General features: G+C 42.4%; 49 protein-coding genes (1 of these 49 running past the window's edge). 16 read left to right on the top strand and 33 right to left on the bottom strand.

From position 1 onward, the window contains the following. Positions 1 to 364 precede the first annotated feature (364 nt). On the top strand, positions 365 to 1,138 hold the full coding sequence (locus ACEN2L_RS15755; protein ID WP_441745072.1) for a hypothetical protein: 774 nt from the start codon (positions 365 to 367) through the stop codon (positions 1,136 to 1,138). Between the two features lie 436 nt (positions 1,139 to 1,574). Here ACEN2L_RS15755 and rplQ read toward each other — a convergent pair whose 3' ends face one another. From rplQ to ACEN2L_RS15665, 18 genes are all read right to left on the bottom strand, one after another. Further along, positions 1,575 to 1,976, bottom strand: coding sequence for a 50S ribosomal protein L17 (rplQ, locus tag ACEN2L_RS15750; protein WP_441745070.1), 402 nt, complete (start codon positions 1,974 to 1,976; stop codon positions 1,575 to 1,577). A 41-nt stretch (positions 1,977 to 2,017) separates the two neighbouring features. After that, the gene (locus ACEN2L_RS15745; RefSeq protein WP_306023974.1) at positions 2,018 to 3,007 is read right to left on the bottom strand and encodes a DNA-directed RNA polymerase subunit alpha; all 990 of its coding nucleotides are present in this window, start codon (positions 3,005 to 3,007) and stop codon (positions 2,018 to 2,020) included. Positions 3,008 to 3,029: 22 nt separating this feature from the next. Further along, positions 3,030 to 3,650 carry a 30S ribosomal protein S4 gene (gene rpsD, locus ACEN2L_RS15740; RefSeq protein ID WP_306023973.1) on the bottom strand — a complete coding sequence of 207 codons (621 nt, stop codon included), beginning with the start codon at positions 3,648 to 3,650 and terminating at the stop codon, positions 3,030 to 3,032. A gap of 24 nt (positions 3,651 to 3,674) precedes the next feature. Beyond that, positions 3,675 to 4,067: a 30S ribosomal protein S11 gene (gene rpsK / locus ACEN2L_RS15735; protein ID WP_068371061.1), complete on the bottom strand. Its 393-nt coding sequence runs from the start codon at positions 4,065 to 4,067 to the stop codon at positions 3,675 to 3,677. A 14-nt stretch (positions 4,068 to 4,081) separates the two neighbouring features. Beyond that, a complete protein-coding gene (gene rpsM, locus ACEN2L_RS15730; protein WP_306023972.1) occupies positions 4,082 to 4,438 on the bottom strand; it encodes a 30S ribosomal protein S13 in 357 nt (118 codons plus the stop codon). A gap of 124 nt (positions 4,439 to 4,562) precedes the next feature. Beyond that, positions 4,563 to 4,676, bottom strand: a complete 114-nt coding sequence (gene rpmJ / locus ACEN2L_RS15725) for a 50S ribosomal protein L36 (RefSeq protein ID WP_082768678.1) — start codon at positions 4,674 to 4,676, stop codon at positions 4,563 to 4,565. Between the two features lie 24 nt (positions 4,677 to 4,700). Continuing rightward, positions 4,701 to 6,020, bottom strand: a complete 1,320-nt coding sequence (gene secY, locus ACEN2L_RS15720; protein WP_306023971.1) for a preprotein translocase subunit SecY — start codon at positions 6,018 to 6,020, stop codon at positions 4,701 to 4,703. A gap of 5 nt (positions 6,021 to 6,025) precedes the next feature. Next, the gene (gene rplO, locus ACEN2L_RS15715) at positions 6,026 to 6,460 is read right to left on the bottom strand and encodes a 50S ribosomal protein L15 (protein ID WP_306023970.1); all 435 of its coding nucleotides are present in this window, start codon (positions 6,458 to 6,460) and stop codon (positions 6,026 to 6,028) included. A 3-nt stretch (positions 6,461 to 6,463) separates the two neighbouring features. Continuing rightward, positions 6,464 to 6,643 carry a 50S ribosomal protein L30 gene (rpmD, locus tag ACEN2L_RS15710; protein WP_068371050.1) on the bottom strand — a complete coding sequence of 60 codons (180 nt, stop codon included), beginning with the start codon at positions 6,641 to 6,643 and terminating at the stop codon, positions 6,464 to 6,466. 6 nt (positions 6,644 to 6,649) lie between these two features. Then, positions 6,650 to 7,153, bottom strand: a complete 504-nt coding sequence (rpsE, locus tag ACEN2L_RS15705) for a 30S ribosomal protein S5 (RefSeq protein WP_306023969.1) — start codon at positions 7,151 to 7,153, stop codon at positions 6,650 to 6,652. A 9-nt stretch (positions 7,154 to 7,162) separates the two neighbouring features. Then, positions 7,163 to 7,516: a 50S ribosomal protein L18 gene (gene rplR / locus ACEN2L_RS15700; RefSeq protein ID WP_306023968.1), complete on the bottom strand. Its 354-nt coding sequence runs from the start codon at positions 7,514 to 7,516 to the stop codon at positions 7,163 to 7,165. Positions 7,517 to 7,528: 12 nt separating this feature from the next. Further along, complete coding sequence (rplF, locus tag ACEN2L_RS15695) at positions 7,529 to 8,062, bottom strand: 50S ribosomal protein L6 (RefSeq protein WP_306023967.1); 534 nt, start codon at positions 8,060 to 8,062, stop codon at positions 7,529 to 7,531. Between the two features lie 10 nt (positions 8,063 to 8,072). Beyond that, entirely contained in the window at positions 8,073 to 8,465 is a 393-nt protein-coding gene (gene rpsH, locus ACEN2L_RS15690) for a 30S ribosomal protein S8 (RefSeq protein WP_306023966.1), read from the bottom strand. A 12-nt stretch (positions 8,466 to 8,477) separates the two neighbouring features. Next, positions 8,478 to 8,783, bottom strand: coding sequence for a 30S ribosomal protein S14 (gene rpsN, locus ACEN2L_RS15685; RefSeq protein ID WP_306023965.1), 306 nt, complete (start codon positions 8,781 to 8,783; stop codon positions 8,478 to 8,480). 11 nt (positions 8,784 to 8,794) lie between these two features. After that, positions 8,795 to 9,334: a 50S ribosomal protein L5 gene (rplE, locus tag ACEN2L_RS15680; protein WP_306023964.1), complete on the bottom strand. Its 540-nt coding sequence runs from the start codon at positions 9,332 to 9,334 to the stop codon at positions 8,795 to 8,797. 16 nt (positions 9,335 to 9,350) lie between these two features. Then, positions 9,351 to 9,665 carry a 50S ribosomal protein L24 gene (gene rplX, locus ACEN2L_RS15675; protein WP_306023963.1) on the bottom strand — a complete coding sequence of 105 codons (315 nt, stop codon included), beginning with the start codon at positions 9,663 to 9,665 and terminating at the stop codon, positions 9,351 to 9,353. Positions 9,666 to 9,676: 11 nt separating this feature from the next. After that, a complete protein-coding gene (gene rplN, locus ACEN2L_RS15670) occupies positions 9,677 to 10,042 on the bottom strand; it encodes a 50S ribosomal protein L14 (protein ID WP_068371025.1) in 366 nt (121 codons plus the stop codon). Positions 10,043 to 10,389: 347 nt separating this feature from the next. Beyond that, on the bottom strand, positions 10,390 to 12,027 hold the full coding sequence (locus ACEN2L_RS15665) for an AMP-binding protein (RefSeq protein ID WP_441745064.1): 1,638 nt from the start codon (positions 12,025 to 12,027) through the stop codon (positions 10,390 to 10,392). A 409-nt stretch (positions 12,028 to 12,436) separates the two neighbouring features. Between ACEN2L_RS15665 and ACEN2L_RS15660 the strand changes: the two genes are divergently transcribed. After that, positions 12,437 to 12,889: a zf-TFIIB domain-containing protein gene (locus ACEN2L_RS15660; protein WP_441745062.1), complete on the top strand. Its 453-nt coding sequence runs from the start codon at positions 12,437 to 12,439 to the stop codon at positions 12,887 to 12,889. 145 nt (positions 12,890 to 13,034) lie between these two features. Here the strand turns inward: ACEN2L_RS15660 and rlmB are convergent, their stop codons facing one another. Further along, entirely contained in the window at positions 13,035 to 13,772 is a 738-nt protein-coding gene (rlmB, locus tag ACEN2L_RS15655; RefSeq protein WP_306023959.1) for a 23S rRNA (guanosine(2251)-2'-O)-methyltransferase RlmB, read from the bottom strand. Next, positions 13,773 to 16,166 (bottom strand): ribonuclease R, encoded by a 2,394-nt coding sequence (gene rnr / locus ACEN2L_RS15650; RefSeq protein ID WP_441745060.1) that lies wholly within the window; start codon positions 16,164 to 16,166, stop codon positions 13,773 to 13,775. Between the two features lie 282 nt (positions 16,167 to 16,448). Between rnr and ACEN2L_RS15645 the strand changes: the two genes are divergently transcribed. Then, positions 16,449 to 16,877 carry a hypothetical protein gene (locus tag ACEN2L_RS15645; RefSeq protein ID WP_306023957.1) on the top strand — a complete coding sequence of 143 codons (429 nt, stop codon included), beginning with the start codon at positions 16,449 to 16,451 and terminating at the stop codon, positions 16,875 to 16,877. Positions 16,878 to 16,898: 21 nt separating this feature from the next. On the opposite strand, the gene ACEN2L_RS15640 is transcribed toward ACEN2L_RS15645, so the two are convergent. Continuing rightward, positions 16,899 to 17,534 carry a tetratricopeptide repeat protein gene (locus ACEN2L_RS15640; protein ID WP_306023956.1) on the bottom strand — a complete coding sequence of 212 codons (636 nt, stop codon included), beginning with the start codon at positions 17,532 to 17,534 and terminating at the stop codon, positions 16,899 to 16,901. A 143-nt stretch (positions 17,535 to 17,677) separates the two neighbouring features. Then, positions 17,678 to 17,920 (bottom strand): TIGR02647 family protein, encoded by a 243-nt coding sequence (locus ACEN2L_RS15635; RefSeq protein ID WP_441745058.1) that lies wholly within the window; start codon positions 17,918 to 17,920, stop codon positions 17,678 to 17,680. Between the two features lie 417 nt (positions 17,921 to 18,337). Here ACEN2L_RS15635 and ACEN2L_RS15630 point away from each other — a divergent pair, with 417 nt between their 5' ends. The 4 genes from ACEN2L_RS15630 (at position 18,338) to ACEN2L_RS15615 (ending at position 20,878) form a co-directional block, all read left to right on the top strand. Next, positions 18,338 to 19,090, top strand: a complete 753-nt coding sequence (locus ACEN2L_RS15630) for a SapC family protein (protein WP_441745056.1) — start codon at positions 18,338 to 18,340, stop codon at positions 19,088 to 19,090. Continuing rightward, positions 19,083 to 19,808, top strand: a complete 726-nt coding sequence (locus ACEN2L_RS15625; RefSeq protein ID WP_441745054.1) for a DUF6445 family protein — start codon at positions 19,083 to 19,085, stop codon at positions 19,806 to 19,808. The genes ACEN2L_RS15630 and ACEN2L_RS15625 overlap by 8 nt, the downstream gene beginning before the upstream one ends. 90 nt (positions 19,809 to 19,898) lie before the next feature. Then, positions 19,899 to 20,138 carry a hypothetical protein gene (locus ACEN2L_RS15620; protein WP_441745053.1) on the top strand — a complete coding sequence of 80 codons (240 nt, stop codon included), beginning with the start codon at positions 19,899 to 19,901 and terminating at the stop codon, positions 20,136 to 20,138. After that, positions 20,138 to 20,878, top strand: coding sequence for a hypothetical protein (locus tag ACEN2L_RS15615; protein ID WP_441745051.1), 741 nt, complete (start codon positions 20,138 to 20,140; stop codon positions 20,876 to 20,878). Before ACEN2L_RS15620 ends, ACEN2L_RS15615 begins: the two co-directional genes overlap by 1 nt. Positions 20,879 to 20,882: 4 nt before the next feature. Here ACEN2L_RS15615 and ACEN2L_RS15610 read toward each other — a convergent pair whose 3' ends face one another. Then, positions 20,883 to 23,966, bottom strand: a complete 3,084-nt coding sequence (locus ACEN2L_RS15610; protein ID WP_441745050.1) for a TonB-dependent receptor — start codon at positions 23,964 to 23,966, stop codon at positions 20,883 to 20,885. Positions 23,967 to 24,332: 366 nt separating this feature from the next. Here ACEN2L_RS15610 and ACEN2L_RS15605 point away from each other — a divergent pair, with 366 nt between their 5' ends. Continuing rightward, entirely contained in the window at positions 24,333 to 24,902 is a 570-nt protein-coding gene (locus ACEN2L_RS15605) for a sigma-70 family RNA polymerase sigma factor (protein WP_441745048.1), read from the top strand. Beyond that, complete coding sequence (locus ACEN2L_RS15600; RefSeq protein WP_441745046.1) at positions 24,899 to 25,951, top strand: FecR family protein; 1,053 nt, start codon at positions 24,899 to 24,901, stop codon at positions 25,949 to 25,951. The genes ACEN2L_RS15605 and ACEN2L_RS15600 overlap by 4 nt, the downstream gene beginning before the upstream one ends. Before the next feature lie 13 nt (positions 25,952 to 25,964). Here ACEN2L_RS15600 and trmL read toward each other — a convergent pair whose 3' ends face one another. The 8 genes from trmL to argE form a co-directional block, all read right to left on the bottom strand. Further along, positions 25,965 to 26,429: a tRNA (uridine(34)/cytosine(34)/5-carboxymethylaminomethyluridine(34)-2'-O)-methyltransferase TrmL gene (trmL, locus tag ACEN2L_RS15595; RefSeq protein WP_441745044.1), complete on the bottom strand. Its 465-nt coding sequence runs from the start codon at positions 26,427 to 26,429 to the stop codon at positions 25,965 to 25,967. 84 nt (positions 26,430 to 26,513) lie between these two features. Further along, the gene (locus ACEN2L_RS15590) at positions 26,514 to 27,491 is read right to left on the bottom strand and encodes an alpha/beta fold hydrolase (RefSeq protein ID WP_441745042.1); all 978 of its coding nucleotides are present in this window, start codon (positions 27,489 to 27,491) and stop codon (positions 26,514 to 26,516) included. 77 nt (positions 27,492 to 27,568) lie between these two features. Beyond that, on the bottom strand, positions 27,569 to 27,985 hold the full coding sequence (locus ACEN2L_RS15585) for a CBS domain-containing protein (RefSeq protein WP_441745040.1): 417 nt from the start codon (positions 27,983 to 27,985) through the stop codon (positions 27,569 to 27,571). 122 nt (positions 27,986 to 28,107) lie between these two features. Next, a complete protein-coding gene (locus tag ACEN2L_RS15580; protein WP_441745038.1) occupies positions 28,108 to 29,541 on the bottom strand; it encodes an ATP-binding protein in 1,434 nt (477 codons plus the stop codon). Beyond that, positions 29,538 to 30,233, bottom strand: coding sequence for a response regulator (locus tag ACEN2L_RS15575; protein WP_441745036.1), 696 nt, complete (start codon positions 30,231 to 30,233; stop codon positions 29,538 to 29,540). Before ACEN2L_RS15575 ends, ACEN2L_RS15580 begins: the two co-directional genes overlap by 4 nt. A 166-nt stretch (positions 30,234 to 30,399) precedes the next feature. Next, positions 30,400 to 30,807: a methylglyoxal synthase gene (locus tag ACEN2L_RS15570; protein WP_306023942.1), complete on the bottom strand. Its 408-nt coding sequence runs from the start codon at positions 30,805 to 30,807 to the stop codon at positions 30,400 to 30,402. 44 nt (positions 30,808 to 30,851) lie between these two features. Beyond that, the gene (locus tag ACEN2L_RS15565) at positions 30,852 to 31,994 is read right to left on the bottom strand and encodes a GGDEF domain-containing protein (RefSeq protein WP_441745034.1); all 1,143 of its coding nucleotides are present in this window, start codon (positions 31,992 to 31,994) and stop codon (positions 30,852 to 30,854) included. Positions 31,995 to 32,032: 38 nt separating this feature from the next. Further along, positions 32,033 to 33,184 (bottom strand): acetylornithine deacetylase, encoded by a 1,152-nt coding sequence (gene argE, locus ACEN2L_RS15560; protein WP_441745032.1) that lies wholly within the window; start codon positions 33,182 to 33,184, stop codon positions 32,033 to 32,035. A gap of 303 nt (positions 33,185 to 33,487) precedes the next feature. On the opposite strand from argE, the gene argC reads away from it, so the two are divergent. From argC to ACEN2L_RS15525, 7 genes are all read left to right on the top strand, one after another. Beyond that, positions 33,488 to 34,504, top strand: a complete 1,017-nt coding sequence (gene argC, locus ACEN2L_RS15555; RefSeq protein WP_441745030.1) for an N-acetyl-gamma-glutamyl-phosphate reductase — start codon at positions 33,488 to 33,490, stop codon at positions 34,502 to 34,504. 4 nt (positions 34,505 to 34,508) lie between these two features. After that, positions 34,509 to 35,303 (top strand): acetylglutamate kinase, encoded by a 795-nt coding sequence (argB, locus tag ACEN2L_RS15550; protein WP_306023938.1) that lies wholly within the window; start codon positions 34,509 to 34,511, stop codon positions 35,301 to 35,303. 17 nt (positions 35,304 to 35,320) lie between these two features. Further along, the gene (locus ACEN2L_RS15545; protein ID WP_441745028.1) at positions 35,321 to 36,250 is read left to right on the top strand and encodes an ornithine carbamoyltransferase; all 930 of its coding nucleotides are present in this window, start codon (positions 35,321 to 35,323) and stop codon (positions 36,248 to 36,250) included. A 44-nt stretch (positions 36,251 to 36,294) separates the two neighbouring features. Then, a complete protein-coding gene (locus ACEN2L_RS15540) occupies positions 36,295 to 37,536 on the top strand; it encodes an argininosuccinate synthase (RefSeq protein WP_441745026.1) in 1,242 nt (413 codons plus the stop codon). Continuing rightward, positions 37,536 to 38,912, top strand: coding sequence for an argininosuccinate lyase (gene argH / locus ACEN2L_RS15535; RefSeq protein WP_441745024.1), 1,377 nt, complete (start codon positions 37,536 to 37,538; stop codon positions 38,910 to 38,912). The genes ACEN2L_RS15540 and argH overlap by 1 nt, the downstream gene beginning before the upstream one ends. A 32-nt stretch (positions 38,913 to 38,944) precedes the next feature. After that, entirely contained in the window at positions 38,945 to 40,255 is a 1,311-nt protein-coding gene (gene argA, locus ACEN2L_RS15530) for an amino-acid N-acetyltransferase (RefSeq protein WP_306023934.1), read from the top strand. 91 nt (positions 40,256 to 40,346) lie between these two features. Further along, on the top strand, positions 40,347 to 40,691 hold the full coding sequence (locus tag ACEN2L_RS15525; RefSeq protein WP_441745022.1) for a HopJ type III effector protein: 345 nt from the start codon (positions 40,347 to 40,349) through the stop codon (positions 40,689 to 40,691). Between the two features lie 49 nt (positions 40,692 to 40,740). Here the strand turns inward: ACEN2L_RS15525 and ACEN2L_RS15520 are convergent, their stop codons facing one another. Then, positions 40,741 to 41,823 (bottom strand): HupE/UreJ family protein, encoded by a 1,083-nt coding sequence (locus tag ACEN2L_RS15520; protein ID WP_441745021.1) that lies wholly within the window; start codon positions 41,821 to 41,823, stop codon positions 40,741 to 40,743. Positions 41,824 to 41,921: 98 nt separating this feature from the next. Beyond that, positions 41,922 to 44,528: the 3' portion of a TonB-dependent receptor gene (locus ACEN2L_RS15515; protein WP_441745019.1), read on the bottom strand. It continues 381 nt past the right edge of the window; the window shows 2,607 of its 2,988 coding nt (coding positions 382-2,988); its start codon lies off the right edge, out of view — the gene reads right to left on this strand; it ends in the stop codon at positions 41,922 to 41,924.

The following is a 44,528-nucleotide window of genomic DNA, read 5'->3' as shown; positions in this document are numbered from 1 at the left end:
TCTCAAGCGGGAGGCGCATATTACGCTATCCGTTTTCGTTGTCAAGAAAGTTTTTAAATTAATTTTTAAAACCCTTCTCTACAACCCGCTAACTGCTTGACTCCGAAGAGTCTCACTCACTGACCTAAGCCTGTGTCGTTTCAGCCTTTTAAAGTCTGTCCCGAAGCGAGGAGGCGCATTCTATAGATTTGGGAGACAAGGTCAAGCAAGAAATACAAATTTGTAGAAATTATTTTTTATACGTATGAATATTCAGCAAAGTGCTTAATTACTGTTTATTTGGTAAATTTATTGTTAAATTGAACCTACAGTAGACAGGGAGGTCTGAACTCAGTTAGTAACGCAATGTAGTTGGTGAAGTAGAATGAATATTAAAAGAGTAGCCTTAAGCACCTTATTTATTAGTAGTTTAGCGCATTGCGCTTTAGCCGGTGCAATTGAAAACACAGATAATAACGTAACACCCGAACTAACCAGTTCATTTATACAAAACCAAGTCCAACAAAACATGTCAATCGGTAGGGCCATTAAGAGTATAGTGAGACATTATCCTCAAGAAGCTGCCAGCATTATTGATACCGCCCTAGATTTGTACCCAGAACAATATAAAGAAATCATCCATGCAGCTATTTCTGCACAACCAACTTTAACTGAAGAGGTTGTTACAATGGCTTTAAGGAAGGGAATCAGTAGCTGCACTAGCATAGTCGAAACAGCAATTAATGCAGATCCAAGCTATGTAGATTTTGTTGTTACCGCTGCGGCGAATTCAACACCAGGCGAATTGGATGAAATAGTTAGAATCGCAGTAGTAACAGAGCCAGATTCTGCTGATTATATTGTGCAATCACTCGCTAAAGAGCATCCATCTAAATTAGTTGAAATATTAACCTCAGCCATCGGAGCTGTGCCCTTGGTTGGAGAGTATGTAGTTGAAGCACTTCTTGCTAGTTTCCCTAATGACGCTGAGATTGTGATAACAACAGCTGTGAGAGAATCATCAGCTCAAAGAGAACAAGTTAAAAAGATTATCGAGACCGGTCAAAATTCTGGGATCTCAAATGAGAATTTGGAGAAGTACGCAACCAATGGTGGTGCAACAGCCGAAGAGGTTGCCCAAGCTTTAGATAAAAATTGAACCGTTATATCAATCAATCAAGCAAGGGCCAATTCTAAATTGGCCTTTTTTTGTGCTCTAAGTTTCTAATGTAAAACTGTTAATGCGTTCAGATCATAGTTGGCAGTGAAGACTAGAACTAATTAATCCGACCTTGAAAGATGCACGAACATAAGGCATGAATTTCTAAGAGCCAGAGTAGGCAAGTTTCAAAACGCTATCTTTTCAGAAACTCACCTTTGTATAACAGTAGTTTGGCTAGACATCAAAGTATGTCATTACTTTAATGGACCTGCAGGCGAGTGCAGTGAAAAAAAAGATACAGGCATGTAAGCAAGTACAGGCGTGTTTGCAAATTTTCTGCTTGACGCATGATATTTTAATAACAAGATATTATTTTTATTCCTTTTTGATCAAAAAAGCCGGGCATTGCCCGGCTTTCTATGTGGTAAAGCTATTATTCCGCGGTAGCTTCTTCAGTCATTTCGACTGCTTCAACTTCTGGACGGTCAACCAACTCAACATAAGCCATTGGAGCATTATCACCAGAGCGGAAACCACATTTTAAAATGCGAATATAACCACCTGGGCGTGCTTCATAGCGAGGGCCTAGTTCATTGAATAATTTACCAACAACTTCTTTATCACCAGTACGTGCAAACGCCAAACGACGGTTTGCAACACTGTCTTGCTTAGCAAGTGTGATAAGAGGTTCAATTACGCGACGCAGTTCTTTCGCTTTGGGCAAAGTTGTTTTAATCAACTCATGCTTAACCAAAGAGCCAGCCATGTTTTTAAACATCGCTTGACGATGGCTGCTATTACGATTTAACTGACGACCACTCTTACGATGGCGCATAGTTTTATCCTTCTTTACAAATCAGTTTAAATTAAATCTGATTAATCTTTTTCTGCGATACTTTCAGGTGGCCAATTTTCTAGGCGCATGCCCAAAGAAAGTCCACGAGAAGCAAGTACGTCTTTGATCTCTGTTAGAGACTTCTTACCCAAGTTTGGAGTTTTTAACAACTCAACTTCGGTACGCTGTACAAGATCACCAATATATTGGATAGCTTCAGCTTTCAAGCAATTAGCAGAACGTACAGTAAGTTCTAAATCATCAACAGGGCGAAGTAAAATCGGATCAAACTCCGGTTTCTCTTCTTTCTCAACCGGCTCTTTGATATCGCGAAGTTCAACAAATGCATCTAATTGCTCAGCTAAAATTGTAGCTGAACGACGAATTGCTTCTTCAGGATCAATTGTACCGTTGGTTTCCATATCAATAATAAGCTTATCTAAATCAGTACGTTGTTCTACACGCGCTGATTCAACTGTATAAGCAATACGTTCTACAGGGCTAAATGAAGCATCAACCAATAAACGACCAATAGGACGATCATCTTCTTCAGAAGAGCGGCGAGTTGATGCAGGTACATAACCACGACCCATTTCTACTTTAATGCGCATACTGATTTCAGCATCGCCAGTTAAAGTACAAACTAAATGATCAGGGTTAACGATTTCCACATCACCATCATGCTGGATATCTCCAGCTAATACTGGGCCCGCACCGGATTTCACTAGAGTTAGTGTTGCTTCGGTTTTGCCTTCAAGACGCACCGCTAAACCTTTTAAGTTAAGCAATATTTCGATAACGTCTTCTTGTACGCCTTCTTTGGTGCTGTACTCATGAAGCACACCATCAATTTCAACTTCGGTTACAGCACACCCTGGCATAGATGACAGTAGAATGCGACGTAAGGCATTGCCCAACGTGTGACCAAAACCACGTTCTAAAGGTTCAAGAGTGACCTTAGCGCGTGTTGATGAGACGTTATCAATTTCAACTAATCTTGGTTTTAAGAATTCAGTTACAGAACCCGACATTGTTTCCTCTCTTCTTTTATCTTTACTTAGAGTAAAGTTCGACGATCAACTGTTCATTTATCTCAGCAGACAAATCAGCTCTTTCAGGAACACGTTTAAATGTACCTTCCATCTTCTTGCTGTCTACTTCGATCCAAGTTGGTTTCTCACGCTGTTCAGCCAATTCAAGAGCAGCAACAATACGAGCTTGTTTTTTAGCTTTCTCACGAACAGAAACAACGTCTTCAGCAGAAACATTAAAAGAAGGAACGTTAACAACTTGACCGTTGACCAAAATGGCCTTGTGGCTAACTAGTTGACGTGCTTCAGCACGAGTACTAGCAAAACCAATACGGTAAACAACATTGTCAAGGCGCTGTTCTAAAAGTTGTAATAGGTTTTCACCAGTATTACCTTTTAAACGAGCTGCTTCTTTATAGTAATTACGGAATTGTTTTTCAAGAACACCGTACATACGACGAACTTTTTGCTTTTCACGCAATTGAACACCATAGTCTGACAAGCGGCCACGACGGGCGCCATGTTGACCAGGTGCGGTATCAATTTTACATTTAGATTCGATTGCTCGAACGCCACTTTTAAGGAACAAATCTGTTCCTTCGCGGCGGCTAAGTTTGAGTTTTGGACCCAAATATCTTGCCATGATCTTTCTCCAACTGTCCGTCGATTAAACGCGACGTTTTTTCGGTGGACGACAACCGTTGTGAGGAATAGGCGTCACATCGGTAATATTAGTGATTTTATAACCAGCAGCGTTCAAAGCACGGATCGCAGATTCACGACCTGGACCTGGACCTTTAACGAACACTTCTATGTTTTTCAAACCAAATTCCTGTGCGGCAGTACCGGCACGCTCAGCAGCAACCTGTGCAGCAAATGGGGTAGATTTACGTGAACCACGGAAACCAGAACCACCTGATGTTGCCCAAGAAAGAGCATTACCCTGACGATCAGTAATTGTCACTATTGTGTTGTTGAAAGACGCATGGATATGAGCCATACCATCTGCAACTTGACGTTTTGCGCGCTTACGCGTGCTTTTAATAGGAGCTTTAGCCATATCTTATTCCCCGCTTACTTTTTAATTGCTTTGCGAGGACCCTTACGGGTGCGCGCATTTGTTTTAGTGCGCTGACCACGTAGAGGAAGACTACGACGGTGGCGTATACCACGGAAGCAACCTAAATCCATCAAACGTTTAATACTCATTGATACTTCACGACGTAGATCACCTTCAACAGTGAATTTAGCTACTTCATCACGCAATTTATCAATCTGTGCTTCATCAAGATCTTTAATCTTGGTTGACTCTGCAACACTAGCAGCGACACAAATGCTTTTAGCACGTGTGGCACCGATACCGAAGATTGCTTCAAGAGCAATCACAGCATGCTTGTGCTCAGGGATGTTAATGCCAGCGATACGGGCCATTAACAGTACTCCTCTTAGTTATTGTCGTCGGCCTAAAAAGCCCGATAGGATACTTACCCAACGACTAAATTGCAAATAAAGGTTTGAGGCGCTAGCGTATCTAGACGACCCCCAAACCGTTCGATTAACCTTGCCTTTGCTTATGCTTGGGCTCACTACAAATCACACGAACAACACCGTTGCGCTTAATGACTTTGCAGTTACGGCAAATCCGTTTGACGGATGCACGAACTTTCATTTCATCACTCCGTAAAATGCCATCTTATCGACCATAGCCTTTAAGATTAGCTTTCTTAAGAACAGACTCATATTGATTTGACATCAAATGGGTCTGCACCTGCGCCATAAAATCCATGATTACAACTACCATAATGAGTAGTGAAGTTCCGCCAAAATAGAAAGGAACATTCCATGCAATCAACATGAATTCAGGCACTAAACAAATAAAGGTTATATAAAGCGCACCAGCTAAAGTTAGTCGCGTCATTACTTTATCAATGTAGCGTGAAGTTTGTTCGCCTGGGCGAATCCCTGGCACAAAAGCACCAGACTTCTTTAAGTTATCAGCTGTCTCACGGGGGTTAAAAACCAACGCAGTGTAGAAGAAACAGAAGAAGATAATTGCCGCAGCGTAAAACATGACGTAAAGAGGTTGTCCAGGAGACAACATTAAAGCCACGTCTTGTAACCAAGACAATGATTCATTTTGACCAAACCAGTTAGCAACAGTACCAGGAAACAATATTATACTTGATGCAAAAATTGGTGGAATAACACCAGCCATATTCACTTTTAAAGGCAAATGCGTGCTTTGAGCAGCAAATACTTTACGACCCTGTTGACGTTTAGCATAGTTAACGACGATTCGACGCTGGCCACGCTCAACAAATACAACAAAATAAGTGATGGCTATGATAATTAAACCAATCAACAACAAGAACAACAGATTTATGTCACCCGTTCTAGCCTGCTCCGCCGTTTGCCCTAGAGCAGTTGGTAGACCAGACACTATTCCGGCAAAAATCAAAATAGAAATACCGTTACCGATACCTCGCTCAGTAATTTGCTCACCTAACCACATTAAAAACATGGTACCGGTAACCAAACTCACTACTGCCGTAAAGTAAAAACCGAAACCGGGATTTATCACCAAACCTGAAATCAAGTTTGGTAAATTTGTCGCTATTCCAACTGCTTGGAAAGAAGCTAACACCAAAGTGAAGTACCTTGTATATTGGCTTATTTTGCGACGACCGGCTTCGCCTTCTTTCTTTAATTCCATCATTGACGGATGCATTACCGTTAGTAATTGCATAATGATGGACGCTGTAATGTAAGGCATGATACCTAGGGCAAGAACCGATGCACGCTCTAAGGCACCACCTGAAAACATATTAAACATTTCCACGATAGTCCCTTTTTGTTGGTCGAATAAATCGGCCAACACAGCTGCATCAATACCAGGAATAGGCACGTAAGAGCCCAACCTAAATACTATGATCGCACCAAGTACGAACCACAACCTCGATTTAAGTTCGCTCAAGCCGCCTTTTGCGCTCGAATCCGATCCTGGTTTAGCCATCTAGCCTATTCCTCTACCTTACCGCCAGCTGCCTGAATTGCTTCAAGGGCACCTTTAGTTACCTTTAAACCGCTAATCGTAACAGCGCGAGTGATTTCACCACTTTTAAGAACTTTAACATAGCGCATTTCTTTTTTGACAAGACTTGCTGCTTTTAAAGTTTCTAGTGAAACAACATCGCCCTCTACCTGAGAGATTTCGCTTAACGTAACTTGGTCAGTAACCAATGATTTACGTGAAGTGAAACCAAACTTAGGTAAACGACGCTGGATCGGCATTTGACCGCCTTCAAAACCAGGCTTAACTGTACCGCCTGAACGGCTAGTTTGACCTTTGTGACCACGGCCACCAGTTTTTCCAAGACCAGAGCCAATACCACGACCCAAACGCTTACGAGATGTTTTTGCTCCATGTGCAGGAGCCAAAGTATTTAAATGCATCTGTTACTCCTCCACTACTTCAACCATGTAATATACACGGTTGATCATGCCACGGACAGAAGGGGTATCTTCTAGTTCACGAACATGACCGATGCGACGAAGACCTAAGCCAGTAAGGGTTGCCTTATGCTTGGGAAGACGACCGATAGAGCTTTTAGTCTGCTTTATTTTAATCGTTGCCATGTTCAATTACCCCAAAATCTGTGTTACTGACAATCCACGTTTAGCAGCAACTTGCTCAGGCGAAGTCATTTCTGTCAACGCGTTGATAGTTGCACGCACAACGTTAATTGGATTGGTAGATCCGTAACATTTTGAAAGTACGTTCTGTACGCCAGCGACTTCAAGGACTGCACGCATCGCACCACCGGCGATAATACCAGTACCTTCAGATGCTGGTTGCATGTAAACCTTAGAGCCAGAATGACGACCTTTAATTGCATGTTGTAACGTGTGACCGTTTAAATCAACTGACACAACATTGCGACGTGCTTTTTCCATTGCTTTTTGGATAGCAGCAGGTACTTCACGTGCCTTACCATAACCAAAACCAACGCGACCGTTACCGTCACCTACTACTGTCAAAGCAGTAAAGCTAAAGATACGACCACCTTTAACCACTTTAGATACACGGTTTACAGCGATAAGCTTTTCTAACAGGTCACCCTGTTGTTGAACTTCTACTTTAGCCATAATTAACTCCTAGAACTGAAGACCTGCTTCACGAGCAGCATCAGCTAATGCCTTAACTCGACCGTGATACTTGTAACCGCTGCGATCGAAAGCGACTTTTTGAATGCCTTTTTCGATAGCACGTTCTGCAATCGCTTTACCAACTGCTATCGCTGCATCAACATTACCGGCGTACTTAACGCTTGAACGTAACTGCGCTTCAACAGTAGAAGCCGCCGCTAATACTTCAGAACCGCTTGGTGCGATTAACTGAGCGTATATGTGACGTGGGGTGCGGTTAATAACCAAGCGATGCGCGGCCAGTTCACTAATTTTTTTGCGGGCGCGGGTTGCGCGGCGCAAGCGAGCTGTTTTCTTATCCATCGTATCACCAACCTACTTTTTCTTAGCTTCTTTACGACGCACAACTTCATCGGCGAGACGTACACCTTTACCTTTGTAAGGCTCTGGCGGACGGTATCCACGAATGTTAGCTGCAACTTGACCCACCAACTGCTTATCAACGCCTTTAACGAGGATTTCAGTTTGGGTAGGAGTCTCTACCGAAATACCAGCGGGCATTTCGTATGCTACGGGGTGCGAGAAACCTAAAGTCAGGTTTAGTTTGCTACCTTGCGCAGACGCACGATAACCAACACCATTCAACAATAGTTTTTTCTCAAAACCTTCGGATACACCAATCACCATAGCATTTAATAGAGAGCGAGCAGTACCAGCTTGAGCCCAACCATTAGCCATACCTTCACGAGGTAAAGTTTTTAATTGGTTCTCTTCTTGTACAATTTCAACTGCATCATTAAATGTACGAGTTAATGTACCTTTTTTACCTTTAAATGTGACAACTTGACCAGCGATTGAAACTTCAACGCCAGACACGATGTCAACAGGAGCTTTTGCTATACGTGACATTCTATTCCCCTTACGCTACGTAGCCGATGATCTCACCACCCATGCCCGCTTTACGCGCTGCACGGTCAGTCATCACACCTTTAGAGGTAGACACGATAGCTACACCTAAACCACCCAATACTTTTGGAAGCTCATCTTTTTTCTTATAGATGCGCAAACCTGGGCGACTTACGCGCTCAATGCTGCCGATAACTTTTTTGCCTTCGAAATACTTTAACGTAATTTCTAATACAGGCTTAACGTCACCAGAAACTGACACGTCAGAGATGTAACCTTCTTCTTTAAGTACGTTTGCGATAGCAACGCGTAATTTAGATGAAGGCATAGCTACTGTCACTTTGCCAGCCATTTGGCCGTTACGAACGCGGGTAAACATATCCGCGATAGGATCTTGCATACTCATATCAGCTACTCCTTACCAACTGGCTTTTTTAAGGCCAGGCACTTCGCCGCGCATCGCTGCTTCACGCAACTTGATACGGCTGAGGCCAAACTTGCGTAGGAAACCATGTGGACGACCTGTTATACGACAACGGTTACGTTTACGTACAATAGATGAATCACGTGGCAATTGTTGTAGCTTAAGAACAGCGTTCCAACGGTCTTCGTCAGACGTGTTGATATCGCTGATAGTGGCTTTAAGTGCCGCACGCTTATCAGCGAACTTTACTGCTAGCTTGGCGCGTTTTACTTCGCGCGCTTTCATTGATTCTTTTGCCATAACCCTACACCTTACTTTTTGAACGGGAAGTTGAATGCGTTTAACAACGCAACGCCTTCCGCATCGGTTTGAGCGCTAGTAGTGATAGTGATATCCATACCGCGAATTTTATCCACTTTATCAAAATCGATTTCAGGGAAAATAATTTGCTCACGCACACCCATGCTGTAGTTACCACGACCATCAAATGACTTAGGGTTTAAGCCACGGAAATCGCGGATACGTGGAATTGCAATTGAAACTAAACGTTCAAAGAATTCCCACATACGTTCACCACGTAGGGTTACTTTACAGCCAATCGGATAACCTTCACGGATTTTAAAGCCCGCTACAGATTTACGAGCAACAGTTACAATAGGCTTTTGACCAGCAATTGCTTGCATGTCAGCCGTGGCATTTTCCAATACCTTCTTGTCTGCTACCGCTTCACCTAAACCCATGTTTAGAGTGATTTTTTCAATCCGAGGGACTTGCATGACGCTTTTGTAGTTGAACTGCTTCGCAAGTTCCGCTACTACCGTTTCTTTATAGAAATCATGCAGTTTCGCCATCGTACTCTCCAATTTATTAAATTACTTGGCCATTCGATTTGAAGAAGCGTACTTTTTTGTCGCCTTCAACTCGAAAACCAACGCGATCAGCTTTACCCGTTGCAGGGTTAAAGATCGCAACATTTGACACATGAATTGATGCTTCTTTCTCAACAATACCGCCAGTCACACCCAATTGAGGGTTTGGCTTTTGATGCTTCTTGATTAAGTTAACACCTTCAACGATTACGCGACTAGATGCAGGAAGAACTTTGACAACTTTGCCTTGTTTTCCTTTATCTTTACCCGCTAATACGATGATTTCATCATCACGACGAATTTTACTAGCCATCTCGTGACTCCTTATAGTACCTCAGGGGCTAACGACACAATCTTCATGTTATTTGCACGAAGTTCGCGAGTAACCGGACCAAAGATACGCGTACCAATAGGTTGCTTGTTGTTGTTTAACAACACCGCTGCGTTGTTATCAAAACGGATCGCAGATCCATCAGGACGACGAACGCCTTTTCTAGTACGCACCACCACTGCATTTAGTACATCACCTTTTTTTACTTTACCGCGAGGAATTGCTTCTTTCACAGTAACTTTGATGATGTCACCAATATGTGCATAACGGCGATGCGAGCCACCAAGAACCTTAATACACTGAACCCTGCGAGCTCCCGAGTTATCGGCAACATCCAGGTTAGTTTGCATTTGGATCATGTTAGTGCTCCGCTGTTTAAATTAAGACTCTCCCGAGTCATTTAGCTGTAAAAAACAGCATTTCGCTGCCTTTTTATACATACCCCAGTTAAAAGGGCGCGAAATACTAACAGAAAATATGTAGGAGCGATAGTTGAATTTACGAAATATTTTAAAAGAGGTGGATAAATACAAGGCTAAAAAGCTAAGTCCTTATCATAAATCATTATTGGGCCTAATTAGTGGTTTTTTGACATTAAAATAAAAGAAATCTCTCGGCACGCTGAAATCATTGATAGCACTAAGGTTGTTTTATTCTGTTGAATAAGCGGGCTTATTCAACAGAATTCTTATTTTGACTTTACGGCTTAAAGCAGAATGACTTTACCTGTCATTTCAGTATCGATCAGGGAGGCAAATCGTTCTTCTAAGATATGGCGTTTCACTTTTAAAGTAGGGGTTAATAAACCATTGTCGACTGTCCACTCGTCTTTCATTACGACTAAACGGTCTAACACTTCATGGCTTTCTAAATCAGCGTTAACTTCTTCTAAGGTTGCCAACAGACTTTGCTTTAGTGCGTCAGAATTTAATTTTTGGGCGGCCACGGACAATACCATTAACGCAATAGGCTGTTTTAAGTGTGAGCCGGTAACGCATACTTGTTCAATATTTGAATTGCCCATAAGTTTAGATTCAATTGGTACAGGCGCAATGTATTTACCTTTTGCTGTTTTAAATATTTCTTTCAAGCGGCCCGTAATTCTGATGTATCCGTCTTTGTCCATTGAGCCTTTATCGCCGGTTTTTAAGTAGCCATCGGCAGTGTATACTTCTTTGGTTTTTTCTGGCTCAAGGTAATATTCAATCATATTACATGGCCCTTTGACTTGAATTTCTCCTTCTTCGGCAATCCTGATATCTACGCCGTTATAAGCTTTACCTATTGAACCTATTTTATCAGCACGAAATGGAACACTACCTGTGCCATACGCGCTATTTTCAGTCATTCCCCACCCTTCAGAGATATTTACACCAATAGTTCTGAACCAGTTTAATGTTGATATAGAGATTGGCGCGGAGCCACTTGCACATAAGCGCGCGGCATCTAAACCTAACTTTTCGCGTATTTTGCGTTTTACGATCGATGACAAAATTGGTATATGCAGCAAAAAGTCTAACTTTTTTTGCGGCATATTAGCTAATACCCCCATTTGAAAACGAGTCCACAACCGAGGCACTGATACAAATAAGGTGGGTTTAGTTGCACAAATATCTCTAGAAAAGGTCTCTAAGGATTCAAGAAAGTCTATACGCATAGATGAGTAAAAACTTGCTAGTTCAGCAAACACTCTTTCCGTAATGTGGGCTAAGGGGAGATAACTTAATACCCTATCTTGATGATCCACAGATAATGCATCGAGCGAACGGTAAGCGGCCCAACATATAGAATTATAGGTATGAACTACGCCTTTAGGGTTACCTGTGCTACCTGATGTGTAAATAATTGTCATCACAGAGTCCATGTCAGGTATCGGACATTTGCTAAAAGGCACATTTAACATTAAATCAGACCATTGCTTATCCGCTGGAATGTTCGGATAAGGAAACGCTAGCTTCATTACGTTCTTAGGGATCGCCTTAACTTGGTTTTCTGTATCATCTAATTTGCCGACAAAGATAACTGGGCACTTAGCATGTTCCAAGACGTATTGAATCGTATGTTCACCGGCTGTTGCATAAATCGGTACTGACACATGTCCCGCGAGCATTATCGCTAAATCGGTAATAAACCACTCGGCGCAGTTTTTAGAAAGAATGGCGATATGACTACCTTGAGGTAAGTCTAAAGACAGCAACTCACTGGCAACACGCCTTGCTTGCTCACCAGTTTCTCGCCAATCAAAAACCTTGTATTGACCATTAATAGGCTGTTTGAGAAAAATTCGGTCAGGAGTACTATTTTCCCAGTGATACAGCATTTCTAACGGTGATTTAATGGTCATAACTATCCTAATTCAACTGCAATTCGTCAACTAGGGCCTAATTTACAGTGCCTAATTACAAATGGTCAACACTTGATAAGCATCTACAACATTTTGTTAACGAATAATCATTAATAAGCCAGTGTGAATACAAAATTATTATATAAATCAATTATTTTAATGAATGACAGACTAGTAAGTAGGTAAGTTAACCATACTCATATGGCCTTAATCCCTACGTCTAGTTATATAGTGGTTTGGCCCACTTCTCACTATTTTACTTATTGATCAAATCATCTGAACACGGCTTATGCTCAAGGAGTGAACATGTAATGGAACAACTATGCAGTAAAGATAAAAATGTTTTGAATCTGCTCCTCACACATAGCACTCTAGGCTAAATAGTTGCTCAAAATGAAGGATTAACTTAATGCACTGTACAAGTTGTAAACAAGGCGAACTGCAAGTCAGCTTTATTGATCAGGAGTTTCGTTGCCACACCTGTAATAATTGTGGTGGTAATTGGATTTTGGTAGAGGATTATGTGAGTTGGAAAGAACGTTATCCAGAATATCTATTTACCGAAGCGGCAGTATTAGACGAAGCCGAAGACAGTAGTCGAGCATTACTTTGTCCAGTTAGCGGTGTCATCATGCGCAAACTGCGTATTAGCAAAGACACTAGTCATCGGCTCGATTATAGTGCACCTGTTGGAGGAGTTTGGTTAGACAAAGGGGAGTGGGACTTAATCAAGGCAGCGGGTCTTGCAGGATCACTTAATGTTTTATTGACTGAGCAATGGCAGAATAAACTAAGAGAGCAAAGAGCGAAAGATACCTTCACCCAACTTTATCTCAGTAAATTTGGTGAAGATGATTATTAAAAAATAAAAGCATGTCGAGATTGGTTGCTCGCGCACCCTAAAAAAGCAGATTTACGCTCTTACTTATTGGCCGAAGATCCTTATTCAGCCAAGAACTAAACTTCAAGACCTGCCTTTTTGCTAAGGGCAGGTCATTACCAGATACCTAAGTGCGCTGGCGAACAATTTCGTACAAACAAACCCCTGTTGCCACCGATACATTCAAGCTTGATACCGAGCCCGCCATGGGTAGTTTGATTAATTCGTCGCAGTGCTCACGTGTTAAACGCCGCATTCCCTTATCTTCTGCCCCCATCACTAGCGCCAAAGGGCCGCCAAGTTTACACTCATAGATGTTTTTGTCTGCCTCACCGGCCGTTCCCACTATCCATACGCCCATACCTTGCAGGTCACGAAGTGTGCGCGCTAAGTTTGTCACTTGTACTAGCGGTATCACTTCCGCAGCCCCACATGCTACCTTGCGAACAACAGGTGTTAAAGACGCTGAATTGTCTTTAGGTACGACAACCGCGTGCACCCCTGCGCCATCAGCAGTGCGTAAACATGCACCTAAATTATGAGGGTCTGTGACACCATCTAAAATGAGTAAAAAAGGCTGCGCATTAGCTTGTACAATAGCGGCTAAATCATTTTCATTATAGACTTTGCCGGGCTTAACTCGTGCTACAACCCCTTGATGTTGCTCACTATCCGCTTTGTCATCTAAGGTTTTACGTTGGCAAAATTGGATCGATGCGCCAAATCGGCGTGCTTGATTGACAATCGTATGTACGCTTTTGTCGTCTTTTCCTTTTAAAACAAACAATTCTATCAATCGCTCAGGTTCGCGTTCTATGACGGATTGTAAGGCATGGATACCATAAATATATTCGTGTTGCGCCATTTAGCGACTCCTTTTTCTGGGCGCTTTGGTGTTTTTAGGCGCACCTTTACTACTTGATTTTTTGGCACCTGATGTCTTTTTGGCAGGGGTCTTAGCTGCTGGACGTTTACTGGGCGTTGATGTTGTTTCACTTTTAGTTTTTGCTGCTGACCTAGCGGCAGTTTGTCTGCGAGCTTTACCCGATTTACTGGGCTTACCTTTATTTTGCCCTTTGCTAGATGGACCTGATGCCAAAATAAAGTCAATTTTTCGTTCATCTAAATTTACAGAAGCAACCTTCACTTCGAGTTGATCACCTAATCGATAAATCATTCCAATACGCTCGCCAATGAGATGTTGTTTCACTTCATCGTATCGATAATAGTCAGAGTCTAACGACGTGATATGTACTAGGCCATCTATATGAAATTCAGGCAAACGCACAAAAAAACCAAAATTAGTGACTGAGGCTATGACGCCCTCAAAACTATCACCAACATGATCGAGCATAAACTCACATTTTAACCAGTCGGATACATCTCGAGTGGCATCATCTGCACGACGTTCAGCCATCGAGCACTGCTCGCCTAAGGCTTCAACTTCATCCACAGAGTAATGTTTACCACCACTGAGATTTTTGCGTTGATTTTGCTTATCAATAATGGCTTTTAATGCACGGTGTACGACTAAATCGGGGTAACGACGGATCGGCGATGTAAAATGTGCATAGGCATCAAGGGCCAAACCAAAATGACCAATATTTTCTGGCGCATAAACAGCTTGCTTCATTGAGCGCAATAACATGGTTTGAATCAACTCTTGGTCAGCTCTCCCCTGTATTTTACTCAACACTGCTGTGAGGTCTTGTGGTGTTACATCATGACCAATACGATGAGTAATACCCACTTCACCTAAGTACGACAAAAACGAAGTTAAACGATCGGGATCGGGCTCATCATGAACTCGGTACAAGGCTTCAGCCTTATGTTTTGCTAATGAACGTGCCGCAGAAACATTGGCGAGTATCATGCATTCTTCAATAAGTTTGTGCGCGTCATTGCGAACCACAGGCACGATATGATCAATTTTACGTTGAGCATTAAAAATAAATTTGCTTTCTTGCGTTTCAAATTCAATCGCACCTCGTTGACCACGTGTTCGTTTAAGGGCTTGATACATGGAGTACAAGTTCTGTAAATGCGGCACTTGCTCGGCATACCTACTTTGCAGGGTTTCATCCCCTTGCAGTATATTCCACACTTTAGTATAGGTCAGGCGTGCCTTTGAGTTCATTACGGCTTCGTAAAATTGATGCTCAAGTAATTTACCCGACTCACTGACGGTCATTTCACATACCATGCACAAGCGGTCTACTTGAGGATTGAGTGAGCATAAACCATTCGACAGCACTTCAGGTAGCATCGGTACAACTTGTTCTGGAAAATAAACCGACGTACCACGATTTTGCGCTTCGCTATCTAAGGCTGTTCCCGGACGAACATAATAACTCACGTCAGCAATGGCTACCCATAGTTGCCATCCGCCTTTTTCAAGGGGTTCACAAAAAACCGCATCATCAAAGTCACGAGCATCTTCACCATCAATGGTAACTAAGGGAAGCTGACGTAAGTCAATACGACCTGTTTTAGCCTCTTCAGGCACATCTTCGGTCAAACCTTTAATTTGTTTAGTCACACCTTTTGGCCATTGATGCGGAATTTCAAAGGTCCTCAAGGCCATATCTATTTCCATACCAGGTGCCATGTGCTCACCTAGAACTTCAACTATTTTACCGATGGCGTTAACTCGTTTGCGCGGACGTTGTACAATTTCAACAACGACAATATGCCCTTGCCTTGCGCCATTGGTTTGTTCTTTGGGGATCATTATTTCGTGATTAATGCGGCTATCATCCGGGATCACGACAGCAACATTATTTTCGAAAAAATAACGGCCCACAATTGGCTCCGAGCGAGGCTCAATAATTTTTACTATCCGGGCTTCTCTGCGGCCACGATTATCCGTACCACTTTCTTTTACTTGCACAACGTCACCATGTAACACAGTGGCCATTTGCATTTGGTGAATAAACAAGTCCTTCTCGCCATCTTCACGCTTTAAAAAGCCAAAGCCTTCTCGATGGCCAATAACACGCCCCTGAATCAAATCGTCTGCTTTAATTAAGGCGTATTTTTTGTCGCGATTAAACTCTACTTGTCCCTCTCGCTCCATCGCTCTCAACCGTCGTTGAATACCTATGCGACTGTCTTCATCGGTCGCATTGAGCTGATGGCAAAATTCGAGGAAGGACAAAGGTTTTTTAGCTTTAACTAGCAATTCCAGCAAATATTCGCGGCTGGCGACTGGATTTTCATATTTTTCTTTTTCGCGTTGGTAATGGGGGTCGTCGTTCATAGCTGGATCTGCACGATCCTCAAAGTCAAATGTTGCACGCAGTATACCTGTTGCCTACAAAACTCTGTAGTTTTTTAGTTATTTTACTCGTAGTAATTCGAATTAGCGTTGCCTACTTGGGCCTATTTAAATCGTCAATATGATGAATACTTCAGTGCTCGAAGGCACTTAAACCTAGGCATGACTTGATTTTTAATAACAAGGTAGACGCTCATTTATATGCAAATTCTTTAAACGTATTATACTCAGGTGACGTAGTTTCTGTGTAAGGTGAAAAGTTACATGGGTGAGTTTACATTTAAAGACAAACATGGCGATTATCACTTATCTTATTCAGATCGTGTAGTAACAGCTAAATTAAATGGGGCCTTGGGCAGCATTTTAACTCGAAATTTTTGTCGAGACATGCGCATCCTAATTAACCATTTTAACCTGCCAGCGTGGGGCTATTTCGGTGATTTAAGCCACAGCGAAGCCGAAACACCTCAAGCACAAAAGATGATGATAGAACTTCATGGCCATATGATGAATCGTGGCTGTGTTGTAGATGCCTATGTTGTTAACAATCCATTGGCTCTGCATCAAGTCAACAGTTCTCGTAGAGCTGCGGGAATTACCACAGACCTAAGCAAACAAATTTTTCAAGACAAAGCCAGCGCCATAGAATTTATCCATGACACGCTAAATACGCTAACTAACTCCACCATCTAAAAGGTAAAGATACTCTGCGATTTACGAATTCAAGGGTCTTTTCGCTTCTCGAACTGCTTTAGGGTGCATTAACTTTTCAAGTTCAGTTAAGCATTTTGAAATTTTGGCGTGTTCCTTTTTATCGGCAGTAATCGCATTATACAGCCAATGATAAGCGTCTACGTAATCATAAGGGCTCCCATACCCTTCAATAAAGAGTTCGGCTAATTCGATTTGTGCTTTTAGGTGGCCCTGGCCTGATGCCTCTCGTAAAAAAACCACAGCACGCTCTTTATCTTGTTGAACTAATTTACCTTGCGCGTAATATCGACCTAGTTGCTCTAGACCAGCGGGTAATCCTTGCTCTGCAGCTAGTTGTATAAATGCAATACCTCTTTTAGGGTCAGCTTTTACGCATACGCCCCATGCAAGCATATCCCCCCATAAAAACTGATAAGCGGGTACTCGCAATGTTTCTGCTCTTGCTTCTATATCTTGAACCAACTGACACCGATCATTCACCACCCTAGCAAGATGCTCATTGCGATTTATCATCTCAATTAGTTCATCTTGGGAATAAAGTTGCACGGCGACGATCTCTTCTTCAGCTTGTGCAACCGTGACAAGTAAGAAGAGACAGCTAAAAAGTAGATTGGCGGCAAAAGTAATAGGATTCATAATTTCAGACTTCAAACGAGCAACAATATGTTTAGTTATCGACCATTACATATTTTTTTGAACCAATATTCTAGCAAAATTGCTGATTTGAAAGACGTCACAGACCTTACCTTCAGTAACTTCGCTAGAACATCATCTTGGTATTACTCTGTCGCGACTGCAAAAGCACTGTTAATAATTTTTGCATGTTCTAACAAATCGTGACCTAAATCAGTGAGGTAGCCACCATCTGGCAAGGTCACAATACCCTTATCGAATAAGCGCTTAGATGCAGCCACTAATTCGGGATCAGCATCGTGGTGCACCTTAATACCCTGCATCAAACTTGTATCAGGAAATTTAAGTAACAAGTTTAATTCATTCATTGTCTCGGAAGTAAACATCATGGAAAGCCCTTATCTGCTGAGGTTGAAAAAAGGAAAATCGCGTGAAAAATGTTACGTTTTCACAGGTTTTAATTAGATATAAGGATTTAAAAACGTTAACACTCTCTTTAAATTCAGCACTTTACAATGTGCTATCTTGCTCTCGAAAAGCACGTATGAAACGCAAAAACGTCTCGCGTATAATGTGAGTTTCAATCACAATTCCAGCCTATATCTACCACTTAATAATTTCAAAGAATATTTAACAAAAATAACAAATTAGTCACATCTCGCGCGTAATTTGGGTGTCAAGGTGCTGAACTTTTGAGCCGTTCATTACCCTATTTCTAATTTGCAATTTTTGCCTTCATGAATTGTTACTTTTATTAAGCCCGTGGGTAATTTACCTTAGTACAATGCGCAAGGAGAAAAAACATTATGGCTGACATCATTGCAGTAAATATTCAGCTACACAAAAACATCAAAGTAAATAGGCAAAAAGCCGAAGAAGCCATCGCTGATCAACACATGCTGCCGGTAGTTGTCAGTGAGTTTTTAAAGCTTGTCGTTGAATTTCCAATACTGATGAGTAAAAACCAAGAAACCGGACACTTTGTGTGTATTGCCTTGCTGGGTTTTGAACATGGTGAAAACCTATTTTGGAATAAAGCTCGGTTTAACAGCTTGTATAGTCCATTGAATGTGGCTCGCCATCCTTTTTTTGTGGGTAACTATGATGAAAGAGAAAAACAAAGAGTCATCGATATCGACCAAGACAGTCATTCAATTTCCCCAAACGATGGAGAAGCGTTATTCACACAAGACAATCGCCCTTCTCATTATTTGTTAGAAATAAAACAAATTCTTGCTGAATTACTCAAGGGAGAAATCCATACTCAGGCATATATAAAAAGCTTGGTAAAACATGACTTGCTAATGCCACTAAAACTCGACATTACGTTTGCAGATAAGAGTCAACGACAGATTAAAGGGCTGTATAGCATTGATGAAGAAAAACTAAACTCAATCTCAATAGAGGTCCTAAACGAACTCAAACATGCAGGTTATTTGCAGTATATTTATACGCAAATCGCGTCATTGGGGCAAATTTACGCGTTAATTGAGCGAAAAAATATACGCTTAAATACTCTTAGCCCTTGGCTTCAGACAAACTTAACAAGTCATGCATAGTTATACAGTCCACCCTCAAAGTACTGTCACAACGATAAACGTAGGAGAGGAGCAGAACCCTTTATTTATTATTGATAATTGGTTACTTAATGCTGACTTACTCGTCGAAACCGCTTCACAGGCTTCAGCCCCTATCCCAACCAAGCAACACTTTTATCCGGGCCAACAATTTTTAGCGCCAACACCATACAGTGCATTTGTATGTGAGTTTTTACAGCGCAAGATCCTTCCTTTGTTGGTTGATAGTCAGGCCCTTCAATTCAAGGACGCACAATCAATATTTTCTTGGGTCAGCGTACGAGCAACAGATTTATTACCCATTCAGCGCATTCCTCACATTGATACGCATAAATCGACTCAGTGGGCTGTCGTTCATTATTTATGTGGTGAACAAAGTGGTGGCACTGGTTTTTTTAGGCACCGAGCGAGTGGTTTTGAGAGCATCAATGTGGATCGCCAGAAACGTTACACACGAGTTTTAGAAGACGAAGCTCAGACTTTGGGTGTACCAGCGGCGCAATACTTACAAGGAAGTACCCGACAATTCGAATTGATATACCAAGTGCCGGCGCAATTAAATAGAGCCATCATTTACCCTAGTAACCTTTTACACTCTGGTTTAATAAAACGCTGGATATCGGAAGATGGTCAACTTAGCCGCTTAACGGTCAATAGTTTTGTGCAATTATCACCCACTTCCCCATTTTTGATACCATAAGACAGCAAAGCAACAAGCAAAAAATATTAATTCGACTACTGTTTATTCCATGCACGCATTTAGTTTTGCCCCAACAAGGAAGAAGAAAACATGTCATTAATAGAAGATAACTTTACCTTAGCTGCAGAGCTGGATGAATTGGCGGCCGTTAAAATTCAATCGATGCTGCGTTTACTAAATGACAATACTGCGACTCAAATCAAGCTTGAACGTCCTGTAATCGGGGGGAATACGATCTATTTCACATTAGTCTCAGGCTCATATTCTGATATCGATTTAGCCTGTGATTATAAAAATATCCAGCGTACTAATAACGAGTTACAGGCCTGATGCCAGACAAAATGAAAAACGTCACTATTTTAGTCTTGCTGACTGTTATTCTGCTAGGCAGCTATTTTTATTACAGCGCTTGGCAAGATGCAGAAGAGAAAATTGCCAAAGCACAAAATGAGCAAGCGGCTTTATTGAAAGATAACGATACCTTAACGTTGGAAGTAGCAGACTTAGAGGCCAAACAACAGAGCCTAGTTATACAAATTGATGCGCATAAGTCGAGTATCACTGAGTTGGAAAATAAAATTGAACTCAACAAACAAGAGCTGCTTCAGACTAACTACAACACCATCAAGCAATACAGTGATCAAAGTATCGCACAACAATTTAAAGACCGCTATAAACTGACAGATAAGGCGATTAGAATTATAGAGGTACCGATTCCTGTTGCTGGTTCACCTTGGAAAGAGCGAGTTTTGGTCCTGCCCATTGACTATGTAAAACTCACCGTAACTGCGCTGGATAGTAAAGAAGCCTGTCTAAAACAGTCTGATCTACAAAACCAAATTATGGCCTTAGATAAAACCATATTTGAGTTACAAGCGCAGAACTTCAAACTAGAACAAGACAAACGCATCGCCTACTCACAAGGTTATGAAAAAGCGTTTGCGATGTATTTAGATGTCAACAGACTGTATATAGACTTGCTGAAAAACCCTCCCAAGGTAGAGCTAGCGCCTAAGTGGTGGCAGGTCACCCTTGGGGCGATTGGTGGGGCGCTAATTTGTTCACTTTAAGTGCCTAAAACTGTCCTCTAATGCCCATAGTATAGCGGGCGCCAGGTTGTTGGACTAATAGCAACTGCTCATCATAACGACCATGTTTAAGCACACTTTCTTGGGTTAAATTCAGCCCTTCAACAAAAAGAGATACCGAGTCATTGATAGCAAAACTGGCACTCATATCAAGCTGTTGATACGGACGAACAATCGTTGGTTCCCCTCCTTGTATCTGGGTTAACGATTGTAAAAAGCCGTCACGCTGATTCCAAGCGAGACGAATTTGGATAGGATCGTGTTCGTAATATAAAATGAGATTTTTGGAATTACTTAAGCCAGTTAATGCGAACTTTTGACTGATATTTTCACGGTCTAATTTGGCATTGCTGTCTACGATGGTCGAGTTGGCAATAAGGCCAAATCCTGAGGTAAAACTGTACTGAAAGGCAAGTTCCCAACCGTCAACCGTAGCAGTTTCACTGTTCACTGGCTGAGTTAACTCAAAGATCGCAATGTGATCATCAGCATCTGCTTGACTGCTATCACTACCGGTACTGGGATCAGTGACGCCATTGATAACAAGTTTAGATGTTTGGCTAACAATGAAGTTGTCCACTTTTTTACGAAAATAACTCAGTGACATATAACTGGCATCGGCAAAATACCACTCTAGGGCAAGATCAAGATTTTGAGATTCAAAAGCCTGCAAGGCCGGGTTACCCGAACTGACTCTCAAATCACCGCCCTGGCGTGTTGTTTCAATTGTTAAACTAGGCGACATCTGACTCATGGTTGGGCGAGTCAAACTACGTGACATCGCGAAGCGCGCCGCCACGTTATCGCTTAGCTCCCATTTAGCAGTAAAACTCGGTAGCCAATGCTGATAATCAGATGTTTTATTCAGCGCTCTGGGTTCGGAGTACACTTGCCCTAATTCAGTTTGGTCTAGCACCGTTAGCGCAATTAGGTCAGCTTCGATACCCACGACACTGACTTGAGTATCTTCAAATCGCAGTCCGGTTTTTATACTAATATCGCGTTGCAGGAGCTGCGCTGAAAAACTGAAATCAAGATAGGCGGCATTAACTTGTTCTTGCAGGGTAAATGAATTGTCTCGCTTTACGGCAGCAAAACTTACGTCACTAATTGATTCTAAAAACGTAAATACGTCTTCTCCACTATGCCTTAGCCACACATGAGGAATACCCTGACTGCCGCTGATACCTTGTAAAAAATCATCACCAGCATCAAATACTTGTTGAAAATTATCGGGAAGGTCAGGCTCGCTAAAATAGCCACAAAATGAACAGTGTACAAAGTTATATTCATTATCCCAGCGTTCGATATGTTTAATTTGCCGACTCGACATCCATCCAAATGACACGGAATGAAGGTGTTGCCAAGGGCTGTCCCACACCCCATCAGTACGAAATTGCTCAAGTTCGTCTCGCAAATTCCAACCTCGGCGCAGCATGACATGGGCTTTACCATTTGCGGGATCAAGGTAATCTGATACGCCAGCCATTTCACCTTCTGCATTGATGATATAAGGATTGGCTTCAGCGAATCCCGAAATCGCTGGTAAAATAGCATTTTCATTTAAAGCAAAGTGGGATCGATTCAAATACCCCACTAAAGACAAAGCATTTGCAGCCCCTTGGGTGTCTTTAAAAGAAGCATCAGATAGCGAAGCATCAACATGAAAGCTGAAATTAGGGCTTGCTTGCCATGCGACATTGAATCCCAAAGCACTTATTTTTGATGGTCTATCAAATGTGCGCGAGTGAAAATCAGTGGCGTGCCCGACATTTTGTGAAAACTCAATCACCGTACCATTTTCGTCCGTTATGACATCTTCGAGATTACTCGATGTAAACCAGTGCCCCATGGACGTAGATTGCGTCCGAACATTAAAACTAGAACTTAAATAATCTAGACTTAAATCCACATCAGGATTGGGGCGATATTGCAAAACCATGGTGCCACCAGTTCGAGTTCGTTTGTCAAACCTAACTCGCTGGTCGTAATTTCGAGGAACAAAAATGTTGTCACTCGACGTTGTTAACTCCTCTTGCGGGATATTGGTATTGAGCAACCAACCATCAGTTTGTGCTTCATTAATTCGGGCTTCATGCTCTTGTTGAGAAAAAGACAGTAACCAACCAAAGACATCATTGCTATGGCTCACCAGCAAGGTTCCTTGCGGGGTAGTTTGTTCGCTATTATCATCGAACATGGCTTTAACACTACCAGCCACTTTAAATCCACGCTCACTGAAGGGGCGAGCCGTTTCAATGTTGATTGTTGAACCTATGCCACCAGACTGCGTGGCGGCAGAAAATGTTTTTGTGACACTGACACCGCTAACTAATTCAGACGCTAGGGTGTCAAAGCTGAATTCACGGCCCTGGTTGTCGGTAGCTAAACGTCGCCCATTGGTTAAAACGGTATTGAACTGAGGACCAAAACCTCGCACAGTAACAAACTGTCCCTCCCCTTCTGAGCGATCAATCGACACCCCAGAGATGCGCTGCAAAGATTCAGCTAAATTTAAGTCCGGAAACTTACCTATGTCCTCGGCTTTTATCGCGTCTACCACTTCGAGAGAACTCTGCTTAAAATCCATAGCTCGTTGTGCACTAGCCCGCATGCCCTTGACTAAAATCAATTCATATTCAGCGTCCATCGCTTCTGGGTAAGTGAGCAGACTGTCTCCTTCGTCAGTGAACAATTCGATAACATGCGACAGCAGCGATTGGTGTTTTTGGTTTTGTGTATCCTCTGACAGCTTAATGACTAAGGTTCCACTATTGCTAAACTCAGCAGCCAAACCAGTATTAGCAAGTAGCAACTCAATGGCTTGTGCGGGGCAATATTGCCCACTAAGTCCGTTGGCCATACTTTCTTTAACTTTGTTGAAAGGAAATACCACAGTTAAGGAAGTTTGTTTGGCAAATTCAATGAGTGCTTCATCCGCTGATTTTTCTTCAATGGCAAAATTGATTGAGCAGGCTCTTATGGGTAAGACGGGTAAAGTTTGCGCTTTGTTAGGGCCAGCAAAAGCCAATATGCTGCTAGCCAATATAAAATGAGGAAGTGTGCGCATAGGCGCAAACCCAGACAACAAATCTTTTGTATCGAAGGGCGATGAACAAGTTTTAGACGGCAAAATGAAAAACCAGTTGCACATGATTTAAAGGACTCAAACTAACCTCATTAAAACTTTTTTTTCGCGCCCACTATTAAATACCGTAGCAAAAAAGCTATTCTTTGATTTCATATCGATGGCATAATTTAACAACTTAATTACATAAATCATACCTAGTGGAATAAATAAACTTAAGTCTTCCACTCAAAATAAGCGACTGATATTAATAGAATATTCTTAACCAAACTGGATTACCTAAAATAAAATGGAGGAATTTCAGTTTTCAATCGTCTTATTCCTGAAAGCAAAAATAACTGGACAATTATGGCTCATCCCGATTTCAAAAAATCAGGTTTATTCGACACGTTTATGCTGGCAAAAACCAGTATTGTTCGAATGGTGTCACGTATCGTGCCGCCAAAAGAGATAGAAGATATTGTGCAAGAAACATACGTGCGAATTTGCCAAATAGAAAATCATGATGCCATAACCCACAGCAAATCTTTTGTCATGAAAACGGCACGTAATTTAGCGTTAGATTATGTAAAAAAAGCAGAAAGTCGCTTAAGTGATAGTGTTGAAAATGATGATCAATATGACGTTGACACGAACGAAGATTCCTTATTCCAACAAGCGGCAAGTAATGAAGAATTTGCTTATTTTTGCGAAAGCGTAAGACGTTTACCATTGCAGTGCCGGCGAGTGTTTGTATTAAAAAAAGTCTACGGCTATTCACAAAAAGAAATCGCCAAAGAGTTGTCTATCACTCAGAGTACCGTTGAAAAACATATCGCTGATGGGTTGAAACGTTGTGCGATCTATATGATGCAAAAAGAAAGTGAATTGACTCAAACCACAAAACACAATTTGACAACACGGGGGATAAGAAAATGAGTAATGTGTACCCGTTAAAGTCGGACGAACAATATATTGAGCAAGCCAGCGAATGGATAAGTAAATTAGACAGAGGCTTAAGCCCAACAGAAGCGAATGAACTAGAGCAATGGTTAATTGCAAATAAAGAGCATCGTAGGGTGCTAACTAAAATGGCAAATCTATGGGGTAAAATGGATGTATTAAATCATCTTAGCGACGTCGTTCCTCATACCCCCAATCACGCATCTAAGGTTAGTGGTCAACGTTGGGCCGTTGCGGCAAGTATTATTTTTGCCAGCCTTTTTTCGATTGGCGCTTACCAATGGTCAAAAAATCAACAAAATAGTTTAACGGCACAACATATTTACTCTGAAAATGTTTACGCAACTAAAGTGGGCGAACACGCTACCTTTTACTTGCAAGACAAAACCAAGGTTGTGTTAAATACCAACACTCAGGTAAAAGTCACGTATACCGATAAACAACGTTTATTTGAATTAGTAAAAGGTGAGCTGCATGTTACTGTTGCTCATAATACTAAGCAGCCTTTAAGTGTTTATGCTGGCGGAAAAATTATTCAAGCCGTTGGCACCGCGTTTAACGTACAACTGCAAGATACCGGCGTTGAGCTAATTGTGACCGACGGCAAGGTATTGGTGGCAGATCAGTCCTTTGACAATAGCACGCCTCTTACTCAGCAGAATAGGCGTTTATCTCATGCTTCCCTGGCGGTAAGTAAAGGTGAAAAAGTAGAACTGAGTGCTCAACAACCGCAGATATTACAGCTGAAAACATCGGAAATTGAAGTGGATTTATCTTGGCAAAAAGGCGAACTCATTTTTAGAGGCGAATCCTTGGCGGATGCCTTAAAAGAAATCAGTCGCTACACCCCCTATCATTTCAAGGTAGCTGATGACCAACTAAAAACGCTACAAATAGCAGGTTTGTTTCGCACTAATGACATTGAGGGCTTATTAACTGCGCTGGAACAGAATTTTGCCATTGAACATCAGCGCGTCGATGGTCAAACCATTCTATTGCAAGCGAGCCACCAACCTCAGCTCTAGCCTGAGGTTGCTATTAGACCGCTCCAGCAAAGTCTAATTGACGCCACGCTTCATACACAAATACTGATACTGCATTTGATAAGTTCATACTGCGACTCTCTGGTAACATGGGGATGCGAAGACGCTGTTCCGCAGGCAAGGACTCAATGATATCCATGGGTAAGCCACGTGTTTCAGGACCAAACAGCAAAGCATCGCCTTTTTCAAACTTAGTGTCAGCAAAATAGGCCTTACCTTTGGTGGTACAAGCAAAAATGCGAGAGGGCTGACGAGCGCTAACGTATGCGGATAGATCAGCGTAACGCTGTACTTTAGCAAATTCATGGTAATCCAATCCCGCACGGCGCACTTTTTTATCGTCCCAATCAAAGCCTAGTGGTTCAATCAAATGCAGGTTAAATCCGGTATTGGCACATAAACGGATAATATTACCGGTGTTGGGTGGTATTTCAGGTTGGTACAATACAATATCTAACATCTAGTAGCTGACTCTTAATTAGTTAAAAAATCCGAATTTAGCATGTAATTTGCGATCCAACTTTTTCACTCAATCCCTAAAGACTTAGTGATGTTCAGCGAAAAAAGTTAAAGCTGCTCGCAGAGCTGGTCGACGATACACATCTCGCTCCATTAAAATTTCGTGTTGTGCATTTACAATAGTGTGCAATTTACAGGTACGTAATTTAGCCACGACTCGACGTTGCCGGGCATTATCTACCACCTGATCATCACCAGCCTGGATAGCAAGACTAGGAGTGCAAAATTTCTCTGCTTTATGTTCAATGGTGTCCATCGCCTTACCAGCGGCATGCAACCAATGCCCTGTTACGCCGCCTAATTGCACCTCGGGTAGGTCAGCATATTCTTGTCGAAAGAGCGCATAACGGACTTCACTGCTTGTCAGTCTGTTGTTTTTAAAGCCATGACTAACATAATTTTTTTGCCCAATGAAATAGCCATGCGGCCTTCCTAACAAACGATTAAATCCAACGTGAACAGTCACTAACAAACTTGCAAGCCAACTGGGTAAAGCAGGCCTGATACCAAACATAGGCGCCATAAATACCGCGGATTTAATCTGTCCTGGATGATGCATGCAATACAAAGCCCCTATTGCACTGCCCATAGAATGACATAACAAGTGCGGTTTTTCTTGACTATTGGGTAAGACGATTTGCTGTATAAACAGATCAAGATCAGCAACGTAGTCACCAAAGTCATCAACGTAACCCATATGTGGATTGGCCGTCATCCGGTCAGACAATCCTTGGCCGCGATGATCATGAATAAAAACCGAGTAGCCATTTTGATAGAGGTCATACATCACCTCCTTATATTTTACATAGGCTTCGATACGGCCTGACGAAATAACAATTGAACCAATGGCATTGGGGTGTTTAACCCACGCATAGGCGAGACTCAGCTTGTCATGGGTAATAACCTGCCCATGTTGAACATGCTTTTGCCAAAAAGGTTGGATAAGGTCGATGTACGTTTTGGTGAGTCGCTCATCTGAGCTTAATAAAAAAGAATCAGTCATCAGGGTAAAAAGGCCTAGGTATTAAGCAACTATGGTATCAAGTGAGACGTAAACTGACGATGCTTTTACTCAAATTATTAGTGCGGCTTTTTACTCTGCTTTTTCATATAACTGTTTTCAATTGAACGCAAAATATCGCGCCAACTTACAATACCAACGGGTTTACCGTCTTCATTTACAATCGGAATACATGAAATATTATAGCGATTAAAAATACTGATAGCAGTATGTACATCGGCATTCGGTAACAAGGTAATCGGTTTACGAGTCATTATTTGATGCACTTTACGATTTAGGGTAACAGTGTCATGGGGTGTTTCTCTAGGGGTGCCAATAAAGGGGCTTAAAGCTTTTAACAAATCTCGGTCAGATAACACCCCGAATAGCACCCCGTCTTCAACCACAAGTAAATGATGAAACTTAGCGTTTTCAAAAATATGTTTTACTACTTTTAACGTATCATCAAGCCCAACACTGACTATAGGTTGAGTCATTAACTTACTGACAAGCATCTCGGCCCCTTTGCTGACGTAAAATCCTGCTTACTTTATAAATATTCACAAGCTGTTTAAATGTAAAGCTACGTTAACGAAAATCACGGGTAAGCGCCATTGATTTAGGTTAGCGCTTCGTCATTGACTGTGGGCAAGGAAATCGTGACGCTTAGTCCTCCATTGGGTAAATTTACCGCTCGGATCTTACCTTGATGTTGAAGTATCGCTTGGTGGGCAATCGCCAACCCCAAGCCTACCCCACCCGATGCTCTGTCCCGAGCCAACGATTCACGATAGAAAGGCTCAAAAATCCGACTCAATTGCTCTTGTTCAATGCCTTTTCCATCATCCCTTATGTCTATAGTCAACCAAGAGTCTTGATGAACCAGAGAGACCTCGATGATATTGCTGGCATAATTGATGGCGTTTCTGAGCACATTTTCGATTGCACTGGTTAACATTTGGCCATCGCCATCTAAATAACAGTGCTGCGCCGAATCAAAAATGATGTGCTTATTTTGTTCCTGCGCCTCAAATCGAGCGTCACTAATAAGGGGCACCAGTAATGACTGAATATCCACTATGCTTTTGTGCAGCAATGACTGAGGGTTGTCTAAACGAGACAAAGTAAGCACCTGAGCTATCATTTTATCGATTTGCGCGGCTTCTTTTTCAATGCGCGTAATTGACGACAGTAATACATCCTTTTCTATGCGCTCAGCCTCATCCTCTTCACATTGTTGTTGTAAAATGCCGATCGATAATTGTAAACGCGCTAAGGGTGAGCGTAGCTCATGTGAAATATCGGCAAGCAAGCGTTTTTGACTGCCCATCAAACGCTCAACTTGCTCTGACATAAAATTAAAATCACGGCCTAAACGCCCTATTTCATCCCGGCGCTTGCTCGCACTACCAACTCGAATGGCTAAATTTCCTGTCGCCATTTGCTTACTGGCATCCTGCAATTGTTTTATGGGGTTGACTAATGAACGTGCAAACCAAAAGCACAGTAACGCGCTTATCGACAGCGCAATGGCAAAAATAAATTCCGGATGCTGGCGCTTTACTCTGCCCATAAACTCTGGGGGGGCGAGCCTTCCCACAAACAATAAGTAGTTTTTGCCCGAGTAAATAATCGAACTTGGCCCCACAAAACTACCTAAGCCTATATCGACACTGATGGGTGAGGTAGAGGGCGCGAGTTTTAAAAAGGCATGTTCATTTATTCCCATACGAGGGGGTAAAGAGCTAATAACACGGCCATCCGCAACATCCACCAGCACTAAACCGATTTGATTTCGCTTGCCCATGTGCAAAACCACGTTATCTATGCTTTCCATATTGACTTGCTGGTGCAATCTATCTTGCAAAATTTGAGTGTAATAATTGAGCTCACTGACATCCGCTGAGCGCATTGGGCTAAATCGCACCTCATCACTTAATTGTTTCATGATCCACATGGACCCACTCATCATAATAACGGTGACGATCCAAAACCATAAAAACAACTTGATATACAGGTGGTTAGCGGGATTAAAATGAGATAAGAATTTCATTTTTTAACCATATAAATATAACCGGCACCGCGGTGAGTTTTAATTTTTTCATCTGCATTTTTGTGACTTAACTTCCGCCTAATGTTGCTAACATGCATATCAACACTGCGATCAAAAGCGGCTAACTTTCTGCCCAATACCTTTTCACTTAAATCCTGTTTACTAACCAAGTTTCCATGATTGAGCATTAATAAATGCAATATCGAAAACTCAGTGCCGGTTAGCTCCAAAACACTGTCGTTACAACTTACCATTTGGTTTGACGGGGAGATGATGACATCATCCAGCGTTAAGGTTTGATGCATGCTAGTACTGGGCAGCAGTTCCATACGTCTGACGATAGCTTTAATTCGGGCAGATAACTCTCGATGGTTAAACGGTTTAGGTAAATAGTCGTCGGCGCCCAACTCCAAGCCAAAGATTTTATCAAAATCATCCCCCTTGGCTGTCAGCATTAATACTGGCGTGTGATGACTACTACGCAGCTTTTTTAATACTTCAAAGCCATCGATACGCGGCAACATCACGTCTAATAAAATTAAGTCATATTTTTTATTAGACGTCGCTCTGAGTAAACCCGATTCGCCGTCATGGCAAACGTCAATTTCGTATCCTTGCGGTTTGAGGTATTGAACTAGTAGAGCGGTAAATTCAATATCGTCATCGATGAGAAGTAGCTGCTTATTTTTCATGTAATTCGTGCTTTATCCTAGCGGATTGATGTTGATAAACCGAGTGTTACTATAACCCAGCTGCAAGTGAGTGCAGAGGCACATTTACACAAGCTTTACACAAAGCCCTAGCCGAAGTGACTCTTCAAACGTAACAAGTGGTATTCACTACGGTTAAGTCAACACGTTACAAGTTTGGCAACAAGCGTTGATATTCTCCATCGATGAACAAGGGAGAAGTAATTAACATATCAGCGGTTGAGGTATTGCATGCGACCGGAATATTCCAGACTGAGCACAAGCGTAACAAGGCTTTCACATCTGGATCATGGGGAGCAGGATTGAGGGGATCCCAAAAAAATACTAAGCAGTCGAGTCTATTTTCAGCAATCAAGGCGCCAATTTGCTGGTCTCCCCCTAAGGGACCGCTTTTATAACGATGTACATCTAACCCTAATTCTTGGGCAATCAAGCCACCAGTTGTGCCCGTTGCTACCAATTTATGTTTACTCAGCTCACTTTTATGCTGCAATGCCCAGCTAACTAAATCAGGCTTTTTATGATCGTGTGCCACTAGAGCGATGGTTTTTTGCATACTCACGCTAACCCTTATAAAAATGACAATTAATAAACATTGAATTACATGACTTCTACCCGATTTTGGCCTTTTACCTTGGCTTGGTAAAGAGCAATTTCGGCTTTTTGAATCAGTAAAGTAGAGGATGAAAATTGTTTCGGTTTGATAACACCAACCCCAATGGTGGCACTTAAAAATTGAGTATGGTCAGCGTGTACAAAGTCCTTCGACAGTATATTTTGCCGAATCTGCTCAGCTAACTTCTGCGCTACATCAGCTTGGGTTTCGGTTAATATCACCACAAATTGCTCTCCACCATAGCGCACCACCAAATCTGTGACGCGCTTAACACTATCTCGAATAATGTCAGCGACGTGCACTAGACATTTGTCTCCGAACACCGGGCCATGTTTTAAACTTATGCCTCTAAAATCATCGACATCAATCATCAACAGCGCAATGACAGATTCGTTTCTAATGGCTAATTTCCATTGATACTCAAAGCAATCAGTAAAATATTGACGATTATAAATTTTGGTTAATGAATCTGTCTTACTCAACAAATCAAGGTTTTGTTTTTGAACTTGTAAATCCAGCTCTTGTTTATAAGCGTTGCGGTAGTCTTTATTTAAGCGGTAGCCAAATGAGATTAAGAAAAACCAGTGCAGCATGATGATCCAACAGATCCCGTTTAACTCGGGTTTTAGCATGCTAGAGATCATGGCCGGTACAAGCATAATAGCGACATAAAGTTGCGGCACCAGAAACTTAGCTCTAAAACTCGCCACGGCGCCACCGGCAATAATAGCGATAAACATCACCAGTGCTAATAACAAAACACTAAAGCGCTCATCAATTATCGCCAAGGTGAACAACACTGACCAAAAAGCACCATGAGTGAGCAGCAATCCATAATGCAATAGCATCCATCTTTTGGGCAGCTTGAAGTAGACATATTGGTGCAAAAGAATGTGGCATAGACGAAATAAGGTAATCGTCACTAAAACGATGGAAAGTTGCAGACTTAGTAGCGGCTGCTGCTGATAAAAGCCAGTACCGAAAAGCATGACAGTCCAAGCCACAATGTAAACAAACAAGCCCGCTCGGGAGTTTGCCTCGAAATCATGGTCAGACCGTCCCGTTAAGTTATCTAATTGAGGCTCAATATTTTCATTCACGCTTTTAGGCCATGTTTCATTTATCAATAGCTATCCTAGCAAGAGAAAAAACCTATTTGAGTGAACTACTTGTTTATACATACTTGATGTATAAATTTCTGCAATAAATTTACTGTAGGCTCAACATAGTCTAAGTGCATAAACTCATCTGGTTGATGAGCTTGGTCAATACTGCCAGGTCCTAACACCAAAGTATCGCAACCAAGCAAATTAATAAAGGGGGCTTCGGTCGCGTAGTTCGCACTTTTCGCTGTTTTACCTGTTAATTTTTCTGCTAGTGCAATAATGTTTTGCTCATCTTTACACGCAAATGCAGGTGCTGTGGGGTACATTAAGTCTAAACTCAGTCGATTTGGAAACTGCTTGCGCACTGGCGCAAGAGCGGCATCTATCATCGCCAATGCTTCTTCATCACTTAATTCAGGGACTGCGCGTAAATCAAAATTGAGGAGGCACTGACCACAAATACGGTTTTCACCATCACCACCGTGGATATGCCCTAAATTCATTGTTACGTGTGGAACGCTAAACGCATCATCGTGATATTTCTGCTTTAGAGTCTCTTGTAGAGCCATTAATTGCCCAATCGCTCGATACATGATCTCAATGGCGTTAACGCCTTTGGCAGGATCACTAGAATGCCCTGCCTTTCCTTCTATGTTTAAGCTTTGCGCGATATGGCCCTTGTGCTTATAGATCGGAATAAGCTCAGTAGGCTCGCCGATAATTGCCATATCAGGTTTTATTAATTGCTGATCGGCAAAAAAGCGCGCGCCCGCCATAGAGGTTTCTTCATCAGCACTAGCAAGTATATACAGCGGTTTATTTAGCTTTTTTAAATCAACCTCTTTTAATGCTTCTAAGATGAAGGCAAAAAAACCTTTCATATCACAAGTGCCTAAACCGTAAATTTTTCCATCTCTTTGCGTTAATGAAAAAGGGTCAGATTGCCAACGACCTTCATCAAAAGGAACGGTATCAGAGTGGCCGCAAAGTAATAAGCCACCCTCACCAGACCCTATTTGAGCAAGCATATTAAACTTATTATTGGTACCAGGTACAGTTTGAATATTTATTGAAAAACCAAAATCTGCTAACCAGCTTGCTAACAAGTCAATAATCGCTCGATTTGACATGTCTATTTTTTCATCAAATGCACTTATTGAAGGGGTTTGAATGATTTGTCGATAGTGTTCTAAGAAAGAAGAATGTTGCATAAGCCTCTGCATATATATTTATTCACTTTTATTGCATAACTATCCCGCATATGGCATTCTACTGTCAATGCGGTTTATGCCCCTTTGGTCTATAAACCATACTTTAGCTCAATTTGGTTTCATAACGAATATGGTAATGTTCATTTCATCAACTATTTCCCTGCCTAGCTTCGCCAGCAAGTTGTATCGACGATAGTCGACGTCTGATGCGTATAGCACACTCTTTACCTTTGAGGTTAATACTTAAAGGTAAGGAGTGATTTTTTTGTTTTTGTTACCTTGTTCGTAAGAAGAGATTATTAAATGTTGAAAACTTGTATTATCGGCGCGAGCGGTTATACCGGCGCAGAACTCGCTTTATTACTGCAGCAGCACAGCCAATTCGAACTCAGTGCCTTATATGTATCAGAAAAAAGTCTCGACGCGCACAAACAGCTCGGTGACTTGCATGGCTTTTTATACGGCCGTATTGATCTGGCTTTACAGCCGTTAAAAGACGCAGACATGGGGTTATTAGCTAACGAAATGGACGTTATTTTTCTAGCGACGCCCCACGAAGCGAGCCATGAATGGATGGACAAGTTAGCCGGGAAAAAAGCTGTGGTCATGGATCTATCAGGCGCCTTTCGTCTAAAAAATACTGCTGTGTTTGCGCAATATTACGGTTTTGAAAACACCCAAGCGCATTGGCTGGAGCAGGCTGTTTATGGTTTGGCAGATTGGCATCAAGACGCAATCAAAACCGCAAGTGTGGTTGCCGTGCCGGGCTGTTACCCCACTGCTTCACTCACCGCTTTAAAACCGCTACAAGAGGCTGGATTGCTTGATATACATCACCGCCCCATTATAAATGCGGTGTCTGGCGTTTCTGGCGCGGGTCGCAAAGCGGCCTTGAATAGTAGTTTTACCGAAGTGAGCCTTCAAGCTTACGGCGTGCTAGGTCACAGACATCAACCTGAAATCGCCACTTATTTGGGCAATGAAGTTATTTTCACGCCTCACTTGGGAAATTTTAAACGGGGCATACTCGCCACAATTACTGTCAAAGTAAAAGCAGCCGTAAGCGCAGAACAAATCAATCAAGCTTACCAACTGGCTTATGCCAGTAATCCTATTGTTCGTTTACGTGATTCATGGCCAAAAATAGACGATGTAGCGCATAGTCCTTTTTGTGACTTATTTTGGAAGTATGATGAGCAAAGCGGTTATCTGGTCGTTGGTAGTGCCATTGACAATTTATTAAAAGGCGCCGCTTCTCAAGCTGTTCAATGCGCAAACTTGCGTTTTGGATTTGAAAGTCATTTGGATTTAGTAGGTTAACGCCATGAAAACCATAGTCATAAAAGTAGGCGGTGCATTTATGCAAGCCGACGAGCTTGCTTTAGCTTTGCTTGATACGATTAAGAAGTTGCAAGAAGAAGTGTGCGTGGTGCTTGTTCATGGTGGTGGTCCCATGGTCGAAGAACTCTTAGCCGCACTTAATTTACGTAGCAATAAAGTCAATGGTTTACGGGTCACGCCAGAAGAACAAATGCCCTTTATTACCGGCGCTCTTGCTGGCACTGCCAATAAGCAACTTTGCGGCTTAGCTATAAAAGCAGGCTTAAATCCAGTGGGTTTGAGTTTAGCCGACGGAAAAATATGTATTGGCTCAGTATTAAGTCCCGAATTGGGCCGAGTAGGCTCAGTGGTAGCGGGCAATGCCCACTTGCTACAATTATTGGTTAGCAACGACATGTTACCCATTATCAGTTCTATTGGCGCGGATCCTGAGGGGCGCTTACTCAATGTGAATGCTGACCAAGCTGCTACCGTCATTGCCCAATTACTAAAAGCGGAACTCATTCTCTTATCGGATGTCCCTGGGGTATTAGATGCCAACCGAACCTTAATCGAAAAATTAAATAAAAAGGAGATTGATGCCTTGATTGAAGAGGGTGTCATTCGTGACGGCATGGTTGTTAAAGTGCAAGCTGCTTTGACCGCGGCGCAAAGTTTGGGCCGCAGTGTCACCATAGCAAGCTGGAAATCTGCGCCTAAACTGTTAGGCTTTTTGCACAACGAACCAGTTGGTACGCAAATTTCACCTGCGCCAAGCGCAATTCAACCACAACAATAAAGGTTAAAGGCAGATTAATGAAACAGGATTTATTGACTCTGAAGGATTGGGATAAAACACAATTAGAGCAGTTACTTACCTTAGCACGCACCATAAAAGCAAATCCTAAAGGCTACCGTAAAGCCTTAGACGGCCTATCGATCGTAGCGTTATTTGAAAAGCCCTCACTGCGTACCCGCGTCAGTTTTGACATTGGCATTAACAAACTAGGCGGCCATTTAGTCTACCTAGACAGCCAGTCAAATAAATTGGCCGGACGTGAAGATGTAAAAGACATGGGCGCAAATCTAGCCTGTTGGGCTGATGCTATTGTGGCGCGAGTTTTTGCTCATTCAACCTTAGAAGAGTTGGCAGAATCAGCAGATGTTCCGGTTATTAATGCCCTATGCGATAAATATCATCCTTGTCAGGCAGTTGCTGATTATTTAACCATCAGTGAGCGCTATGAGGACCTAAGCAAGGTAAAATTAGCTTATATTGGTGATGGCAATAACGTTACCCATTCACTTATGTTAGTGGGTGTGGCTTTAGGTTGTGAAGTTATCGTGATCACGCCAAAAGGCTACGAAGTTGATGCAGAAATCATAACGCTGACCGAGCAACGTGCAGCGCAATTCGGCGGGAAATTAACCGTCAGCACCGATATAAAGGCTGCCATAGGCGCCCATGTTCTATACACCGACACATGGATTTCTATGGGCGACACTACCCCACTGGCACAAATCAAAGAAGTCTTTGACCCCTATAAAATCGATGAAGCCTTGATGGAATTAACAGGCGCTGACTATGCGATGCATTGCCAACCCGCTCATCGCGATGTAGAAATCAGTGGCAGCCTTATCGATGGCGACAAATCTTTACTCATGCAACAAGCTGAAAACCGCATGCATGGGCAAAATGCAATATTAGTACAATTACTGGCTGCTAATTTTACACCAGCTAACTAAACCTCATCACATTTAGAAAACGACTTACAGCAGGAACAAACAACATGGCTAAAAAACAAATTAAAAAAGTAGTACTCGCCTATTCAGGTGGTTTAGATACCTCAGCAATCATTCCTTGGTTAAAAGAAAATTACGAGGGTTGTGAAGTTATCGCCTTTGCCGCAGACGTAGGTCAAGGCGAAGAAGAGCTTATCGGTTTGCGTGAAAAAGCCCTAAAAACCGGCGCAAGTGAGTGTTACATCGTTGATTTAAAAGAAGAGTTCATCGCTGACTACGTATTCCCCACCATTACAACGGGTGCCGTATACGAAGGTGAATACTTACTTGGTACATCTATGGCACGTCCTATTATCGCCAAAGCTCAAGTTGAAATCGCGCTAAAAGTCGGGGCTGATGCGTTATGCCACGGTTGTACCGGTAAAGGTAACGACCAAGTCCGTTTTGAAGGCACCTTTGCGGCCTTAGCCCCTGAATTAACGGTTATTGCGCCTTGGCGCGAGTGGGACATGGTCTCACGTGAAGACTTACTCGCTTACTTAGCCGAGCGTGACATTAAAACCTCAGCCTCTGCCACCAAGATTTACAGCCGTGACGCTAACGCGTGGCACATTAGTCATGAAGGTGGTGAGCTTGAAGATCCTTGGTGTGAGCCAAGTAAAGGGGTTTGGACATTAACGACTGATCCAGAAGATGCGCCTGATCAAGCAGAGCGAGTCATGTTAAGTTTTGATGCAGGTAAACTCATTGCCGTTAACGGTGAAGCATTGTCACCTTATGAAGCAGTAATGAAATTAAATACCATTGCTGGAGCGCATGGTGTAGGCCGTATCGACATCGTTGAAAACCGTTTAGTAGGCATGAAGTCTCGTGGTTGTTATGAAACGCCAGGAGGCACAGTAATCGTTGCCGCTTACAAAGCCCTAGAAACCTTAGTCCTCGACAAAGCCGCCCTTAAATATCGTGAGCAAATTGGCTTAGAATTTTCACACGTTATGTACGACGGTCGTTGGTTCACCCCCTTAAATGATGCCCTATTAGCGGGCGCTGCCAGCTTCGCTAAGAAAGTGACTGGCGACATCGTGGTGAAATTGTATAAAGGTCAAGCCACAGTGGTACAACGTCGTTCACCCAATAGCTTGTATTCTGAAGACTTTGCCACCTTTGGTGCCGATGACGTATACGATCAAAGCCATGCTGAAGGGTTTATTCGCTTATACAGTTTATCGAGCCGTATCAGCACCTTAAACCAAAAGGCTCGCGCCCTTAAAGAAGAAGGTAAAGCCTAATGAGTTTATGGGGTGGTCGATTTCAAGATGGCAGCAGCGCCATGTTCAGACGGGTAAACGATTCGTTTCCCTTTGATCGTGCCTTGGCAAGCCAAGACATTCGTGGCTCGATTGTATGGTCTCGTGCCATTTGTAAAGCTGGCGTAATAACGCAAGACGAGCAAGCTCAACTCGAAACAGCCTTAAACGCCTTGTTGGTTAAAGCTGACGCTGGCGAGCTTGATTTTGATGCAAGTAGTGAAGAAGACATACATAGCTTTGTTGAAGCCACCCTGATTGAACAGTTAGGTGACGTCGCACGTAAACTCCACACCGGCCGCAGTCGTAATGACCAAGTGGCCACCGATTTTCGTTTGTGGTGCCGTGAACATGTCGAGCTACTTAGTCAAGATTTACGACACGTTATTCAGTCTTTACTCAGTACCGCAAATAAGAATCTTGACGTTATTCTACCGGGTTATACCCATTTACAACGTGCGCAACCCGTTCGGTATCCTCACTGGTGTTTAGCCTATGTAGAGATGTTCAAACGTGATTTAAGTCGATTACACGATTTAAACGTGCGTTTAAACCAATGCCCCCTAGGCAGTGGTGCTTTAGCCGGTACGGTGTACCCTATTGATCGTCAAGAAATAGCCACGCAGTTGGGCTTCGACAGCCCATGTTTAAACAGCTTAGATGCGGTTTCTGATCGCGACTACGTGTTAGAAACCTTATTTGCTGCCAGCACCAGCATGATGCACTTGTCGCGCATGGCAGAAGATTTGATCTTCTTTAACACCGGCGAAGCAGGTTTTATCACCTTAGGTGACCAAGTCACCTCTGGTTCATCCTTAATGCCACAAAAGAAAAATCCTGATGCCCTAGAGCTCATTCGCGGTAAATGTGGTCGGGTATTTGGTAGCTTGCAAGCTATGTTGGTGACCATGAAAGGCTTACCTTTGGCCTACAACAAAGACATGCAAGAAGACAAAGAAGGCCTGTTTGACGCAATGACACAATGGCATATTTGTTTATGTATCGCCAGTGAAGTCATCGACACCATCAAACTTGATAAAGAACGCTGTGCTAAAGCGGCCCGTGAAGGCTATGCCAACGCCACTGAACTGGCTGATTATTTAGTGGGTAAAGGGATCCCCTTTAGAACCGCTCATGATATTTCTGGCCAAGTAGTACTGGCTGCGCTTGCTCAGAAAAAAGCCATTGAAGAACTCAGCTTGCCTGAGCTCAAGGAATATTCAGCGTTAATTGAAGACGATGTCTATGAAATTTTGCAACTTGAGTATTTGGTCAATAAACGCAGCATTTTGGGCGGTACTGGCATAGAGCCGGTCAAACAAGCCTTAGCTAGTGCTCTCGCGTTTAACCAACAATAGTCGCAAAACCTAAACCAAGAAAAGGAATCAATGTGGTCGTTTCGCATATAGATAGTGTCAAAACTATTCGTAATTCAGCTCCGTATATCAATGCTCATCGTGGTAAAACCTTTGTCTTGATGTTTGGTGGTGAAGCCATAGAAGACGCTAACTTCGCTAATATTATTCATGATATCGCCCTGCTTAATAGCTTAGGAGTAAGACTGGTATTAGTGCACGGTGCACGGCCGCAAATTGATCAACGTGTGCAATTACGCAATTTGCCCTTTCGTTTTCAAGACGATATCCGTATTACCGATAAACAAACCCTTGAATGTGTTAAAGATGCAGCAGGGTCGGTAAGGGCACAAGTGGAAGCACTATTAACCATGGGCTTGCCCAACTCGCCCATGCACGGTGCGCAAATTCGCGTCTGTTCAGGTAATTTAGTCGTCGCTATGCCCATTGGCGTGCGTGACGGCGTGGATTTTGAAAATACCGGCTTGGTACGCCGCATTGATGTCAATGGTATCAACGACCATCTCAACGATGGCTCAATTGTACTGCTTTCGCCAATGGGCTATTCGCCAACAGGCGAAGTATTTAATTTATCGCACGAAGATGTGGCAACCAATGCGGCTATTTCGTTAAAAGCCGACAAGCTTATTTTATTTACCCCAGATGATGGCATCATAAGTGAAGATGCTCACCTGCTGCGTAATATAGAAATTGACCAATTGTACGGTATGCTGAATAACCCGTTTTATGCCGCGCAAAAACTCTCTTTGCAAGCTATCGCTTCAAGTTTGGAGTCAGGAATTAGTCGTTGTCACTGTGTAAGTTACCGTCAAGATGGCGCCTTATTACAAGAGCTCTTTACTCGTGATGGTGCAGGCTCGCTTATTGCCCAGCGTTCTTACGAACAATTACGCGCGGCCAATATCGAAGATGTGGGCGGGATACTAAAACTTATTAATCCACTTGAAGAAAAAGGTATCTTGGTGAAACGCTCAAGAGAGCGTTTAGAAAGTGAAATCGAGTTATTTACCTTAATTGCCCGAGACGGCATGACCATCGCTTGCGCTGCACTTTATCCTTACCCAGAAGAAGAGATGGCTGAGTTAGCCTGCGTTGCTACTCATAGCGACTACCGTGGTGGTAATCGCGGTGAACGATTGTTACACGCTATTAAAACTCAAGCCTTACAACAAGGCATTAAGTCTATTTTTGTTTTAACCACCGTGACGGGGCATTGGTTTTTAGAACAAGGTTTTATGCCTGCCAGTCTGGAAGACTTACCAGCTAAAAAGAAAGAGCTTTATAATTTTCAGCGTAAATCCAAAGTATTTATCTTACATTTATAATAATACAAGGGGCTGCAGTCTTTTGCTGTTTGCCCTCGTTCAAACTAGATTCTGCCCCCCTATGACACATTCGCTACAAACAGGACCCATCATGACCCAGCAAGAATTACTTTTACAACTCAACACGACACCTGAGCTTGTTCAATTTAGTGATGTAATCCAGATGATAACCACCCACTTCGATTATCAAGCCACAAGGTTTAAAAATGGCGACGTTGTCAACGAAGCTGGAAGTAATGAAGGCTCATGCAAACTCTTGTATTTTGCTCAGTTCAAGCAGTTGCCTGAGACTCAAACCCTGCATTTATTTGGGGATTACTATCGTCAAGATGTATTGGCAAACCCAAGTGGTAGTGATCATGGCAATATTCGAAACTTTATGAAATTTGGTTGGCAGGGCGTGCAGTTTGAGGGCGTGGCGCTGACTGAAAAATAACACAGACAAATGACAACAAAACAAGAAAGAGCGCTAACACAGCGCCCTTTTAATTAAAAAAGCGTTCAACTCCCCAGATACAGCCAAGAATGACCGTCGCCACGGATATCAGCGGCACTATATAGTGGCGGTATAAGGCATATTTACTCAGCCACCACAATGTAGGTAAAACAAGGGCTGATAAGGCAAGCTGGCCTATTTCTACGCCTAAATTAAATGCCAGTAATGGAATAAAAATAGGCGCGCCCGCGCTGCCAAGCCCTAAACCCGTTAACACATTAGCAAAACCGAAACCATGCAGTAAACCAAAGGCGCTAGTGAGTAACCATCGATTCGGCGGACGATGTTGATAGTAGAGATTTTCTAGCCCCACATACACGACCGTTAGCGCAATCGCCAGTTCAATCCAGTGTTGCGGTAAGTTGAAAATGTGCAGTGAAGCCAAGGATAACGTGATGGTGTGCGCCACAGTAAAGCAGGTAATAATGAGCGCGGCGGCTTTCCACGTTCTGCATACAATCAATAAGGCCAATAAAAAGAGTAAATGATCAAAGCCGATTAAAATATGATGCACACCCAAGCTCAGAAAGCTTAAAAATACCCCCTCGTTATTCGCTTGTTTGGTCTTGCCATCAAACGACACTTCGTCATAACGGTGAGTAAAAGTGTGAATAAATAAACCCACTTGGATATGCTGAGAATTAAAAATACTTAGGGTAAGTTTAAATTCTGGATTGGTCTGATCAATAAAATCACTGCGAAAACCCAGCATGCCTAAGGCTGAATCAGGATAAAAAAGTGTAAAAATCACAGAGTCGGTTTCTGGGATGATTTTTATCTCAACAGTGTCAGCGCTCATAGGCTCACCATTGAGGGTTATCTCAAAAAATTGTTTGGCTTTGTGACTAAGGTGTGTCCGTATATTCGGCAGATTCTCGACACTGAGCTGATTATTCTGATTAATCAGATCTTGAGTGAAAATATCCGCGGTTACGGCAGCTAAATACAGCTCAAGGGTCAGTTGATGTTGTTGGTTTATGTTGACTTTTGCCTCGCCAGAAAATACATCATGGGCATGACTCACCCAAGTAAGCATCAGTAAAGCGATAAAAATGACAGCGCGTATTAACATCAAAATACTCTATACAATTAGCAATAACCAACAACAATTCATTTCATGCCACGAAAAAGGCACAAGTTTTTTGACTTGTGCCTTCATTTTTCACTTACTTACATCTTATAAGAAAAACCTACTGAGTACTCTCGTCCAGACCACTGCAAATCAGTAAGACGACCAGGACCGGCATTTTCGCTTTTTACTTCGCTTAGTAAGTTACGGCCATCAATATACACTTTTAAGCCATTATCAAAGGTGTAAATCAGCTTAGCATCCATGTAACCGGCTTTATCTACAAACACGGGGTTGCCTGAGCGGTCAGAAGTAGCGCGGGCTAAATATTCGTCTCGGTAGTTATAAGCAATACGTGCACTCCAATGGGTATCTTCATAAAAAACAGACAAATTATATGAGTTTTTAGACATAGAAGGGAAAGGTAATTCCTCTCCAGTTAGACTATTAAATATGCCTACATCGGCAGATTCCATATACGTGTAGTTAGCACTCCCCCCCATGTTACTTAATATTCCGGGTAGAAAATCAAAGATAGTCGAGGCCTGTAACTCAAGGCCTTTGTTTTTGACCCCACTGCCATTGAGTTTCTGTTTTACATCCCACAGACGACCATCACCAAAAAAATCCACATCGTAGCGGGTATCGGCATCAATGATCCAGCTGGTAATGTCTTTAACAAAATAGCTGCCCGATATAATGGATTGGTCGTCCGGATACCAATTTAGTGCCACTTCCCATTGTTCAGCCATATAAGGTTTCAAAGCGGGGTTGCCTGCAGAACAGGTATTTCTGTTTTCATCTCCTAATTCTGACAACCTTGTGTAATAAATTTTACAGGTGGCATTAACGTTAAGATCGCTAGTTTTAGGATGAGCTAATACCTTAGCTGCGCCAACATACAACACTAATTGGTCAGGAATAAGACCCAAATTTAAGTTAATACTGGGCAGGGTATCTGAATAACCTTCAACCACGGTTTTGCGACCTAAGAAATTATCCGGATGATCAGGATCTTCAATGGGGGCTTGAGGCAGACCATTTGCGCCCACAAGCACATTACCCAATTCATCTTTTGGGTCAACATATACCGTTTCTCTTACATCGCCGTTGGCACCGATTTCGGTTTCCACATAACGTAAGCCTACGTTACCCCAGAACCGTAAACCCATTAACTCCCGTTCAAAATTAGCCTGCAAATAATAAGCATCTGTGTTGACCACCTGATCAAAGTTACCAAGTTTGGCATCTAAATCATTGCGGCTTACATTTTCTTGTGAAACAAATTTCATGACTTCAAGGAAAGGTTCACTATTCACTGCCCAATAAGTGCCTATGGTATCAACCCCTAAATCATACCCTTCAAACAATTCTCGTGACTCAAATGTGCGACCTGTTAATACATTGATATTGTCTTGCAATGTCCAAGGTACACCGTTATAGGAAGAACCCACGTCACGAATAATGTTGTATTCATAATTAATGTTTTCTACCGACACCGAACTACTGCGGTAGCCACCTCGGAAAATGGTAAAAAAATCAGAATCAGGAATATACGTAATATCGAGCTTTGCCATTATTTCTTTGGCTTCATCAGCAGTGGGTGCATATTTGTAACGTACTCGGTTACGATAACTGGCTGGGTCGTTTATATTAAACCTATCTGAGGTGTCATCCTCTGAGCCAGGGAGCCTGTTGTAAAAATACCCTTGGTTGTAATCCCATGAGGGTATTCCGCGCTCATCCAAGGTCACTTTAATTCCAGCAATATCATTGGTCGTGGTTTGCGTATCACGAGAATCAATATCTTGATCGGAGGTAGATTGCGATACCAAACCCTCAACTCGCCATGCGTCACGGGCATACACAAAACCAGCATCTAATAAACTGGTTGTTTGATCCCATGCAAAGTCTAAGGTTCGATTGGTAACACTAGCGGCTTGTGTCACAAAGGATTTAACGTTATGTAGCTCATCAACCACAACTGACTCAGGCATCACCCGCGCTGCTGACCCCACTGCTAAATCGATATTTAAGTCGAGCGCTTGTTTGTCACGGGTGTTGTAGGTGTAACCTACATGAGTCGAAAGGCTATCATTTAAGCGATACTGCAGCATCACTTGCGAGCTTAGGCGTTTTTCATCTCGCCCCCAAATACCATATCGAGGCGTTGCTGGTGAAAATTCCCACCACTGTTTTTCACAGGCAATCGGATCGGTGGCTGCCATACAATCAGCTTGCACGGTAATATCGGCATAGGCCGCATCAATAGACGTTTTCTCATCTACACCATCATAATCAGCGTAACGATTCCATTCAGTGTTTCTAATCGCGTGGATCATGGTGCTTTTGTCGGAACCAGTCACATTGAGAAGCAAACCTAAGTCTTCAGTAAACTTGTACACACCAACAAAATTAAATTTCGGACTGACGTTACCAATCAAATCGTTATATTGTCCCTCGGCACTTACAGACAAAAAGTTTGACTCAAACTCATTAGGTTTGCGGGTTTCAACTTGTATCGTGCCACCAATTCCTCCTTCCGTCATACGGGCTTCAGAGCCTTTAATCACATCAAGAGCCTTAATTAATTCAGAGGCCATATCACGGAAATCTACGCCCCGAGTTCCACCAAAACCAAGGGCTGATACATTATTCACTTCAACTTTCACTAAGTCGGGCTCAACCCCCCGTAAACTAATTTGATT

It is taken from the genome of Flavobacterium sp. W21_SRS_FM6, assembly GCF_052119645.1.
In the GTDB taxonomy this organism is placed as follows: domain Bacteria; phylum Pseudomonadota; class Gammaproteobacteria; order Enterobacterales; family Alteromonadaceae; genus Paraglaciecola.
This window is presented reverse-complemented; position numbering and strand designations above follow the sequence as displayed.

What these genes read in the sequence shown, in the direction of transcription:
- ACEN2L_RS15755 (WP_441745072.1), top strand. Translation starts at nt 365, where the DNA reads ATGAATATTAAAAGAGTAGCCTTAAGCACCTTATTTATTAGTAGTTTA.
- rplQ (WP_441745070.1), bottom strand. Translation starts at nt 1,976, where the DNA reads ATGCGCCATCGTAAGAGTGGTCGTCAGTTAAATCGTAATAGCAGCCAT.
- ACEN2L_RS15745 (WP_306023974.1), bottom strand. Translation starts at nt 3,007, where the DNA reads ATGTCGGGTTCTGTAACTGAATTCTTAAAACCAAGATTAGTTGAAATT.
- rpsD (WP_306023973.1), bottom strand. Translation starts at nt 3,650, where the DNA reads ATGGCAAGATATTTGGGTCCAAAACTCAAACTTAGCCGCCGCGAAGGA.
- rpsK (WP_068371061.1), bottom strand. Translation starts at nt 4,067, where the DNA reads ATGGCTAAAGCTCCTATTAAAAGCACGCGTAAGCGCGCAAAACGTCAA.
- rpsM (WP_306023972.1), bottom strand. Translation starts at nt 4,438, where the DNA reads ATGGCCCGTATCGCTGGCATTAACATCCCTGAGCACAAGCATGCTGTG.
- rpmJ (WP_082768678.1), bottom strand. Translation starts at nt 4,676, where the DNA reads ATGAAAGTTCGTGCATCCGTCAAACGGATTTGCCGTAACTGCAAAGTC.
- secY (WP_306023971.1), bottom strand. Translation starts at nt 6,020, where the DNA reads ATGGCTAAACCAGGATCGGATTCGAGCGCAAAAGGCGGCTTGAGCGAA.
- rplO (WP_306023970.1), bottom strand. Translation starts at nt 6,460, where the DNA reads ATGCATTTAAATACTTTGGCTCCTGCACATGGAGCAAAAACATCTCGT.
- rpmD (WP_068371050.1), bottom strand. Translation starts at nt 6,643, where the DNA reads ATGGCAACGATTAAAATAAAGCAGACTAAAAGCTCTATCGGTCGTCTT.
- rpsE (WP_306023969.1), bottom strand. Translation starts at nt 7,153, where the DNA reads ATGGCTAAAGTAGAAGTTCAACAACAGGGTGACCTGTTAGAAAAGCTT.
- rplR (WP_306023968.1), bottom strand. Translation starts at nt 7,516, where the DNA reads ATGGATAAGAAAACAGCTCGCTTGCGCCGCGCAACCCGCGCCCGCAAA.
- rplF (WP_306023967.1), bottom strand. Translation starts at nt 8,062, where the DNA reads ATGTCACGTATAGCAAAAGCTCCTGTTGACATCGTGTCTGGCGTTGAA.
- rpsH (WP_306023966.1), bottom strand. Translation starts at nt 8,465, where the DNA reads ATGAGTATGCAAGATCCTATCGCGGATATGTTTACCCGCGTTCGTAAC.
- rpsN (WP_306023965.1), bottom strand. Translation starts at nt 8,783, where the DNA reads ATGGCAAAAGAATCAATGAAAGCGCGCGAAGTAAAACGCGCCAAGCTA.
- rplE (WP_306023964.1), bottom strand. Translation starts at nt 9,334, where the DNA reads ATGGCGAAACTGCATGATTTCTATAAAGAAACGGTAGTAGCGGAACTT.
- rplX (WP_306023963.1), bottom strand. Translation starts at nt 9,665, where the DNA reads ATGGCTAGTAAAATTCGTCGTGATGATGAAATCATCGTATTAGCGGGT.
- rplN (WP_068371025.1), bottom strand. Translation starts at nt 10,042, where the DNA reads ATGATCCAAATGCAAACTAACCTGGATGTTGCCGATAACTCGGGAGCT.
- ACEN2L_RS15665 (WP_441745064.1), bottom strand. Translation starts at nt 12,027, where the DNA reads ATGACCATTAAATCACCGTTAGAAATGCTGTATCACTGGGAAAATAGT.
- ACEN2L_RS15660 (WP_441745062.1), top strand. Translation starts at nt 12,437, where the DNA reads ATGCACTGTACAAGTTGTAAACAAGGCGAACTGCAAGTCAGCTTTATT.
- rlmB (WP_306023959.1), bottom strand. Translation starts at nt 13,772, where the DNA reads ATGGCGCAACACGAATATATTTATGGTATCCATGCCTTACAATCCGTC.
- rnr (WP_441745060.1), bottom strand. Translation starts at nt 16,166, where the DNA reads ATGAACGACGACCCCCATTACCAACGCGAAAAAGAAAAATATGAAAAT.
- ACEN2L_RS15645 (WP_306023957.1), top strand. Translation starts at nt 16,449, where the DNA reads ATGGGTGAGTTTACATTTAAAGACAAACATGGCGATTATCACTTATCT.
- ACEN2L_RS15640 (WP_306023956.1), bottom strand. Translation starts at nt 17,534, where the DNA reads ATGAATCCTATTACTTTTGCCGCCAATCTACTTTTTAGCTGTCTCTTC.
- ACEN2L_RS15635 (WP_441745058.1), bottom strand. Translation starts at nt 17,920, where the DNA reads ATGATGTTTACTTCCGAGACAATGAATGAATTAAACTTGTTACTTAAA.
- ACEN2L_RS15630 (WP_441745056.1), top strand. Translation starts at nt 18,338, where the DNA reads ATGGCTGACATCATTGCAGTAAATATTCAGCTACACAAAAACATCAAA.
- ACEN2L_RS15625 (WP_441745054.1), top strand. Translation starts at nt 19,083, where the DNA reads ATGCATAGTTATACAGTCCACCCTCAAAGTACTGTCACAACGATAAAC.
- ACEN2L_RS15620 (WP_441745053.1), top strand. Translation starts at nt 19,899, where the DNA reads ATGTCATTAATAGAAGATAACTTTACCTTAGCTGCAGAGCTGGATGAA.
- ACEN2L_RS15615 (WP_441745051.1), top strand. Translation starts at nt 20,138, where the DNA reads ATGCCAGACAAAATGAAAAACGTCACTATTTTAGTCTTGCTGACTGTT.
- ACEN2L_RS15610 (WP_441745050.1), bottom strand. Translation starts at nt 23,966, where the DNA reads ATGCGCACACTTCCTCATTTTATATTGGCTAGCAGCATATTGGCTTTT.
- ACEN2L_RS15605 (WP_441745048.1), top strand. Translation starts at nt 24,333, where the DNA reads ATGGCTCATCCCGATTTCAAAAAATCAGGTTTATTCGACACGTTTATG.
- ACEN2L_RS15600 (WP_441745046.1), top strand. Translation starts at nt 24,899, where the DNA reads ATGAGTAATGTGTACCCGTTAAAGTCGGACGAACAATATATTGAGCAA.
- trmL (WP_441745044.1), bottom strand. Translation starts at nt 26,429, where the DNA reads ATGTTAGATATTGTATTGTACCAACCTGAAATACCACCCAACACCGGT.
- ACEN2L_RS15590 (WP_441745042.1), bottom strand. Translation starts at nt 27,491, where the DNA reads ATGACTGATTCTTTTTTATTAAGCTCAGATGAGCGACTCACCAAAACG.
- ACEN2L_RS15585 (WP_441745040.1), bottom strand. Translation starts at nt 27,985, where the DNA reads ATGACTCAACCTATAGTCAGTGTTGGGCTTGATGATACGTTAAAAGTA.
- ACEN2L_RS15580 (WP_441745038.1), bottom strand. Translation starts at nt 29,541, where the DNA reads ATGAAATTCTTATCTCATTTTAATCCCGCTAACCACCTGTATATCAAG.
- ACEN2L_RS15575 (WP_441745036.1), bottom strand. Translation starts at nt 30,233, where the DNA reads ATGAAAAATAAGCAGCTACTTCTCATCGATGACGATATTGAATTTACC.
- ACEN2L_RS15570 (WP_306023942.1), bottom strand. Translation starts at nt 30,807, where the DNA reads ATGCAAAAAACCATCGCTCTAGTGGCACACGATCATAAAAAGCCTGAT.
- argE (WP_441745032.1), bottom strand. Translation starts at nt 33,184, where the DNA reads ATGCAACATTCTTCTTTCTTAGAACACTATCGACAAATCATTCAAACC.
- argC (WP_441745030.1), top strand. Translation starts at nt 33,488, where the DNA reads ATGTTGAAAACTTGTATTATCGGCGCGAGCGGTTATACCGGCGCAGAA.
- argB (WP_306023938.1), top strand. Translation starts at nt 34,509, where the DNA reads ATGAAAACCATAGTCATAAAAGTAGGCGGTGCATTTATGCAAGCCGAC.
- ACEN2L_RS15545 (WP_441745028.1), top strand. Translation starts at nt 35,321, where the DNA reads ATGAAACAGGATTTATTGACTCTGAAGGATTGGGATAAAACACAATTA.
- ACEN2L_RS15540 (WP_441745026.1), top strand. Translation starts at nt 36,295, where the DNA reads ATGGCTAAAAAACAAATTAAAAAAGTAGTACTCGCCTATTCAGGTGGT.
- argH (WP_441745024.1), top strand. Translation starts at nt 37,536, where the DNA reads ATGAGTTTATGGGGTGGTCGATTTCAAGATGGCAGCAGCGCCATGTTC.
- ACEN2L_RS15525 (WP_441745022.1), top strand. Translation starts at nt 40,347, where the DNA reads ATGACCCAGCAAGAATTACTTTTACAACTCAACACGACACCTGAGCTT.
- ACEN2L_RS15520 (WP_441745021.1), bottom strand. Translation starts at nt 41,823, where the DNA reads ATGTTAATACGCGCTGTCATTTTTATCGCTTTACTGATGCTTACTTGG.